The 57,671-nt window shown below is 67.1% G+C and carries 40 protein-coding genes and 1 pseudogene; 28 read left to right on the forward strand and 13 right to left on the reverse strand.

Features of this window, described 5'->3' with window-relative positions; translation table 11 throughout:
- Positions 1-156: 156 nt before the first annotated feature.
- Positions 157-1,314 (reverse strand): DUF5925 domain-containing protein, encoded by a 1,158-nt coding sequence (locus tag ACFWPX_RS22705; RefSeq protein WP_378929105.1) that lies wholly within the window; start codon positions 1,312-1,314, stop codon positions 157-159.
- 98 nt (positions 1,315-1,412) lie between these two features.
- Here ACFWPX_RS22705 and ACFWPX_RS22710 point away from each other — a divergent pair, with 98 nt between their 5' ends.
- The gene (locus tag ACFWPX_RS22710; RefSeq protein WP_378929002.1) at positions 1,413-2,972 is read left to right on the forward strand and encodes an MFS transporter; all 1,560 of its coding nucleotides are present in this window, start codon (positions 1,413-1,415) and stop codon (positions 2,970-2,972) included.
- Between the two features lie 109 nt (positions 2,973-3,081).
- Here the strand turns inward: ACFWPX_RS22710 and ACFWPX_RS22715 are convergent, their stop codons facing one another.
- Positions 3,082-3,795 (reverse strand): hypothetical protein, encoded by a 714-nt coding sequence (locus ACFWPX_RS22715; protein ID WP_378929003.1) that lies wholly within the window; start codon positions 3,793-3,795, stop codon positions 3,082-3,084.
- Positions 3,796-3,948: 153 nt separating this feature from the next.
- Between ACFWPX_RS22715 and ACFWPX_RS22720 the strand changes: the two genes are divergently transcribed.
- The 8 genes from ACFWPX_RS22720 (at position 3,949) to ACFWPX_RS22755 (ending at position 17,558) form a co-directional block, all read left to right on the forward strand.
- Positions 3,949-4,947: an iron chelate uptake ABC transporter family permease subunit gene (locus ACFWPX_RS22720; protein WP_378929004.1), complete on the forward strand. Its 999-nt coding sequence runs from the start codon at positions 3,949-3,951 to the stop codon at positions 4,945-4,947.
- Positions 4,944-5,999, forward strand: coding sequence for a FecCD family ABC transporter permease (locus ACFWPX_RS22725; protein ID WP_378929005.1), 1,056 nt, complete (start codon positions 4,944-4,946; stop codon positions 5,997-5,999). The genes ACFWPX_RS22720 and ACFWPX_RS22725 overlap by 4 nt, the downstream gene beginning before the upstream one ends.
- Before the next feature lie 12 nt (positions 6,000-6,011).
- A complete protein-coding gene (locus ACFWPX_RS22730) occupies positions 6,012-6,818 on the forward strand; it encodes an ABC transporter ATP-binding protein (RefSeq protein WP_378929006.1) in 807 nt (268 codons plus the stop codon).
- A 96-nt stretch (positions 6,819-6,914) separates the two neighbouring features.
- Positions 6,915-14,222, forward strand: coding sequence for an amino acid adenylation domain-containing protein (locus ACFWPX_RS22735; protein ID WP_378929007.1), 7,308 nt, complete (start codon positions 6,915-6,917; stop codon positions 14,220-14,222).
- A 56-nt stretch (positions 14,223-14,278) separates the two neighbouring features.
- Positions 14,279-15,277 carry an ABC transporter substrate-binding protein gene (locus ACFWPX_RS22740; protein ID WP_378919810.1) on the forward strand — a complete coding sequence of 333 codons (999 nt, stop codon included), beginning with the start codon at positions 14,279-14,281 and terminating at the stop codon, positions 15,275-15,277.
- Positions 15,274-16,503, forward strand: a complete 1,230-nt coding sequence (gene entS / locus ACFWPX_RS22745) for an enterobactin transporter EntS (RefSeq protein WP_378919812.1) — start codon at positions 15,274-15,276, stop codon at positions 16,501-16,503. Before ACFWPX_RS22740 ends, entS begins: the two co-directional genes overlap by 4 nt.
- Positions 16,500-17,339, forward strand: a complete 840-nt coding sequence (locus ACFWPX_RS22750) for a siderophore-interacting protein (RefSeq protein ID WP_378929008.1) — start codon at positions 16,500-16,502, stop codon at positions 17,337-17,339. The genes entS and ACFWPX_RS22750 overlap by 4 nt, the downstream gene beginning before the upstream one ends.
- A gap of 3 nt (positions 17,340-17,342) precedes the next feature.
- Positions 17,343-17,558, forward strand: a complete 216-nt coding sequence (locus ACFWPX_RS22755) for a phosphopantetheine-binding protein (protein ID WP_378919816.1) — start codon at positions 17,343-17,345, stop codon at positions 17,556-17,558.
- 52 nt (positions 17,559-17,610) lie between these two features.
- Here ACFWPX_RS22755 and ACFWPX_RS22760 read toward each other — a convergent pair whose 3' ends face one another.
- Positions 17,611-19,266: a (2,3-dihydroxybenzoyl)adenylate synthase gene (locus ACFWPX_RS22760; RefSeq protein ID WP_378929106.1), complete on the reverse strand. Its 1,656-nt coding sequence runs from the start codon at positions 19,264-19,266 to the stop codon at positions 17,611-17,613.
- An 87-nt stretch (positions 19,267-19,353) separates the two neighbouring features.
- Here ACFWPX_RS22760 and ACFWPX_RS22765 point away from each other — a divergent pair, with 87 nt between their 5' ends.
- The 11 genes from ACFWPX_RS22765 (at position 19,354) to ACFWPX_RS22815 (ending at position 27,143) form a co-directional block, all read left to right on the forward strand.
- Complete coding sequence (locus tag ACFWPX_RS22765; RefSeq protein WP_378929009.1) at positions 19,354-20,142, forward strand: SDR family oxidoreductase; 789 nt, start codon at positions 19,354-19,356, stop codon at positions 20,140-20,142.
- Between the two features lie 9 nt (positions 20,143-20,151).
- Complete coding sequence (locus ACFWPX_RS22770; protein WP_378929010.1) at positions 20,152-21,285, forward strand: isochorismate synthase MenF; 1,134 nt, start codon at positions 20,152-20,154, stop codon at positions 21,283-21,285.
- Positions 21,286-21,319: 34 nt separating this feature from the next.
- Positions 21,320-21,988, forward strand: a complete 669-nt coding sequence (locus ACFWPX_RS22775; protein WP_378919822.1) for an isochorismatase family protein — start codon at positions 21,320-21,322, stop codon at positions 21,986-21,988.
- A 137-nt stretch (positions 21,989-22,125) separates the two neighbouring features.
- Positions 22,126-23,124, forward strand: coding sequence for an ABC transporter substrate-binding protein (locus ACFWPX_RS22780; RefSeq protein WP_378929011.1), 999 nt, complete (start codon positions 22,126-22,128; stop codon positions 23,122-23,124).
- A 420-nt stretch (positions 23,125-23,544) separates the two neighbouring features.
- Positions 23,545-23,868 carry a hypothetical protein gene (locus ACFWPX_RS22785; RefSeq protein ID WP_378919826.1) on the forward strand — a complete coding sequence of 108 codons (324 nt, stop codon included), beginning with the start codon at positions 23,545-23,547 and terminating at the stop codon, positions 23,866-23,868.
- Positions 23,869-23,879: 11 nt separating this feature from the next.
- Positions 23,880-24,179: a YbaB/EbfC family nucleoid-associated protein gene (locus ACFWPX_RS22790; RefSeq protein WP_378919828.1), complete on the forward strand. Its 300-nt coding sequence runs from the start codon at positions 23,880-23,882 to the stop codon at positions 24,177-24,179.
- 44 nt (positions 24,180-24,223) lie between these two features.
- Positions 24,224-24,532: a type VII secretion target gene (locus ACFWPX_RS22795; protein WP_378919830.1), complete on the forward strand. Its 309-nt coding sequence runs from the start codon at positions 24,224-24,226 to the stop codon at positions 24,530-24,532.
- A gap of 2 nt (positions 24,533-24,534) precedes the next feature.
- Entirely contained in the window at positions 24,535-26,001 is a 1,467-nt protein-coding gene (locus tag ACFWPX_RS22800; protein ID WP_378929012.1) for a hypothetical protein, read from the forward strand.
- A gap of 22 nt (positions 26,002-26,023) precedes the next feature.
- Entirely contained in the window at positions 26,024-26,341 is a 318-nt protein-coding gene (locus ACFWPX_RS22805; protein WP_378929013.1) for a hypothetical protein, read from the forward strand.
- Positions 26,341-26,820: a YbaB/EbfC family nucleoid-associated protein gene (locus tag ACFWPX_RS22810; RefSeq protein WP_378929014.1), complete on the forward strand. Its 480-nt coding sequence runs from the start codon at positions 26,341-26,343 to the stop codon at positions 26,818-26,820. The genes ACFWPX_RS22805 and ACFWPX_RS22810 overlap by 1 nt, the downstream gene beginning before the upstream one ends.
- Before the next feature lie 47 nt (positions 26,821-26,867).
- The gene (locus ACFWPX_RS22815) at positions 26,868-27,143 is read left to right on the forward strand and encodes a hypothetical protein (protein ID WP_378919838.1); all 276 of its coding nucleotides are present in this window, start codon (positions 26,868-26,870) and stop codon (positions 27,141-27,143) included.
- A 1-nt stretch (position 27,144) separates the two neighbouring features.
- On the opposite strand, the gene ACFWPX_RS22820 is transcribed toward ACFWPX_RS22815, so the two are convergent.
- Together ACFWPX_RS22820 and ACFWPX_RS22825 are read right to left on the reverse strand one after the other, a co-directional pair.
- Positions 27,145-27,891 carry a toxin-antitoxin system YwqK family antitoxin gene (locus ACFWPX_RS22820; RefSeq protein WP_378929015.1) on the reverse strand — a complete coding sequence of 249 codons (747 nt, stop codon included), beginning with the start codon at positions 27,889-27,891 and terminating at the stop codon, positions 27,145-27,147.
- A 14-nt stretch (positions 27,892-27,905) separates the two neighbouring features.
- Entirely contained in the window at positions 27,906-28,289 is a 384-nt protein-coding gene (locus ACFWPX_RS22825) for a hypothetical protein (protein ID WP_378919842.1), read from the reverse strand.
- A gap of 294 nt (positions 28,290-28,583) precedes the next feature.
- On the opposite strand from ACFWPX_RS22825, the gene ACFWPX_RS22830 reads away from it, so the two are divergent.
- From ACFWPX_RS22830 to ACFWPX_RS22845, 4 genes are all read left to right on the forward strand, one after another.
- Positions 28,584-43,232, forward strand: a complete 14,649-nt coding sequence (locus tag ACFWPX_RS22830) for a toxin glutamine deamidase domain-containing protein (protein ID WP_378929016.1) — start codon at positions 28,584-28,586, stop codon at positions 43,230-43,232.
- Positions 43,222-44,172 carry a hypothetical protein gene (locus ACFWPX_RS22835; protein ID WP_378929017.1) on the forward strand — a complete coding sequence of 317 codons (951 nt, stop codon included), beginning with the start codon at positions 43,222-43,224 and terminating at the stop codon, positions 44,170-44,172. Before ACFWPX_RS22830 ends, ACFWPX_RS22835 begins: the two co-directional genes overlap by 11 nt.
- A gap of 321 nt (positions 44,173-44,493) precedes the next feature.
- On the forward strand, positions 44,494-45,069 hold the full coding sequence (locus ACFWPX_RS22840) for a hypothetical protein (protein WP_378929018.1): 576 nt from the start codon (positions 44,494-44,496) through the stop codon (positions 45,067-45,069).
- A gap of 7 nt (positions 45,070-45,076) precedes the next feature.
- Complete coding sequence (locus tag ACFWPX_RS22845) at positions 45,077-45,712, forward strand: hypothetical protein (RefSeq protein WP_378929019.1); 636 nt, start codon at positions 45,077-45,079, stop codon at positions 45,710-45,712.
- Positions 45,713-45,744: 32 nt separating this feature from the next.
- Here the strand turns inward: ACFWPX_RS22845 and ACFWPX_RS22850 are convergent, their stop codons facing one another.
- A complete protein-coding gene (locus ACFWPX_RS22850; RefSeq protein ID WP_378929020.1) occupies positions 45,745-47,817 on the reverse strand; it encodes a hypothetical protein in 2,073 nt (690 codons plus the stop codon).
- A gap of 174 nt (positions 47,818-47,991) precedes the next feature.
- Here ACFWPX_RS22850 and ACFWPX_RS22855 point away from each other — a divergent pair, with 174 nt between their 5' ends.
- The gene (locus ACFWPX_RS22855; protein WP_378929021.1) at positions 47,992-48,537 is read left to right on the forward strand and encodes a hypothetical protein; all 546 of its coding nucleotides are present in this window, start codon (positions 47,992-47,994) and stop codon (positions 48,535-48,537) included.
- Here the strand turns inward: ACFWPX_RS22855 and ACFWPX_RS22860 are convergent.
- The 5 genes from ACFWPX_RS22860 to ACFWPX_RS22880 all read right to left on the reverse strand — a co-directional run bounded on the left by ACFWPX_RS22860 (position 48,517) and on the right by ACFWPX_RS22880 (position 54,155).
- Positions 48,517-49,293 (reverse strand): ESX secretion-associated protein EspG, encoded by a 777-nt coding sequence (locus ACFWPX_RS22860; RefSeq protein ID WP_378929022.1) that lies wholly within the window; start codon positions 49,291-49,293, stop codon positions 48,517-48,519. The two genes, ACFWPX_RS22855 and ACFWPX_RS22860, sit on opposite strands and share 21 nt — an antisense overlap.
- A 3-nt stretch (positions 49,294-49,296) precedes the next feature.
- A complete protein-coding gene (locus tag ACFWPX_RS22865) occupies positions 49,297-51,132 on the reverse strand; it encodes a hypothetical protein (protein ID WP_378929023.1) in 1,836 nt (611 codons plus the stop codon).
- A gap of 166 nt (positions 51,133-51,298) precedes the next feature.
- Entirely contained in the window at positions 51,299-52,717 is a 1,419-nt protein-coding gene (locus ACFWPX_RS22870) for an NAD(P)(+) transhydrogenase (Re/Si-specific) subunit beta (protein ID WP_378919960.1), read from the reverse strand.
- Between the two features lie 17 nt (positions 52,718-52,734).
- Positions 52,735-53,037 (reverse strand): NAD(P) transhydrogenase subunit alpha, encoded by a 303-nt coding sequence (locus ACFWPX_RS22875; protein ID WP_056818017.1) that lies wholly within the window; start codon positions 53,035-53,037, stop codon positions 52,735-52,737.
- Entirely contained in the window at positions 53,037-54,155 is a 1,119-nt protein-coding gene (locus ACFWPX_RS22880) for a Re/Si-specific NAD(P)(+) transhydrogenase subunit alpha (protein WP_194826076.1), read from the reverse strand. The genes ACFWPX_RS22875 and ACFWPX_RS22880 overlap by 1 nt, the downstream gene beginning before the upstream one ends.
- A gap of 394 nt (positions 54,156-54,549) precedes the next feature.
- Here ACFWPX_RS22880 and ACFWPX_RS22885 point away from each other — a divergent pair.
- From ACFWPX_RS22885 to ACFWPX_RS22895, 3 genes and pseudogenes are all read left to right on the forward strand, one after another.
- Positions 54,550-55,011, forward strand: a pseudogene (locus tag ACFWPX_RS22885) (HIT family protein); the annotation flags it as partial.
- Positions 55,008-55,847 (forward strand): maleylpyruvate isomerase N-terminal domain-containing protein, encoded by an 840-nt coding sequence (locus ACFWPX_RS22890; protein ID WP_378929024.1) that lies wholly within the window; start codon positions 55,008-55,010, stop codon positions 55,845-55,847. The pseudogene ACFWPX_RS22885 and the gene ACFWPX_RS22890, both read left to right, overlap by 4 nt.
- Positions 55,847-56,488 carry a Type 1 glutamine amidotransferase-like domain-containing protein gene (locus tag ACFWPX_RS22895; RefSeq protein WP_378929025.1) on the forward strand — a complete coding sequence of 214 codons (642 nt, stop codon included), beginning with the start codon at positions 55,847-55,849 and terminating at the stop codon, positions 56,486-56,488. Before ACFWPX_RS22890 ends, ACFWPX_RS22895 begins: the two co-directional genes overlap by 1 nt.
- Positions 56,489-56,521: 33 nt before the next feature.
- On the opposite strand, the gene ACFWPX_RS22900 is transcribed toward ACFWPX_RS22895, so the two are convergent.
- The gene (locus tag ACFWPX_RS22900) at positions 56,522-57,022 is read right to left on the reverse strand and encodes a GtrA family protein (RefSeq protein ID WP_378929026.1); all 501 of its coding nucleotides are present in this window, start codon (positions 57,020-57,022) and stop codon (positions 56,522-56,524) included.
- A gap of 65 nt (positions 57,023-57,087) precedes the next feature.
- The gene (locus ACFWPX_RS22905; protein ID WP_378919866.1) at positions 57,088-57,399 is read right to left on the reverse strand and encodes a hypothetical protein; all 312 of its coding nucleotides are present in this window, start codon (positions 57,397-57,399) and stop codon (positions 57,088-57,090) included.
- Between the last annotated feature and the right edge of the window lie 272 nt (positions 57,400-57,671).

The raw sequence follows: 57,671 nt of genomic DNA on the forward strand, positions 1-57,671 counted from the left end.
CGCCCCCCCGCCGCGCGGCCCCTCAGGGCCGCGGACACGCGCGCGCCAGCGCGCCAACAAACACAGTCAAACCTGCCTGGGACTACCGAACCCAGGTCATCCCTTCCCCTCCCAGAACTACCGAACACCGTGGCCGAAGCACGACACCACCGATCATCACAGGTACATGCCGACATCCGCCGAGTGGTCGATAGTCGACTGAATCTGGATCCCGCCGTCACGCTGAGCGACCAACTCGGCCAGTGTCGCCCCGTCAGGAAAGCCCGACTCGTCGGCGACGCAGTCCTGCCGTGCCAGCCACTCGCGAGCCTCCGCAGCCGACAACCGGCCGACCTCGAGCTGTGCCAGGCAGCGGCCCGGCCGGACGACAGCGGGATGCAGCCGGGAGAGGTCTTCATTGGTGGTGATCGCGATCAACACATTGCGCCCCTGGCCGAGCATGCCGTCGGTGAGATTGAGCAGGCGTGAAAGCTTCTGGCCCGCCGCTTCTTTCGCCTCACCGCGGATCAGTTCATCACAATCCTCCAGCACGAGCAGCCGCCACCGGCCGTCCTCGTCGTCGCCGTCGGCGCCCGCCGCGACTTCCATCAGATAACCGGGATTGCTGAACAGTTCTTCCGGATCGACCACACAGTCGACCTCACACCATGACGCCCACGACCGCGCGAGCGCACGCAGGGCGGTGGTCTTGCCGGTGCCGGGCTCGCCGTGCAACAGCACAAGCCGCCCCTTGATATCGGCGACACCGAGCCCCATCAATCGCTCCATGCCCGCTGCCACCGAGCCGGTGTAGTTGCCACGAATCTCCGCCCACGCGGGCGCCGCGATCTGGCGCCGTCTGCGCGCGGGGCGGCGAACGTCCATGTGCCAGAAGCCCATCTCGACCGTGGCCTCACTGTCACGTGACAGCAACGCACCCTCGGTGGCCTGCGCCAATACCTCGACGGCGAGTTCGTCACTCACCGCGGTCACTTCGATCGTGGCCGAACCACTCGCCCATCGCACGGCCCGCAGCGCCCAGCCGTCACCGGCCGCGAGCAACGCACTGCTGTCGTCGTCGGCGACCGCGCGCACGATCCGCGAGTCGGCGGGCCGTAGCGCCGCGTCGGGGCGCACCCGGTCGAGGTGGGCCTGGCGGGCGAACGGCTGATCGCCGCGAAGGAAGGGGGCGAGGGCCAGTGCGTCGATCGCGTCGCGGGTCGAATAGGTGGAGTCGATGGTCGCAGACCACGGAAACGGCTCGCCCGGATCCTGCGGCTGACGCGGCGAATCGACGAGCCTGAGCTGTTCATTACGTGTGGACACCGAGCCCATCATCGTGGCCGTCTGCCGGAAATGTCCAATGACTTACGGCGCCAACCGCCGCAAAAACTCACTGGCACCGGAGGTGAATCCGTCGGTACGGTCGTAGGGTGACCTCCACTCAGCACGATCAGCCCCCGCCGGAAGCCACCACGAGGGCCGGGATCAAGGAGTGGATCGGGCTGGCCGTCCTCGCCCTGCCGACGCTGCTCATCTCGATGGACCTGAGCGTGCTCTACCTGGCGATCCCCAGCATCAGCGAAGCACTAGAGCCGAGCAGCTCACAACTGCTGTGGATCCTCGACATCTACGGCTTCCTGGTCGCCGGTTTCCTCATCACCATGGGCACGCTCGGCGACCGCATCGGCCGCCGCAAACTCCTGATGATCGGCGCGCTGGCCTTCGGCGTCGCCTCGGTGATCGCGGCGTACTCGACCAGCGCCAACATGCTGATCGGCACCCGCGCGCTGCTCGGTATCGCGGGCGCGACCCTGATGCCGTCCACACTGGCGCTGATCCGCAATATGTTCCACGACGACCGCCAGCGCACCGCCGCGATCAGCGTGTGGATGACCAGTTTCATGGTCGGCATGGTGATCGGACCGCTGGTCGGTGGCGCGATGCTGGAGAACTTCTGGTGGGGTTCGGTGTTCCTGGTCGCGGTGCCCGCGATGGTGCTGCTGCTGGGCAGCGGCCCGTTCCTGCTGCCCGAATACAAGGACCCGAACCCGGGCAAGCTCGACATTCTCAGCGCGGCCCTGTCGCTGCTGTCGGTGATGGCTGTCATCTACGGCATCAAGGAGCTGGCCAAGGACGGCTGGTCGATCGAGGCCGTCGGCGTCCTGGTGGCCGGTCTCGTCCTCGGCGCGGTGTTCGTCCTGCGCCAGCAGCGCCTGACCGATCCGCTGATCGACCTGCACCTGTTCGGCAATGTCCGGTTCAGCGGATCGCTCGCCGCGTTGATGGTCGCCATGCTGGCGATGGGCGGCCTGTTCCTGTTGCTCTCGCAGTATCTGCAACTGGTGCTCGGCCTCTCGGCGTTCGAGGCCGGGTTGTGGACCGTGCCGCAGGCGGCGGCGATGGTCGTGGCGGCGGGCGTGGTGAGCGCGCTCGCACCCAAGATCCGGCCCGCGTACCTGATGGCGGGCGGCCTGGTGATCGCGATGGCCGGTTACGCGATCTTCACCCAGCTCTCTGGCAGCGATGACCTCGCGTTGATCGTCACCGGCATGGTGGTGTTCTCGCTCGGCCTGAGCCCGATGTTCGTGCTCGGCCTCGACCTGATCGTCGGCGCGGTGGACCCCGAACGCGCCGGTGCCGCCTCCGCCATCTCCGAAACGGGTCAGGAACTCTCGGCCGCACTCGGCGTCGCGGTGATCGGCAGCATCGGCACAGCCGTCTACCGCGGGCAGATGGCAGAGCAACTGCCCGCCGGACTCCCACCGGAGATCACGCACACCGCGCAGGACACGCTCGCGGGCGCCCTGTACGTCGCCTCAGCACTGCCCGAGCCCTTCGGCGCCGAGCTGACCACGATCGCCCGCGAGGCCTACACCCATGCGCTGCAGGTGAATTCGGTGGTCGGCATCGGGCTGACCGCTGTCGCCGCCGTGCTGGTCATGACCCTGTTACGCCATATCCCCGCACCGAACGAGAAGGCAACCGACTGACGTTCGGAGACAGCGAATCCCGCCCGATGCTGATTCGGGCGGGATCGCTTCTCGCTGAGTTGTCCCCTCCGCGAGGTTCGGATTCGGCCGGTTCAGCCGAGGTTTTCGCCTACTTGGCCGGAGCCGGGGCCGGGTTGTTCGGCATCGGGGAGTTGATCGTGGTGATGTACTGCAGCGCGGCCATGATCGCGACAGGAGCGGTGATGAAGATCTGGCCCGCGACGGTGCCGAGCGCACCGAGAGCGGTGGCGCCGACGAGGCAGCCACCGATGCCGCCGGGGACCGTGCCGACCAGGAAGCCGAGGATGCCACCGGCAACGGCGCCACTGGCCGCGCCCGCGACACAACCGATGGCCGCGCCGCCGATGCCGCCGACCAGGGTGGCGATGCTGGCGCCCAGGGAGATGGTGCCGGTCATGCGACTCCAGGCGGCCTGCTCACGGTCGTACTCGCTCTTCCACGGAGCCACGTTCTCGTAGGGCAGCGCGACCGGCTTGTAGGTGGCGTGCGCCAGATCGAACTGCGGGGTCAGCGTGGCGGTGCGACCCGAGATATCGGCGGCGATCGGGAATTCGAATTCGTCTACCCGGAAGGACAATTCGGTGCCCGCGACCGTGGTGCCGTTGGCAGCCTTGATCTTGAACACGCCGTCCTCGACCACCATCGAGCCCGCGTCGGTGCTGATGATCGCCGCGGTCTCGGTGCTGGTGCCGGTGTAGTTGATCGGCTCATCCGCCGCAGGTGCTGCGTGGCTGGCTCCGGCGGCGATGCCCATGGCAACGCTGACGGTGGATGCCAGCAGAGCGAACTTGGTGATTTTCACGGGGGTGAACCTTTCGTTTCCTCATCAGGAGATGCGCGGTGCGCAAACTGCGATCCGAACGAGATGGACCATAGCGAGGTAAGCCTCACCTATCAAGACCTTGCTTAGGCTAACCTCCAAGATGACCGAGTTCGCCGTGAGAGAGAACCCCTGATGAGAAATCCGCGTTGGTGCGGGTGGCTTCTTGCCGTTTTCGTGCTGGTCGCAGCCTGTGCGCTCAGCCTGTTGATCGGCACGAAAGCTATTGCGATCGGCGATGTCTGGCAGGCGCTCTTCGGCGTGAGTACCACCCCTGATCACGTCACGATCACCGAGTACCGGGTGCCGCGCACCCTGCTCGGACTGCTGGTCGGGCTCGCGCTCGGTGTAGCGGGCTGCCTGATGCAGGGCCTGACCCGTAATCCACTGGCCGACCCCGGCTTGCTCGGTGTCAACGCGGGCGCGGCCTTCGCGATCACCATCGCCGTCGCGCTGTTCGGTGTGAGTGAGATCACTTCTTACGTCTGGTTCGGGTTTCTCGGCGCCGCCCTGGTGTCGGTTGTCGTCTACCGGGTGGGGACCGCCGGACGTTCCGGCACCGATCCGGTGCGGCTGACGCTGGCGGGCGTCGCCGCCACCGCGGTGCTCGGCGGCCTGACCAGGGGCTTGATCCTGATGCACCCCAAGGCTTTCGACGAGATGCGCCAGTGGGATTCCGGCGGTCTCACCGGACGCGGGTTCGAGATCCTCATCGGCGCGACCCCGTTCATCGCGGCGGGCTTGATCATCGCGGCGCTGTGCGCGCGCTCGCTCAACGCGGTCGCGCTCGGCGACGATCTGGCGCACTCGCTGGGTGTGCACGTGGGGCGCACGCGCCTGTTCACCGCGCTCGCGGTGGTGCTGCTGTGCGGCACCGCGACCGCCGCGGTCGGCCCGATCGCCTTCGTCGGCCTCGCGGTCCCGCATGTGGCCCGGTGGATGGTCGGGCCCGATCAGCGCTGGATCTTCGCCTATTCGCTGGTATTGGCGCCGATCCTGGTGCTGTCGGCAGACATCGTGGGCCGCATCGTCATTCGTCCCGATGAAGTACCCGCCGGCCTGGTCACCGCGTTCCTCGGTGCGCCGGTGCTGATCTGGCTGGCCCGTCGCGCAAGGGTAGGTGCCGCAGCATGAGTTCGACAATCGATTTCGGCCGCGCGATGCTGGTGATCCGGCCGCGCGGAGCACGAATCTCGGCCCGCATCGGCGTGCGCACCCTCGTGGTATGCGCTGTCCTGCTCACGATCTCGGTGGTGACAGCGGTTCTCGCGCTCGGCAGCGGCGACTACCTGATCCCCCCTCTGCGGGTGCTGCGCGCGCTGGTGATCGGTGACGAACGGTTCGACCGGCTGGTGGTGTGGGACTGGCGGCTGCCACGCATCCTGCTCGCCCTGGTCCTCGGCGCGGCCTTGGGCGTGAGCGGCGCCATCCTCCAGTCGGTGACCAGGAATCCACTGGGCAGCCCGGACATCGTCGGGTTCAACACCGGCGCCTACACCGGCGCGCTGATCGCCATCCTGACCCTCGGCGGTGGGCACCTCCAGACCGCGACGGGTGCGGTGATCGGCGGTCTCGGCGCCGCGCTGGTCATCCATCTACTCGCCTTCCGGCACAACGTGACCGGGTTCCGGCTCATCATCGTCGGTATCGGCGTCAGCTCCATGCTGGTCTCGGTCAACACCTGGCTGATCCTGCGCGCCGACCTGGATGCGGCGATGTCGGCGGCGGCCTGGGGCGCGGGCACGCTCAACGGACTCTCGTGGCCGCAGGTCGGTCCCGCGATGGTGATCCTGGCCGTGCTGGCGATCGCGCTCATCCCCGCGGCCCCTCGCTTGCAGACCCTCGAACTCGGTGACGACACCGCCCGCGCGTTCGGTCTCGATGTCAGCCGGGCGACGCTGTGGCTGATCGTGCTCAGTGTCGCGTTCACCGCGGTGGCGACGGCGGTGGCGGGCCCGATCGCGTTCGTCGCGCTCGCCGCACCGCATCTGGCGCGCAGGCTGGCCCGGACGCCGTCGATCGCGCTCGCGCCCTCGGCGGCGATGGGCGCGATGTTGATGATCACCTGCGATTGGATCGCCCAGCACGCGTTCGCGCCGACCACCGTGCCGGTCGGCCTCGTCACCGTCTCGATCGGTGGTCTGTACCTGGCGTATCTGCTGGTCGCCGAGGCGCGACGGAACTAGGAAAGCGAAAAGATGAACGACACTTCACGACTGCGCGCCGACCGGGTCCGCCTCGGCTACAAGGGCACCACGATCAGCGACCAGCTGTCGGTGGACATCCCCGACGGCAAGTTCACGGTGATCATCGGCCCCAACGCGTGCGGCAAGTCCACGTTGCTGCGCGCGCTGGCCCGGCTGCTCGCCCCCGAGTCGGGGACCGTGCTGCTCGACGGCAAGCCGATCAATTCCTATCCGGCCAAGCAGGTGGCCAGGCAGATCGGCCTGCTGCCGCAGACCTCGACCGCCCCGGACGGCATCCGGGTCGCCGATCTCGTGGCGCGCGGCCGCTATCCGCACCAGACGCTGCTGCGGCAGTGGTCGAAGGCCGACGAGGAGGCCGTCGCGTCGGCGATGACGGCGACCGGTGTCTCCGAGTTGTCGGCGCGGATGGTCGACGAGCTGTCGGGCGGTCAGCGCCAGCGGGTGTGGATCGCGATGGTGCTCGCCCAGGACACTCCGCTGATCCTGCTCGACGAGCCGACGACCTACCTCGACATCGCCTATCAGATCCAGCTTCTCGACCTGTGCCGGTCGCTGAACCGGGAATCGGGGCGGACCGTCGTGGCCGTGCTGCACGACCTCAATCACGCCTTCCGCTACGCCGATCACCTCATCGCCATGCGCGACGGACGGGTCGTCGCGACAGGAGCGCCCGCCGACATCGTGACCGCCGAGCTCGTCGACGAGGTCTTCTCGCTGCGGTGCCGGATCGTCGATGACCCGGAAACCGGTACGCCACTGGTGATTCCGCTGGCCGAGGACGCTGCCAAGGTGGGCTAGACCTGCGGCGATGCCATCGGCAGACGTAGGTGTTTCCGAATTTGTTAAGTTAGGCTAACCTAACTGTTTGTGAACGTGACGAGGAGGGGAATCGCCGTGGCTGATGGTCTCGAGTTGCCACTGACCGGACCACAGCTCGGCATCTGGAACGCCCAGCGCTTCGACCCCGAGTCCGGGCGCTATCTCGTCGGCGAGGTCCTGGAGATCACCGGTGACGCGCCGATCGATGTCGATCTGCTGAGCGAGGCGATCGGTCGCACCGTCGCCGAAGCCGAGAACATGCGGCTGCGCTTCGTCGAAACCACCGACGGACCACGGCAATTCGTCAGCGATACCGAGGCGGTGCTGCGGCCGACCGTCGATCTGCGCGCGGCGGCGGAGCCGATGGCGCTGGCCTACGAGGCTGTCGCGCTGGAGCGTGCGCAGGCCGCGCAACGGTGTCGCGGCATGGTCGAGCGGCAGCTGTACAACTACACGCTGATCCGGATCTCCGACTGCGTGGTCTGGTGCGTGCAGCTCTACCACCACCTCATCGTCGACGGTTACAGCGCGGCGCTGCTCTCGCGTCGGGTGGCCGCGCACTACACCTCACTCCGGCGCGGAACACCTTCGCCGAAACAGACTTTCGGCACCATCGCCGAACTGGTCGCCGAGGAGCAGGCCTATCGGGCGGGGCCCGAGTTCGAGGCCGATCGCGGCTACTGGCGTGACCAGCTCACCCCGTGGCCGGACCTCGACGGTCGCGGCCGCCACCTGGGCGGCGCGGTGGAACGGACGATCCGCGCCGAAGCGGTCGTCTCCACCGAACTACTCGCGGCACTGCGTGACAGCGCCGACCGACACGGCATCACCTGGGCCGACGCGCTCGTCGCCTGCTATGCCGCGTTCCTGCACCGCCTGCTCGGCACCGGCGACGTGGTGGTCTCGATGCTGCTGATGGGCCGGGTCGGCCGCGCCGCTCTGCGCACCCCCGCCATGGCGGTGAACGTGCTTCCGCTGCGGGTCGCGGTGCGCTCCGGCGACCGGCTCGGCGAGCTGGGGCCCCGCATCGCCGACACTCTGCGCGAGGTCCGCAAGCACCAGCGCTACAGCGGCGACGACCTCGCCCGCGACTTCCACGGCCACGGCGCGGGCGAACTCCTGCACGGAATCGGCATCAACCTCAAGGTTTTCGACTTCACCCTCGACTTCGACGGTGCGCGTGGGGTGCTGCGCAATGTGGCAGGCGGGCCCCCGGAGGACCTCGGGCTGACCGTCACCCCGCTGCCCGACGGCACTGTGCTGCTCGGCTTCGAATCCGACGCGCGGAACAACGACGCGGACACGGTGCGCGGGCGGGTCGCGGGGTTGATCCGGGTGATCGAGGCGTTCACCGGTTCGGACAAGACCGCGGTGGGTGCGCTCGAACTGCTCGATCCGGCCGAGCGCACGCGACTTCTGGACGAGCGGTCGGCACCGGCGACCGGCGAATTCCCGCTGGGTACTGGTCTGCTGCAAGCGGCTCGGCCGGATGTCGCCGAGCAGCAGCCAGTCGCGCTGGTGCCCGACCTCTTCGCACAGGTATTCGCGCAACACCCCGGCGCGGTGGTTCTGAGTTCGGCTCAGGCCGCGTACACCGGCGCCGACTTGCGACTTCGGGTCGACAAGCTCGCGGGATTCCTGCGTGATGCCGGGGTCGGGCCGGATGCGATCGTCGGTCTCGCACTGCCCCGCGATGTGGAGTTCGTCGTCGCACTGCTCGCCGTCTGGCGGGCCGGTGGCGCCTACCTGCCCCTCGATCCCGAACATCCGGTCGCGCGGCTGCGGGCGACGATCGCGGACGCGGCACCTGTTGTGGTGCTCAGCGCGGGCGAGTTGGCAGCCCAGCTCGGAGACGATGCCGTCGCGATCGATGACGCGGAATTCCGCGCTCGGCTCGACGACCACGCCGACACCGCTTTCGATATCGCGGTGCGACCCGAGCACGCGGCGTATGTCATCTACACCTCCGGCTCGACCGGGCAGCCGAAAGGCGTTGTCGTACAGCACGGCTCCCTGGCCGCGCTCGTCGCCGCGCACCGTCGCGGAATCTACGGCGACGCGGCGAGCCGTGCGGGCGACCGTCAGCTGACCATCGCGCACACCACCTCCTTCGCTTTCGACGCCTCGCTCGATCCACTGCTGTGGATGACTGCCGGACATCGAATCCACGTGTACGACAGTGACACCCGGCGTGACCCCGCCGCCCTGGTCGAAGCGTTCGCGCGCGACGGTGTCGACGTCGTCGACGGCACCCCGTCACTGATCGCAGCCCTGCTCGAACACGGCTTGACCGCTTCCGATATCTCCGGTGCCGCAGCGCACCCGCCGCTGATGCTGGCCATCGGCGGTGATGCCTGCTCAGCGGAGCTGTGGGGTGCGATCGTTCGTGGCGGGTTCGCGGCGGTGAATCTGTACGGGCCGACCGAGGCGACGGTGGATGTCATCGGCGCGCCGATCGACGAAGCAGGCCCCCGGATCGGGATGCCGCTGCCCGGCTCGCGGGTTCATCTGCTGGACAACGGGTTACAGATCGTCGCCGATGGGCAGGTGGGCGAGCTGTATCTCGCCGGTCCGCAGATCGCGCGGGGGTATCTCGGCCGGTTCGCCACCACCGCACAGTCTTTCGTCGCCGATCCGTACGGCCCGCCGGGGGCGCGGATGTATCGCACCGGCGACCGGGCGCGCTGGGTTCCCGGACTCGGCTACGAATACCTGGGCCGGGTCGACAATCAGGTGAAGATCCGCGGGCACCGCGTCGAACTGGGCGATGTGGCGGCGGCACTCGAGGGTCTACCCGAGATCCGCACGGCGGCAGCAGATATCCGCGAGATCGCCGGGCGCCAGACGCTGATCGGCTACGTCGTCGCCGCGACCGACAACCTCGACACCTCCGCCGCGCGCACCCGCCTGGCCGACCTGGTGCCCGAGCACATGGTGCCCGCACGCCTGGTCGTCCTCGACGCCCTGCCGACCACGGTCAACGGCAAACTCGACCGCACCGCGCTACCGGACCCCGCGACCGACGAGACCGGACGCGCACCGGCCACCGCTGCCGAACATGCTGTCCACAAGGCGATCTCGGCCACCCTCGGCCTCGACACCGTCAGCATGGACGACGACTTCTTCGCTGTCGGCGGTGACAGCATCACCGCCATCACCGTCAGCAGCACACTGCGCACGCAGGGCTTCGACCTGGTCCCGCAGCAATTGCTGACCCGTCGCAGCCTCGCCGCGCTGGCCGAGGACGCGGACCCCCAGCAGACCTCCCCCACCGCTGATCTCGGATCGACATCCGCTGCGGCAACCGGTTCGATATCCAGCGACCCAGCACACCGCGCAGGCTCGCCCGAGATGTCCCGAGTAGCCGAACCCGGATCGCCGATGCCTGCGGCGCCAGGTCACTTGGTCGCCGAACTCTCGCAGAGTGACATCGACGAGTTCGCCGCTACCTATGGCCCGGTCGCCGATGTGCTGCCGCTGTCGCCGTTGCAGGAGGGACTGCTGTTCCACGCCCTGCGCGACGGTGCCGAAGACGTGTACACGATGTCGGCCAGGTTCACCCTCGACGGCGTCATCGATCCGGAGCGGATGGGTGCGGCGTTCGCGAGCATGTTGCGACGGCATCCGAACCTCGGCGCCGCGTTCAGCTTCGAACGGTTCGACCAGCCGGTACAGATCGTGCCCCGGACACCGGGGGTCTCGTGGGAGGTCGAAGATCTCCGCGCGGACTCCGATCCTGAAGCGCAAGCACGGCTTTCGGTGCTGCGAGCCGGTACCGAACCGTTCGACATCGATCAGCCCCCACTGATCCGTGGCCTCCTGATCCGCCTCACCGACACCTCCCACTGGCTGGTCCTGATCGCCCACCATCTCCTCGCCGACGGCTGGTCGGTACCGACCATGGTCCGCGAAACCCTCGCCATCTACACCGGCGAAACCCTGTCGGCTCCCGCGTACTTCGGCGACTACCTGGCCTGGCTCGCCACCCGCGACACCACCGCCACCTTGCACTGGTGGACCGAGAACCTCACCGGCCTACGCGTGCCGACCCTGCTCGCCGCCGGACCTTCATCCGCGAGCGATCCGGCCGCGCTCGCATCGATCGGCACCGAAACGACAGACACGGCCCTCACGCGACAGCGTCCGGTCGGACTGCGGGTTCCGCTCACCGCCGGGGTGGCGACGACACTGGCGGACAACGCCAGGCGACACGGTCTGACCATGAACACCGTCCTGCAAGGCGCGTGGGCGATGGTCCTGGCGGATCACTTCGGGCGGACCGATGTGGTGTTCGGGACCGTTGTCTCCGGACGCCCCGCCGATCTCGCCGGTGTCGGCGGGATGGTCGGGTTGTTCAGCAATACCGTGCCGGTCCGGGTCGCGCTGGCGACGGACCGGGCGGTGGCCGAGCAGTTCGGCGAGCTACAGCAGTTGTCGTTCGACGGGCAGGCTCGGGGGTACCTCGGCCTGGCCACGATCGAGCGCGCGGTAGGGATCGGCCGGTTGTTCGATTCGCTGGTCGTGTTCCAGAACTTCCCGAAAGCCGGGCTGTTACAGCCGGATCCGGGTGGGGTTCAGGTGGTCGACGTCGACGTGGACGGGCTGACGGACTTCCCGGTCACCCTGACCGCACTGCCAGGGGCCGAATTCGCGCTGATGCTGCACCATGACGCGGCCGCCGTGCCGGGCCCGACCGCCACTCGACTGAGCGATCGACTCGCGGCCGTATTGTCCACGCTGGCCACCGATCTCGACGGCTCCGTCGGCGAAACCATCGCTGCGGCGATGCCATCGGAAACCCACGGCAGCACCCTCGCCGACTGGTCGGCGACTGCGACGATCTCCGCCGACGCGCCTGCTGTCACCGCGCAGGGCATGACGATCTCGTTCGGTGAGTTCGACCGCCGGGTCCATCGGCTCGCGCGGTGGCTCATCAGGCAGGGCGTGCAGTCCGAAACTGTTGTCGCGATTGCGATGACGCGCGGGATCGAGTCGATTGTCGCGGCGCACGCGGTGTGCCGGGCAGGCGGGGTCTATCTGCCGTTGGACCCGCACAGTCCCGCGCAGCGAGCGGACCGGATTCTCGCGACATCAGCCGCGGCGCTGGTTCTCACCACCGCGACCGACAACTTCGAGACCGAGCGCGCACCCGTGGCGCAGGTCGAAGCACTGGATCTGTCCGGTTTCGCCGATACCGCGGTCACCGACCTCGACCGACTCGCACCACTGCTCCCCCGCAATGCCGCGTACCTGCTGTTCACCTCGGGATCCACCGGCGAACCCAAGGGCGTGAGCGTCCCCCACGAGGCCATCGTCAACACCTTCGAGTGGATGCAGCGACGGCACCGGCTCGGCGCCGGTGACACCGTCTTGTACCGCACCGCGGCCACTTTCGACGCTTCCATGCTCGAGCTGTTCTGGCCGCTGCTGGTCGGCGCGCGCGTCGTCGCCGCGCCGGTGTCGGGTCGACTCGACCGCGACCCGCACTACCTCGGTGAACTGATCGCCGAGGAGCGGGTCGGCATGATCCAGCTGACGTCGTCGATGCTCACCGTGCTCGCCGAGGAAGCCGACCTGGGTAGCTGCACCGCCCTGCGCTGCGTGATCACCGGTGGCGAACCACTTCCGCCGTCGACCGCGGCGCGGATCAGGTCGCTCACCGGTGCCCGCGTCCACAATCTGTACGGGCCCACCGAGGCCGCGGTGTGCATCACCCACCACGAGACCTCCGACGCCGACAGTGGCAATGTCCCGATCGGTATTCCTGCCTCGGGTGCCGATGTGCGGGTACTCGACACCGACCTGCGCGCGGTTCCGGTCGGCGTGGTCGGCGAGTTGTACCTCACGGGAACACAATTGGCGCGCGGATATCTCGCGCGCCCGGCCCGGACCGCGGGTTCGTTCGTCGCCGACCCGCTGGGCAACGGCGAACGGATGTACCGCACCGGCGATCTCGTGAGCTGGGGCCCGCACGGTGAGCTCGACTACGTGGGCCGCGCCGACAGCCAGGTGAAGCTGCGCGGTCAGCGCATCGAACTCGGCGAAATCGAAGCGGCCTTGCTCACCTGCCCCGGCGTCGCCCACTCCGCGGTGATCCTGCGCGAGGATACCCCCGGCGATCAGCGTCTCGCGGCCTACCTGGTCGCCAAGGCGGACACCGACATCGACATCGCCGCAGTTCGTTCCGGCTTGCAAGCGCGGGTGCCCGCGTACATGGTCCCGGCCGCGTTCGTCGTCCTCGACCACATCCCCCGCACGACCAGCGAGAAGATCGACCGCAAAGCCCTCCCGACCCCCACGTACGACAACCAGGCGAACGTGCAGCCGGTGGCCACGACGAACGCCGACGAGCAACCGGCTTCGGCCGAACCCCGGTCCACCCACCAACCGGCGGGCGACGATCTGATCAGCACCATTCGTTCGGCGATGGCAGCCGTGCTGTCCGCCACCGACGTCGATGCCGACGCCGACTTCTTCGAAGCGGGCGGCCACTCCCTCACCGCCGTCCGCGTGATGGGCAGGCTCCGGCGGGCCGGTCTGCCGGTCGTCCTCGACGATGTCTTCGAGGCGCCGACACCACGGGCGCTCGCCGATCGGATCACCCAGAGCGACACCGCCTCTCGCAGCGCTGGAACGGACGACGCGAAGGCCGGCAATGCCTGGGGTTCCCGGCTCGACCCTGTGCTCGAACTCCGCACCACCGGTTCGCGCGAGCCACTGTTCTGCATTCACCCCGTCGGCGGCACCGCCTGGCAGTTCGGCCCTCTCGCCGGACTCCTGCGCGCCGACCGCCCGATCATCGGCCTACAGCTACCGACCCTGAGCGACAACACCTTCCGCACCGGGACCCTCGGCGACCTGGCCGCGCACTACGTGTCAACCATCCGCCGAATCCAGCCGCACGGCCCCTACCACCTGCTCGGCTACTCCCTCGGCGGCACCATCGCCCACGCCATGGCCGCCGCGCTGACAGCAGCGGGCGAGCAGGTCGCCTTCACCGGCCTGGTCGACGCGTTCGCCCTGTCCGATCTCACAGAACAGGCCACCCGCGCGCTCACCGACCCCGCCGATCTGGACCAGCTGCTCCCCGAAATCCCGGACGACGCACCAGAACTGGCGACGAAGCTGCGCGAAGCCGCCACCGCCCTGCTCGGCATGGTCACCGCGTCCACCACGGCCCAATACCACGGCCCGATGGCGCTCTACGCCGCCGACAACGCAACCACACCCGGCCGCACCGAGGCGCAACTGGCGGGCTGGCAGTCCGCACAGGCCCGGCTCGTGGTGCGCCGACTGCCCTACTCCCACTTCGAGATCGTGTCGCCCACCGGCTGGGCCGAGGTCGCGGCACTTCTCGACACAGACCCGGTGATCAGCGGCTGAGCATGCAGCACACCGCTTTTCACCGTTCCAGAAGAAAGATGAGGACAACCCCTTCCATGTTCACCACTCGATCATCGGGCAGGCTCCGCGCCACCCTCGCTCTGCTGGTTCTCGCGCTGATCGCGGCGCTCACCGGCTGCAGTAGCTCCTCGGGCGACACCGCCGCACCGTCCGGCCCCCGCGAGGTCCAGACCCCGAAGGGCACCGTCTCCGTGCCCGCCGACCCGCAGCGCATCGTCGTGCTCAACGGCACCCTGGCCGGCTACCTCTACGACCTCGAGGTACCGGTCGTCGCCGCCGACCCGCGTCTGCTCGGCGTCGCCAGCAAGCCGGGCGAGTTCCCGACCGGCTGGGCGGCTGACGCCACCAAGCAGGGCACCAAGGCCCTGCCGACCGGTGAGAACATCAACCTGGAGTTCATCGCGGCCCAGCGCCCCGACCTGATCATCGGCGGCGGCCAGGGCTACCCGGCACAGCAGTCGGTGAACGCCTACGACCAGCTCAGCGCGATCGCCCCGACCGTGCTGGTGCCCACCGAGACCACCTACTGGCAGGACCAGCTGCGGGTGATCGCCGATGTGGTCGGCAAGCAGGCGAAGGTCGACCAGCTGGTCACCAACTACAAGGACAAGCTGGCCAAGGCCAAGGCGAGCATCAAGGCGCCCGCGGGCAACACCGTGATCATGCAGTCGCTCAAGAGCCAGAAGCCGACGGCGTTCGTGCCCACCGCGGCACTGCCCACGCTGCTGTCGGAGGTCGGGTTCACCCTTGACCTTCAGCTGGAGAGCAAGGCGGGCAACCCCGCTCGCGAAGGTAGCGCCGACTTCATCAGCTTCAGCCCCGAACTGCTGAACACCGCTGTCGACGCGCCGGTGCTGTTCATGATCCCGCTCAACGGCGGCCGGAGCCTGGATGAGCTGCGGGCCGACCCGATGTACGCGTCGCTGCCCTCCTTCAAGGCCAACACCGTCTTCGAGCTGCCCGCGACCAGCTCGCGTCCCGATTACCGCACGGTCATGACCACGCTCGATCTGCTCGTGGAACGCTTCAAGTGACAGCGGTCGGCGGCCTGCTCATCGACATCAGCCCGCTACGGACCTCGCGTCCGTTCCGGTGCGCGTTCGCGGCGCGGCTGGTGTCGGTGCTCGGACTCGGGTTGCTCATGGTGGCCCTGCCGTTGCAGGTCTATCAACTGACCGGCTCGACCCTGCAGGTCGCCGGCATCGCGACAACCACCGCGGCCGCACTCTTCGTCGGCAGCCTCGCCGGCGGGGTGATCGCCGACCGCTACGACCGGCGCAACGTGATCCAATGGTCGCGTAGCGCAGCGGGTCTCGGGTTCCTGATCCTCGGCATCAACGCGGTGCTGCCGGATCCGATGCTGTCGGTGATCTATCTGGCGGCGGTCATCGACGGACTCGCGGGTGGAGTCAGCGGCTCCGCCTTGATGGCGCTGGTCCCGATGCTGGTCGGGCGCGAAAAGATCGCGGCGGCAGGTGCTCTGACCGCCCTCACCACCGACCTGGGCACCATGATCACGCCCGCGATCGCCGGTCTGCTCGTCGCGCAGGCGGGAGTGTCGGTCGCGTTCTTCCTGTGCGCGGGCGCCACCGTCGCCACGGTCGGGCTGATCACCGCGATCGGGCCCGCGCCGCCACCGGCGCGCGACCTGCAGAACCCGGTGCGCGAACTGGCGATCGGCATTCGATTCGCGGTGCAGCACAAAACTATTCGGATCATCCTGCTGACCGGCTTGATCGCCATGCTCGTCAGCGGCCCACTGGTGCTGCTGCCCGCCTTCGCCGAAGTCGAACTCGGCGCGGGCCCCGGCGTACTCGGCCTGCTCTATGCCGCGCCGGGCGCCGGCGCGGTCGTCGGCTCGCTCACCAGCGGCTGGATGAGTCGCACCCGCTACAACGGACTCGCGCTGCTGATCTCGCTGGCCCTCATGCCGCTGGGCGTGATCGCGGCCGGACTGTGGTCGCACGCGGCGCTGGTCTTCCTCGGGCTGGCCGGATTCGGCCTGGCCAGGGCGGTGAACATCGTCTTGCGCTACACCCTGCTCCAGCAGCAGGCACCCGAGGAACTGCGCGGCCGGATGGCCGGACTGCTCATGGTGCAGTCGGTGACCGGCACCGCGATCGGCTCGATGGTCGCCGGTTTCGTCGGCCAATTCTTCGCACCGGGCTCCGCGCTCGTGATCTACGGCGTCGGAGTCCTGGCACTCACCGGTGTGGTGGCGCTCGCCGCCGGGCCGCTGCACGGAAAGGAACAGAAGTGACAGATCGCAGTGGCTATGCCGCGCGCATCGCCGAAGTGCTCGCCGGCGAGCACGGTGCCAAGGTCCCGTATCCGATCGGTTTGCAGGAAGTGGAGGTGATCCGCACGGTCGCGGTCGGGGCCGGGCTGCTCCGGATCACCTTCGGCGGGCCCGATATCGCGTCCTTCCACAGCTATGTGCCGGATGAGCACGTGCGCCTGGTCTTTCCGTGCGAGGACGGGGTGCTGCGGCTGCCCGAGCGCGACGGTCAATCACTCGAGTGGGGCAATCCGCGCCCGGTGTCGCGTGAGTACACGGTGCGCCGCCACAGCATCGCCGACAACGAACTCGATATCGATTTCGCGATCCACCCGGGCGGCTTGGCCTCGGAGTGGGCGAGCGCGGCGAGCCCGGGCACCAAGATCCACATCGCGGGTCCTCCCGGTGGCGTCGTCGTCCCGGAGTCCTACGACCGGTTCCTCTTCGTCGGTGACATCACCGCACTGCCCGCGATCGCGCGCTGGCTGGAACGGCTGGCGCGGACCGCGCAGGGCTGGGCGTTCATCGAGGTGACCGGACCCGAGGAAGAGATCGCGATCGACGCGCCCGAGGGCGTCGAGGTGCGCTGGCTGCATCGCGGCGACCTCGAACCGGGCACCGGCGACGCACTGGAGAAGGCGGTGCGCGGGATCGAAGTGCCTGCCGGACAGCGTGTTTACGCCTGGGTCGCCGGCGAGGCAGGCTGCCTGCGTGGCATCCGCAAGGTGGTGCGCGGCGAACTCGGCATCGGCCCCAAGGACTCGCTGATCGCCGGCTACTGGAAGCGCGGCGTCGCCGACTTCGATCGAGAGGAATGAGCGATGACCGACGAACAAGTCATCACCGACGTGGCCACGGCACTCGGCGTCGACCGATCCGAACTGGCCGCCGATACCGACCTGCTCGACGCGGGCCTCGACTCGGTCCGCATCATGTCGCTCGTGGAGAAATGGCGGTCGGCCGGTCATGCAGATATCGACTTCCCCACGCTCGCAGGTGATCCCGTGCTCGGCTCGTGGATCGAACTGCTGGCCTGATCGCATGATCGAGATCGGGGGTGGCCCGGCATCCGTGCCACCCCCGGTCCGGTCAGTTGCCGAACGACCCGTCGGCGAGTGCCTGTCGCAGATCCTTGCGGCTGGTCTTGCCGACGCCGGTGGCCGGGAATTCGTCGACGACCACCACCGCGTCGGGCATCTTCCACGCCGCCACGCCACGCGACCGGACGAACGAGCGCACCGAGATCAGGGTGGGCCGCTGTTCCGGGTCGACCGGCTGAACGAAGGCACAGATACGTTGACCCAGCACAGGATCCGGCGTGCCGACGATGACGGCGTCGCGGACCGCGGGATGTTCGAGCAGATGTGCCTCGAGCTCTTCGGCCGAGACCTTCTCGCCGCCCCGGTTCACCCAGTCGCCCGCGCGGCCCGCGACCACGAGGTTGCCGTCGGGGCGCACCGACACGATGTCGCCGGTGCGGTACCAGCCCTCGGCGGTGAAGCTGCGGGCGTCGGCGTCGGGGTTGTCGTAGTAGCCGCGAATCGTGTACGGGCCCTGCGTGATCAGGTTGCCCGTGGCACCCGGCGCCACCTCGACACCGTTGTCGTCGACGACGGCGAGCTGGTCGTGCTCCGACATCGGCCTGCCCTGGGTGCTGACCACCACGTCGATCGGGTCGTCGAGCCGGGTGTAGCACACCAGACCCTCGGCCATGCCGAACACCTGCTGCAAGGTCACGCCGAGCGCGGGACCGATCCGGCGGGCCAGCTCGTCCTGGCACCGCGCCCCACCTACCTGGAGCACGCGCAGACTGGACAGATCGGGTGTCGCGCCCGCCTCGGCGCGCTCGGTCCAAAGCCGCGCCAGCGGGGGCACCAGACCCGTGATGGTGACGCCGAACCGCTCGATCAGCGGGAAGGCCGTCGCCGGAGTGGGATCCGGTGTCATCGCGACCGCACCACCCGCCCACAGCGCGCCGAGGATGCCCGGCGAACTCATCGGGAAATTGTGCGCGACCGGCAGCGTCGCGAGATAGACCGTGGCGCTGTCGAGTTCGCAGATCTCGGCGCTGCGGCGCACGCTGTAGAGGTAGTCGTCGTGGGTGCGGGCGATGAGCTTCGGGATGCCCGTACTCCCGCCGGACAATTGCAGGAACGCCACATCACCGGCCGACGGACCCGCCAGTTCGGCTGGGGTGTCCCGGTATTCGGCGATGTCGTGCGCATCGTCGGGCAGCGATTGCCCATCGTCGAGTACCAGCAACAGGTGCCGCAGACTCTCGACCTCATCGCGCACCTGCGCGGCCAGCGCCGCGTAGTCGAAGCGCTGGTGCGTGCCACAGGTGATCATCGCCGTCGCCGCGGCGGCGGTGGCGATCGGCACCAGCTCGGCCTTGCGATGGGCGGGCAGACAGAACACCGGCAGCGCGCCGAGCTTGAACAGCGCGAAGATCACCTCGACGAATTCGGCGCGGTTGGGCAGCTGCACCAGGACCCGGTCGCCGGGCGCGATGCCGAGGCGGTCCAAACCGGTGGCGAGCGAGCTCGAACGGTGGTCGAGTTCGGCGTAGGTCCAGCTGTTCGCGTCGTCGAGAACCGCGATCCGGTCCGGCGCCGCGAGCACGCGCGCGGCGAGCACATCACCGAAAGTCTCACCCGCCCAACAGTTCTGCTCTCGATATCGTTGTGCCAGGTCAGCGGGCCACGCGGTGTTGCCGGGGAGTACGGGTTCGGTCAAGTCGAGCACCTCTTTCCAGCGGGTCTTCGGTCGGTCTCGCCGAGTCTTGTACGCGAAGGTAACCATCCGACGATGGAATCAGGTTAGGCTAACCTCATGTTGAATGGTGATTCCAGTGGGCGGATCGTCGTCGTCACCGGCGCGGCCGGGGGTATCGGGGCCGCGATCGCCGCCCGTTTCGCCGGCGAGGCCAGGGTGCTGTCCCTGTGGGACCGCGACCCCACCGTGCACAAGACCGCCGCCGAACTCCCGGCGCGCTCCGCCCACGGTGTCGAGCTGGACGTCAGCGATGGCGCCGTGGTGCAGGCGGCGTTCGACCGTCTCGCCACCGAATACGGAACGCCCGATGTCGTCGTGCACGCGGCCGGGCTCATGGTCGGCGGCTCCGCACTCGAGCTCGATCCCCAGGACTGGACGCGCTGTCTGACCGTCAATGCCACCGGCACGATGCTGGTCGCCCAGCGCGCGGCCGCCGACATGGTGTCCGCCGGTCGCGGCGCGATCGTGGTCGTCTCCTCGAACGCGGCCGCGACGCCGCGCGTCGGGATGGCCGCCTACGGCGCCGCCAAGGCCGCTGCCACCTCGTTCACCCGCTCGCTGGCCCTCCAGGTGGCGCCGCTGGGCGTGCGGGTCAACCTGGTCTCGCCGGGCTCCACCGATACCCCGATGCTGCGCGACATGTTCGGCGGCACCGTCCTCGACGACGCCGCCGAGAATGCCCTGCTCGACGGCGATCCGAGTGCCTACCGCCTCGGAATCCCGTTGCGGCGCATCGCCACTCCCGCCGATATCGCGGGCGCAGTCCACTTCCTGGCGTCCGAGGACGCCCGCCACATCACCATGCACGACCTGCGGGTCGACGGTGGCGCAACGCTCGACATGTGACCGAGAGGAATGATCACCATCAGTACCGACAGTTCAGACCCCGCCTTCCTGCTGTCCCGTCCGCAGCGGACCGTGTCCGCCACCGCGGGCGGGACGGTCTTCCGCTCGGCACACGACGCGATCACCGCGCTACGCAGCGGCCGGATCAGCCACATCGTCGGGGCGCTGCCCTTCACTCCCGGCGCACCGACCGCGCTGTGGGCACCGGACTCGGTGACGATCACCGAAGCGCCGCACCAGCCCGGTTCCCGGATACTCCCCCGCTTCGAACTCGACGCCGCGCTGCCCGCGCCGGAGGAACACCGCCAGCGCGTCGCCACCGCGGTCGAAATGCTCGGTGATCCCACGCACCCCCTGCGGAAGGTGGTGCTGGCCCGCGCTGTTCGCGCTCGCGCGCCGAAACCGGTTCGCGCATTGGATATCCTGGACCTGATGGTCGCATCGGACCCGATGTCCAACGGCTTCCTGGTCGACCTCTCCGCCGCGGGCGGGCGCTATCCCGGCCGTCACCTCGTCGGCTCCAGCCCCGAGATCCTGGTCCGCCGCACCGGAAGTCAGGTGCTCAGCCACCCACTGGCAGGCTCGGCCCGGCGCATTCTCGACGACAGCGGCGCCGACCGAACCGCGGCCGACGCGTTGCTCGCCTCCACCAAGGACCATGCGGAACACCGCTTCGTGACCGATCAGGTCTCCGCCGTGTTGCGCGACCGGTGCGCCGAAGTACTCACTCCCGCACCGGAACTCACCGCCACCCCGGCGATGTGGCATTTGGGCACGCCGATCACCGCGACCGTCCCGCTCGCCGGTCCATCGGCATTGGAGCTGGCGGTAGCCCTGCACCCCACCCCCGCCATCTGCGGCACGCCCGCCGCCGCGGCGGCCCGGGTGATCGCCGAACTAGAGGGCGAACGCGGTTTCTACGCGGGTGCGGTCGGCTGGTGTGATGCCGACGGCAACGGTGAATGGATGGTGAGCATCCGCTGCGCCGAGCTCTCCGCCGACGGCACCACCCTGCTCGCCCACGCGGGCGGCGGGATCGTCGCCGCCTCCGACCCCGCCGCCGAATTGGCCGAGACCACCGGCAAATTCCAGCGCATCCTCGGGCCGCTCGGTATCGCCGACCTGCCCGTCACCGTCGGCTGACCCTGCCGACCACTACGCCAACGAGAGACTCACCATGCCCATCCCCCCGATCGCGCCCTATCCGATGCCGACCGCGGACGAGTTCACCGCCGATCAGGTCGACTGGACCGCCGAACCCGGCCGCAGCGCACTGCTGATCCACGATATGCAGCAGTACTTCCTCGACGCCTACGACCTGTACCGCGATCCCGCCCGCACCCTCATCGCCAATATCGCCAAGCTGCGCGACCACTGCCACCAGCTCGACATCCCTGTCATCTACACCATGCAACCCGGCGACCAGCATCCGTCGCGGCGTGGCATCCTCGCCGATTTCTGGGGCACCGGCATGGCCGAGGGCGCCGATACCGAGGTGATCAACGCGATCGCCCCCGACCCGCAGGACATCCAGGTCACCAAGTGGCGCTACTCCGCCTTCCAGCGCACCGATCTCCGCGAACTCCTCGGCTACTACGGCCGCGACCAGCTCCTGATCACCGGCGTCTATACCCACATGGGCTGCATGCTCAGTGCCGCAGAGGCTTTCATGGGCGATGTGCGCCCCTTCCTCGTCCACGACGCCACCGCGGACTTCAGCCGCGACGAGCACATCATGGCGCTGAACTACGTCGCCCGCCGCTGCGGCGCCGTCACCAGCACCGACAATCTGATCGGTCAGCTCGAAAGCGCGAAGGTGGAATCCACCGAGCGCCGATCTGCCTGATCCTCGCTCCGAGTACGGCTGTGGCACCGCCTCTTCCGTGCACGACGAAGGGCCCCGCCGTTCCGCTGAACGGCAGGGCCCTTCTGCCGCCGCATTCCGCTGGGCGGCAATCCCAGAGAGAAACAGGAACACCTTTCATGTCAGTTCACCGAATGACGGCGCGCATGCGTGCGGCCGTCGCCCTCTTGATCGTCGCGACGGCCGCGACGGCGGCAGGCTGCGGCAGCTCCACCGCCGACCAGGCGGCCGACACCGGCACCCGCCAGGTGGAAACCGCCAAGGGCCCCGTCACGGTGCCCGCCGACCCGCAGCGCATCGTGGTCCTCAACGGCGCTCTCGCCGGATACCTCTTCGACCTCGACACCAACGTGAAAGCGGCGGATCCGCGCATCCTCGGCCTCACGCTGAAGCCCGGCGAGTTTCCCCCGGCCTGGGCCGCGGACGCCAAGGAACAGGGCACGGTGACGGTGCCCTCCGGTGATGACCTGAACCTGGAGTTCATCGCCGCCCAGCGGCCGGACCTGATCATCGGCGGCGGACCGGGCTATCCGGGCCAGCAGACGATCAAGAACTACGACAAGCTCACGGCCGTCGCGCCCACCGCACTGGTGGCATCCGACGCCACCAACTGGCAGGACCAGTTGAAGTCGGTGGCGAACATCGTGAACCGCCCCGAGAAGGTGGACAGCATGATCACCACCTACAACGACAAGGTCGCCAAGGTGAAATCCGGTCTGAAGCTGCCGCAGGGCGCGGCCGCCGTGATGCAGTCCCAATCGGACGGTAAACCCATCCTGCTCGTCCCCAACACCCCGCTGGGCGCGCTGCTCACCGACGTCGGCTTCACCGTGGACGACAAGATCGAAGCGAAGGCAGGCAACCCGCCCCGGCCCGCGGCGGGCGACTGGGTGACCTTCAGCCCCGAACTGCTGAGCACCGTCGTCGACGCTCCGGTGCTCTTCGTGATCACGGTCGACAACGGCCGCGATATCGCCCAGCTGAAGGCAGATCCAGCGCTCGCCATGCTCCCGGCCTTCCAGAAGGGTCAGGTCTACGAGCTGCCCGCGGAAAGCAAGCGTCCGGACTACCGGGTCGCCATGTCGGTCCTCGACCTGTTGGCGGAGCGCTTCAAGTAGTTGCCGTCGGCGCGCCGCGGCCGCGTGATCACAGCTATAGGGTTGCTTCCCAATCCTGCGAGCTATCGATGTCACCGCGGTCGTGCTGCGACAGCAGGGCGACGACTACCGTCCGATCACGTTCGGTATCAAGGGCTCGCACAATGGCTTCGGTGGCATCGATGAAGTGCGCGACGATCTCGATACCGAACTGATCGCGCGGTACTTCGTCGCGAAGAGCAGTGATGGAACGTTCGCCGCCAGGGACCGCTCCGGCGCGATCGGCGGTTCCTGGCCGACCCAGGCAATGGTCAGCGCACCCCGACGCCTAAACCGAATAGCAGGTAACGCATCTCGGAACAATTCGGATCCGCCCCCGTTTCACACTACCTTCCCAACGATCCAAATGCTATACATAACAAGATCTTTGGGGAGGAAGCAGTGGGGGACACTTTCGTCGCGGTCGCGGGCTCTGGCAACATCGCCGTCCGCACGACAGAGCAGGGCCAACCGGTGCGGTTGCGCGTCCGGCAGGAAGAGCTGAATCGGCATCCCGCGCACTTGGCCGCGGAGATCGTGCTGCTGTGTCGCCAGGCCGCCGCCCGCGGCGCCCTCCTCCGCAGGGAAGCGCTCGAAGCCGCGGGCATGAGTGCCGCGGCCATCGCCGCGACCGGCCTGCCCACCCGCGACGACGTCGCGCGCGCCGAACTCGACTACGACCAGCAGTTCGGCGCTGAGCCGCAGATCTGGGTCCGACCCAACTGAGGAGGGCGACCATGGTCGACTCGATGGACGAACTCATGCATCGCGTGCGCGGCAGGTTCTACCGTATGCAAGAACTCTCCGAGCGCCTCGCCGCGATCCGCATCCGCGAATCCCGCGCCGACGGCGCCGTGGTGGTCGAGATGGACGGCAACGGCTCGCTCGTGAATCTCACACTGACCGAACAGATCTCACTGATGACCGCGACGGATTTCGAGACGGCTGTCGTCGCCGCCGCGGCGGCCGCCACCGACCGCGCGCTCGAGCAACAAGCGGCATTGGTCCGAGATTTCAACGAGGAAATCGCCGGCTGAGGCCGACACCGACACAACCATCTCTTCAAGATCCGGGGAATCTCATGGCCGATCGCCTGCAAGCCGACCACTCCACCATCGCCGAATTCGGCAGCGCCCACGCGGGCATGGCATCCAAGGTCGCCGCATCCGCCTTCGAACAGGGCGCGCTGGTCGCCGCTGTCGCACCGGTTTTCGGTCTCATCGGCCAGGACTTCCTCGCCGCGTTCTCCAGCGCGTCGGGCAATCACCTGACCACCCTGGGTGAGATCGCGGCAGTCCACGCGGGCACCTCGCTGACCGCTTTTCAAGCCGCCGGTCTGTACACCTCGACCGACCAGTCCTCGTCGGGCGCGCTGAGCCAGGTGATCTGAGCATGGCCGACGGCGATGCGCCTGTGGAGGCCGAAGATCCTGCGGTACAGGAGGATCCAGCCGCCGAGGCACCGCTCGACGAGACCGAGGAACAGGTACAGACGGTCGAGGACATCATCCGCGACCTCCTCGACAGCGACGCGCTGGCACCGCTGCTCGGCCTGTCGGTCCCTGACATGCTCAGTTCCCTCGGCTTGCCCCAACTCCCCCAGCTGTCCGCGCGGCCGACCGACGGCAGCGCGACGTCGACACCGCTGGACATCGCGGGCCTGATCGAGCCCGTCCTGCAGATGGCCTCCGCCTTCGGCACCGGAAACACCAGCAGCGGTTCCGGTTCCGATGCCAAGAGCTCGCTCAGCGACACCTCCGACGCCCTGTCCTCGACCAGCGATCTCGCCTCGTCGGCACTGCAGGCGGCCACCGAACTCTGGGAGGGCATCGGCTCGGTCGCCGCGGCACTGAAGAGCACTGATCTGCAGAAGAGCAGCACGGAGGCGGCGGCCCAGAGCGACAAGATCAAAACCCTCGTCGCGCAGGGCGCCCAGACCGTCGGCCAGGGGGTCTCGGAGATCGGCGGCATCGTCACCCGGTTCTTCTCGGCCATGACCGCCGCGGGCCCGTTCCTGTGGACGCCGCCCGGCCAGGCGTGGGCGATCGGCCTCGCTACCGAGAGCACCGCCGAAGCCCAGGGCGTGGTGGCGAAGACGCAGGCGGACCTCACCGCCAAAGCGGGCGAGATGACCACCGCGGGTGAGCCGGTGGAGGTCACCGACGCACCGACCGGTGTCGACGCGATGAGCGTGGCGACCGAGCTGATCGGGCTGGTCTCGCCGCTGATGAGCCTGGCCTCCACCGGCATGTCCGCGCTGAGCGGGCTGGGCAGCACGGCCGCCGACGCGGTCGAGTCCGGTGTCTCGACCGCGAGCGATGTCGTGAGTCAGGCTTCCGAGTCCGCGAGCAAGCTCGCCGACGCCGCCTCGTCCGCGGCGGAATCGCTGTCGGCACCGACGACTCCCGACAGCAGCCTGTCGACGGCCGGGACGACCGAGAACTCACCCAAAGACCCGCTGTTGCAGCCCGCCTCGGCCGGGTCGGGTGGCGGATCGGGCGGCTTCGTGGGCGGGATCGGTGGCGTGGCGGGCAGCCCGCTGTCCAACTCCCCGTTCAGCGGTCGAATGAGCACTATCGGCAGCCCGGCACTGCCGACGACCTCGGGTGTCGACGGCTCGGCGAACCCGAACGCGCGCGCCGGCAGCGCGGGCGCACCCGGCGTCCCCGGTGCCGCGACCCCCGCGGCCTCGGCGGCTCGCCGGGCCGGCGAGGGCAGTTCACAGGACCCCAACCACTCCCCGCTCGTCACCGGCGTGCACGGCGACGAACTCGTCGGCGACCTCAACGGCGGCGCGCTGCCCGTCATCGGCGTCGAAGAGGAGGTCTTCGACGAGGCACCGGACGACCTGTCCGTCTGACCCACCAGATCCAGGAGTTCCCATGACCGACAAAGTCGAAGTAGATCCGGCGCAGCTGCAACGGCTCGCCGCCGATGCCGACGCCCTGCGCGACCGCCTTGCCGCCATCGCGGCCAAGGGGGTCGCCGCCGTCGCACCCGGCTCCGCCGCCTGGGGCGGCGACCGCTACGGCAACCGGTTCACCAGCGCCGACGGCGCCAATTTCGCCGTCCGTGCCGACCAACTCCGCACCACCACCACCGAACTGGGCGAGGCGTTCGATACCTTCGCCAGCGGCGAGGATCAATCGAAGTCGAAGATCAACGGCACCGAAAACGGCAACACGGATCTGTTCCGCTGATGTCGAACGAGTACGCCGACCGCGCCGAGTCGATGCTGGAAGACCTACACCGCCACGCCGCGACCATCGCCGCGGCGGCCGCCGAACGAGCCGCGCTCACCGCCACCGCGTCGACCGCACAGGACCGGGTGACGGTCACGGTCAACGCCGATGGCGTCGTCATTCGCACCCAACTGGCCCCGACCGCGGCGAGCATGAGCCTCACCGAGCTCGCCGAATCCTTCACCGCGGCAACCCAGGACGCCGCCGGTCAGGTGCAACGGGAAAGCGCCCGCCTGCTCGCCACCGTCACCGCGAACGGCGCCCCCATCCCCAAGCTCTCCGACATCGTCGCCGACATGCCCGAACTCAGCGAACTCCTCCCCGACCTCGCCCCCGCCTCGTTCGCCGCCCCCACCCCGCCACGCCGCGACCCCACCGACGCCGACGCCCACCCGATGAACACCAGCTCCGGCGTCAACATCTTCGGCAAAGCCTGATCCGAGTTCCGAGTAGTGTCTGTTCGAACGAAACGAGGAGAGTCGCGATGCCGTTTCAGGATTCGGGCCGGGAGGTCTGCGTCGTCACCACGCTACGCGGTGACGACGAGTGGATAGTCGCCTTCGTCATCGACGGACGCAAGTATCCGTCCGCCGCGGATTTCGACCGGGTAGTACGAGATGCGTTCATCCAGATCAATCGGCGGTGGAGACTGATCGCGGAATTCGAGACCCGAGCGGTAGGGATCGGCGAACCAGATTACGAATTCCCGTCATGGGAAGATTTCCGAGGAATGCTCGAGCGCGGCGAGTGGGCAGGCTAGGTCACCGGTCCCCATCGATCAACCGACCCGACTCGTCCCAGGCCCGCTTCGATGCGATGCCCCCGCCAGGCGAGAAGACCGTCTCACCGACCAGAGTTCCGTTTCCGTCGTACGCCAACCAGGTGCCAACTGCCCGCCCCTTCGAGAATTGGCCGATGGATCTGACAGAACCATCCCCATGCCACGCGCGGGACGGACCGTCGCGGCGCCCACCGACAAAGGTCTCGACAGAAACGACCGGACCAGTCGACCCGATCCGCTCGATCACCGCCCCGGTCAAGGGAGCGCCCTCGTATTCGGCGACCCCCGCCCAGTCGATCGACAACAATGGATCACCGCTATCGATCGCGTCGCGAGGGATCCCTTTCCTGGTCAGCTCGTCCCAGATCTCGATGACCCGCCCCTGCTCGTCATAGACCACCGACGACTCCAACCCGTCATTGCGATCATAGACATCGACCCGTCTGAGCCGACCGGACCGATACCACTCTTCCCACTTGCCGAGAGGCAAATTGTTGTGAAACAACCCCTCATAGCGCTTGGCGCCATCGAAATACGTCCCCGACCACAGCCCGTCACGATCACCGTCGGAGTAACTCCAGAACTCACGCGGCCCACCGTCCACTCCGACTTCCACATACCCCGAAAACGGCACACCGCGATACGACAACCGACCGGTTGCCCCGTCGATCGCCACACCCGGATCGTCGCGGTCGATGAAATCGTCGGCGAATTCCGACACAGCCACGCCCCTCTCCGCAATCAGAAGTACGACATGAACGCCGCGTTGAACTCGGGCTCACGAGTATCGAAGGTACCCGGCGTGTAGTCGAGCCCACGCACCCTGGCAACGAACTCCGAGGGCAGCACGAGCGGGCTGGCGGCCAGGTATCGCAGGGAATCCTCACGCCAGATCCAGACTCCGTCGGAGTACAACGACGAACCGCCCTCGATCCAGCCGTCACCCGCGACGAGATCGAGCGTCGCTTCCATCACGTCGAATATCGCCCGCACGTTGGACATGTATTCGAGAATGCGGCCTCGATCCGGTTCCACCGCACCGGTTTCGGCGGTGGACAGCGACGGCAGATCCTGAAACCGATCCTGATACATCTCCCGGTACATCGCTACCGGCCGCAACACCATCACGTTCTCCCCTCACCGAGCCGCCGCCCTCGGACGCCCCCGTCCGTGATCCTTCGGGCTAACCTCGACGGCGTCAACCGGACCCCACCGCGTCGACTCGCTCGCAGTGCGACTCTCGAGCCGAGATGTTATATATATCAGGATCTTTGGGGAGGAAGTCATGCGGAACTCCGATGTGGGGGCCCGGTGTTCAGCGCCGGGTCGGTCGGTCGCGACGGCGATCTCGTCGGGTTCGCCGACACCCGCGACCCGATGAGCACCGAGCACCACGGCACAGCCTGATTCGGGTAGCGCATGGCTATCTGGCGACCGCCCTTTGCCGGCGCCCTGAGCTGGGTCGCGGGCGTGCAATGGCCCGAAGGCAACGAAGACGCCATGTGGGCGATGGCCCAGGATCTGGAAGCCGCCGCCACCCAGGCTCGCGAGGCCATCCAGGACGTCATCGCGCTCAGTAACGCCACCGAGGTCGTCTACCCCTCCGGACGCGGCGGCGACGCGATGCGGACCTGGCTCGAACAGTTCCAGGGTGAGGACGGCTCGCTCGAGAAGCTCGCCCTGTCCTACGAGGAACTCGCCGACTCCGCCGACAAGTTCGGCACCGAACTCCAAGCAACGAAACTCAACTACCACGCCGGTCTGATGTGGTTCGTGGCCGAAATGGCCGTCGCCGCGCTGATGGGCCCCGGTGGCCTGGCCTACCAGTCCACCGTTATCGCCATGGCCCGCACCTTCTTTCAGCGGGTCGCGCGCGCCGCGCTGCAACGGATGGCGGCACTGGCCGGTAAGCAGCTGAGCAAGGCGGCCGCCCAGCGCGTGGGCATCATCGCGGGCGCGCTGCTGTACGAAACCGTGCAGGAGTCACTCGAGGAGGTGTTCCAAGGAACCGCCCAGGAGTACGGCATCCAACGGTTCCAGGTCAGCCAAGGACACCTCGACCAGGTCGACGGCGCCAAGGTGTGGCAGAACGCCAAGATCTCGGCCGTCGCGGGCGCCGCGGGTGGCCTCACCGGCGGCATCCTCAACAGCGCGGCGACGAAACCGGTCGGAAAATGGGCGGCCGCCGGGCAGGGTGCCGCGATCGGTGCCACCGCGGGTACCGCGGGCGGTGCGGCTGCCTACGTCGCCACCGGCCTGGATACCAACAACTGGGAATTCGACCCACGCTCGATCACCAGTGGTGCCATCTCGGGTACCGGCCCCGGCGCCATCAACGGCTATCAGAACGCGGGCGACGGCAGCAGCTCCCGCACAGCCCCCGCACCGACGACGACCTCCCCCGCCCCTGGTCCCGACACCCGAACCAGCGACGCGCCGGGAGGCTCGAAGGCAGCACCCGCCTCGACGACCGAGCCGGCCACGCGCGAATCCGACGCGCCCCAGACCTCGACCCCGCCGAGTCCAACCACCACGAACAACTCCCCGGCCGTATCGTCGGCCACCACCAACACCACGACCAACACGCCATCGACTACCAACAACAACGCACCGGCACCGACCCGCGCACCGACCGTCGGCACCACTAGCACCACCTCGAACTCGACATCCTCAGCGGCACAATCGTCCTCGACGAACTCGACTACCTCGGCACCGACGACGACCGCCGCCCAATCGGCGACCTCGGCGACGAATTCCCCTGACACGACACCATTGTCGGCCGCCTCGACGGGGACGACCGCTGCGGCAATCGACACCGCGACGACCTCGGCGACGAATGCCGACGTCGAGGCGACAACCAGCCAGCCCGCCGAACCAGCGAGCACCGTCCCCGTACCGGATACGACCGATCCGGCCGACGTGTCCCCAGCGGTCGTGGAGGCCGACGCTGCTGTCGCTCAGCCTGATTCAGTGCCACCGGTCGATATCCAGCCCGCCGACTCGACCTCACCGGCCCCGGTCACACCGGTCACCGAGCCCGCTACCCCGCACGCACCGGACACCAACGGCCCACTGACCAATCTGAGCTCCACCACTGCACTCTCGACCGCGATCCCGGCGGCCATATCGACTCCGGGGCCCACCCGAGCATCCGAAACCAGGCCACCGACGACACCACGGCCGGAACCCGGCGCCACCAGTACGCCGGACACCGAAGCGGTCGCCATCGAACACGCGTCGGTCAGCGAGAACGACACAACCACTGACGTTTCCGAAGCGGCCACCCACCGTGCCGCCGATATCGACAACCCGGAGCCGGTCGGCGGCCGTGGGCTCGATACCGCGGTAGTCCAGGCCCGAGCAACGGCATCGACCGAGGCGCCCGCGACCCGGGTGCCGGTGGAAACCGAACAGCGCGGCGCCGACCCCACCAACACCGTGCCCGACACTGCGAGGACCGATCCCGCCGCGCGAGCCACCGCAGCGAACGAACCGTCGTCCAGACCTCGCACCACCGAAGCCCCCGACGTCGCCGCCGGTCCGACCACCGAGAACACCGCGCGCACCGATAGCCCTACCTACGACGCCAGGCTGCCCAGCGGCGAAGGTGTCCGCCACCGACCGACCGGCACCGCCGTCGGCGAGGACCCCCATACCCATCGGGCCACCCAGAACCTGAGCAACGACGGTGCCCACGACGTGGTCGTGCACGGTCGAGCCGACGGCCTGCCCATGCCGGGTAAGCGAGTCCCCGTCCATCCGCAGGAGATCGTCGACGCGATCCGCGCCAACCCGCACTACCGTCCCGGCACTCCGGTGCGCCTGGTGTCCTGCCACGCGGCCAACGGTTGGGCACAGTACGTCGCCGATCAGCTCGGCGTGGTCGTCACCGCACCCACCGACCGGGTCGGTGTCCCGCGCGAGCCCAACTCCGCCCCGGTGATCGACAACGGCGGTCGATGGCACACCTTCCGTCCCCAGCGTGCCGACGAAACACCTTCGAACAGTGAGGAATTCACACAACAGCCGACTCGCGATCACGCCGATGCTGCGACGACACAACCGGAATCAGGCCGAACGGACTGGATGTCCGACGGCCCACCCCGCGCACCAGCCGCCACGCAGTTGCGACCACCACCAGGAATGACGGAACTACCCGAGCCCGGGGTGGATGCCCGGTTGCTGGGGTCACTTGATCTGTCCGACCCGAGCGTCACCACCGACGACGGCGACCCGCCCGCGATCACCCATATCGACGGCGAACATGTCGACGACTTCTCCCGCCGACTCAGTGCCGAGCGCGGTGCGGCCTACGTACGTGCCGCCGAGGTCGATCCCGCCGTCACCGCGGCCTACGAGGCGGCCAAGGCCACCGCTGCTCGGCTGGCCGCCGAGCAGGCTGCCGCGGGTGTCGGGGTTCGCACCGCGAAAGACGCACTCAGAGCGGCCGAGACCACCTTGCGCGACGCGACGGAGCAGCAGCGTCCAGCAGCAGAGGAGAACGTACGCGCGGCGCAATCGTCGATGCGTTCGGCGATCGAGTCCGCCAAACAGGCCAAACAAGCACTCAACGCGTTCGAGTCGACCGATCAATCGGCCACGGCCAAGACCGAATACGAGCAGGCCAAGAAAGCGACGCTGCCTGCCGCGAGACGCGGAAATGTCACCGCGATCACCATCGACCGCCTCACCGGGCGAGTCTACGAGGCCGCCAACGGTCCATCGACCTACACGATCCACCCCGACATGTTGCATCGCGCCCTCTACGACAATGTCGCGCTGCGCCAAGACCCCGGCGAGGTCCATACCAACCCCGACCACACCGCGTTCCCCCACGCCGATCACCCCCTCGGCCATGCCGAGATCCGTACCACCAACGCCGCCGTGCACGACCGCGAACTCCTCAACAGCACACCCGAGCACGCCGGGCGATACCCCACCGACCACGACGGCCTCGCGTCGATCCTCAACTCCCCGTTCGTGCCGAGAATCGCCGAGGAGGCGCCGTGCTGCGCGAACTGCACCCGCGTTCTGATCGGGACCGAGAGCACCGCGGGCCACATCATCGACGAGGGCGCGCCCAGGGTGGAGCACATCAGCCACGCCGACGTGGCCCGCACCGCCGACAGCGAACACCCGCTGCGCCCACGCCTGGTATCAACCGACTATCCCGACACCCACCCGGCAACAGATCACGGCACCGACTGGATGTCGGACGACGATTCGCAACAACCCGATCCGCAAACCGTGTCGGCTCCCGAGGCAGACAGCCTGGTACCGGAGCACCGCTCACTGCACGATGCGATCGAAATGGTCTTACAGGATCATTCCGATATCGCGAGAGTAATCCACGACCTGGTCAACGACCCCCACCCGCTCAATCTGACTGACGCCCTTCGCGATGCGTCACGCCGCACCGAAACCCTCGCGCTTCTCCGAGAAATCGCTGACTCGAACCTTCTCGATGGTCGAACACTCACCGAATTCGTCACCCGAAATCCCCGCCGTGGAGCACTGTTCGAACCACTCGCACCCGATGTCAACAGCCTGCCCGATGGTTGGTCCCGAATGGCGGCGTTGGTCGCGGATACCAAGCCACTCGATCCCGCACGCACCGTCAGCGCACGGCCGGACCCGGCCGAACAGGCACTCGTCGATGACTACGCCGAACGTCTCAAATTCACTGTCGAACCCGCTGTCAAGGCAGAACTCGCACGACTCATCGAGGGCCTGCACGGCGCCACAACCAACGTACGCACCAAACCATCCGACGCCATCATCGACAAAGTCCGCCGCATGGTCGACGGAGCCGAGAACCGCCCCCCACGCCCCAATTATCAGGTCGGTGACGCCATCGACGCCGTCGGCGCCCGTATCACCGTCGACAACACCGAACAACTCGCTGAACTTCTCACCCGAATCCAGCAGCAACTCGGCACCGGCGACAACAGTCGGATCGTCGAGATCGAAAACATGTACGCCACCCCGAAGCCACGGAATCCCGAATACCGGGTCATCCCGATGGTCATTCGGATCGACGTCGACGGACTCCCCTACACCTACGAACTGCAGCTCACCACCCGACGCGCCTCCATTGCCGCCGACATCAACCACAACACCATCTACAAGCCCTACATCCCACTCACACCCAGTGAACGCGAAGCTGTCAACCGTCTGTTCGCCGAGGCAGCCGCACTCGAGCAGATCGAAAATCGCTCGTCCGCAACAGAACCGAACGCGACCGAGATTCCACCCGAATCGCGGCCAGGTAGTCCGGCTGTCGACGACGCTGACCCCGCCGAGCAGATATCGACCCCCGACACCCCGTCAAAACCCGAAACCCACGCCTCCTACGACCTGCGCCAGAACCTTGTCGAGACGGCCCAAGCCAACACCCCCGCTCTTGTGCCGGACCTCCACAGCACCCGGACCATCGGCCCCGACCGGCTCGCCGATCTCGAGGACGACGCATATCTCGAAGCGGTCCAGGACGCACTACTCGACGGCGAGCACTTCATTGTCGGTGCCGATCCACGCACCAATGACTACGGACAACTCATCAACGACGGTGGCCCAACCACAGACGGCCGCGCGTACAACTGTGTCGATAATTCTCTCGCCGCGCTGTCGTCATTCTATGGACGGCCCGCGGTAGCCCTGCCGCGTACCACGGAGTATCTCCCTGACGGGGAGCTCGATACCCGGGGCGAGTTGGACGGACTCGCGCGTGCGGAGAATTGGATCGGCGGCGCATGGCAAGACTTCACGGGTCAGGGCATGACTGTTCCGGAACAGTTCGCCGCACTGCATGACTGGATGACACTGATGGGCCCGGGTTCGGCAGCCTTCGTGCACAACCAGTGGCACGCGCACGATGCGAATGGGTGGCCCGAGTTCGATGAGGGTGGATATCCCATCGGCGGTACCGAGCACACGACTGTGATCGTCTTCCCATACGACGCCGACTCGCCCGTATGGTGGGATCCACAGTCGAACCAGACATCGGACAAGCCACCGACCACGATGACCGATCACTCGGTCGGCCTCGCCTTTATGTCGATCGACTCCAATGGAGGTACCGTCCGTGTCGAGTCAACAGCTGGAAACCCAGGAACAGGTTCAACAGTATCTGGCCCGAGTCCTCGAGTCGGAGCGGGAATTCCGGATTATCGAGTTCCGAAGTTGTTGGGTGTGCCAGAAAGTGCTGACACCGGAGGAGTTGAGCAGGGGTCGCAACGTGGGCAGGGGTTGCTACGCGGTGAACAAGGAGACCGGGGTGGTGACCTCGCACTCGAGCGGTCTGCCACCGTACCTGATCGGCCAGAACTACGACCAGGCAGTGGCGAACGGCGAAACGATCGAAGCGTTCCAGATGTACCCACCGCGATGGCGCACGACGTACACACGGATCCGCCAGAACCACAACGAGATCGAGTACATGGTGCAGGCGCATTCGCTGACGGTTCCACCGGTCGAGGACTCGCAGCAAATCCTGACAATCGACAAACAGTCACTGCGCTATCGAACAAGTCCCCGAATCATCCACCCCAGCAGCAGTTCCGCGAACGGCTGGATCCAGATGCTGCACCGCAGGGACGGGACCTGGCCGGAGCAGGGCACGCACGAGCACTGAGCGACGCTAGCGAAGGTGATACCGATGGGAGCGCAGCGCGACGGAGTGCGGATGAGTCGGACCCCGGTGCCACCGCACGAGATGACCGAGGGTCGGCGCCGAGCCGCCGAGTTGACGGGGATACCGATCCCGCCGTCAGCCAAGGAGATAGCCGCCTACCGCGCCGCGGGCTTGGAGCCCCCGAGCGAGTAGACCTCGACCCGACCCTCGCTTCATTCCCCGATCGAGGCGAGGGTGCGCACACAGCCGCGCGGGACCACAGCGCCGACGACATCGCAGCACAAACCGACTGGATGTCGGACGACGATTCGCACCCACAACCGGATCGGCAGGCGCCGACCGCACCGGACGACAGTGGGGATCTGACCGGACCGCCGGCTCCTGATCACGCGACACCGCACGTGCCGACGAATGCGGTGGTGCGCGAACGGCTTCGAACGTTGAGCAGGCAGATCACCGCCGCCGCGACGGAGCAGCATTCGGCCCGACGGCAACTCTCGACGCTCGCGCAAGAGCTCGGCATCGATCCGGGCAGGAGCGGCCCGCGAACACTGGCCGACGAGATCCGGTCCGCATCGCAGGCCCGAATTGATACCGCCGCACAGGTTTACGAGCAGCGACCGAGCACTCCGGACGACATGGTCCGCCATATCTACCGGCGTCACGCGGCCGAGCGCACGATCGACGCACTGGCAGCGCTGAACAACCGGGCGGAGCGGCAGCTGGACCGGTACCTCCAGGCGCGCACGACCGAGAGCGAGCTACGCGCCGAGGCAGGACGGCGCGCGGTCGCCGACATTCTCACCGCGGCAAGAGCGGACGTCCGATCCGAGGGGTTCGGTGTCGTTCCCGGACGGCCGCCGCACGCCCTCGCCGTGTCGACCACCGACCCGCACTCGCTGCTGGACGACAGCCGTCGGCGCGAACTCCAGGACGCCGGGATCGGTGTCGAGTACCACCGGGTGGTCATCGACGACGCGGGCAACGTGCACGTATTCGACCTCGGCAGCTCGCAGAGCCACACCACGCCACCGCGAATCCCCGGACCCGAGACCACACTCGGCGACCACTATCGGGCCGGTGATCGCGCGCTCGAGACGGCGCGGCAGCGGGCGGTCGAGCAACTCGAGGATGCCTACCGACGAGTCGTCGGCGAGACCCGACCCGAGTCGCCGCTCCGCCGCGACCCAGCGGTGTCACAGCGGATCGACCAGGCCAGGGCGGAAGCGCTCGAGCGGCTCCGGCAGACCCATCAGGCCATGGCGACCGAGCTGGACACAGCCACGCGAGAGGCGCTCGGACGGCTCGGCGAACCCTCCTCCACACCCGCGCCCGATCCCGCCCCGAGTCAGGCCCCGGTGCCCGCCGCGCGAACCGGGACGCGCGCACGACTACGTCGGATCGTGACCGGGGTTCGAGAACGGATCGCGGAGTGGAACCAGGCGGTCGCCACCGCCAAACATCCCTCTGGTTCGGGCCTGGACGGCAAGGGCCAGAACGAGCTCTTCCATACGCCGTTTCGCGTCAGCGCCCAGACCGAGCACCGCAACCCCGGCGAGAAGGAGGCGTTCGCCGACGTTCAGGCCCCCAATATCGCACGAATTCTGCACGAGGCAGCGGTCCTGTACAAGAACCGAGAGCTGCTCTGGCGCAACTATGTCGGGTGGACGGAGGCCAGCTCGGACACGCCGCCCACGCGCCGTTCGGACGGTACTCCGTATCGGTACTGGAACGAGGGTGCCGTCGAGAATGCCGATGACCAGGAGTTCGTGCGACTCGAAGCCGAACGGACGGCGGCCATCTGGCGGCAGGTCACCCGACCGGCCGGGACCGATCCCGATTCCCGGGCCGAACTCGATCAGGTGGCCGTCGAGCAGAACCCCGAGTTGGCTCGCCGCCTACAGCGCGCCGCCGCACCCGCCACCGACGCCGCCCTGTTCGCCGAGACCAATCCGGTCGATCCCACCCAGCTCACACCCGAGGCGCGCGCCGCGTACGCCGACGCGCTGCGCCACGCGACACTCCTGCGACGACAAGCCGAGGCACTCGACCTCACCCTGACCGACCTCGGTCCGGCCGGGCTGCGGCAGGCCGCCGCCGAACTACACGCGCGAAATGTGCGTCTCGCCGGTGCCATCGACGCGGCCGTGGACACGTGGCAACGGTTCCGCGGCGAGGACGCGCGACTCCCCTTCACCCGTGACGTCGACATCACCCGCAACAACTCGGGTTCGCGGCTGCTCCGTGAAATCGCCGGTGAGCAAGCGTCTTTCGTCGATCGTTCGGTGGCCAATCCAGCCAACATGGGCAGCGGCCCCGAGTTCTCCACCCCACAGGACGAAGCCGTCTGGCAGGCGGAAGCGGCCAGACGCACGTCGCTGCGCAACGAGGCCGCGGCGTGGGCGGCCTACCTCGACGTCGACGATGTCGCCGCCCTGGATGACGTCCGGACCCAGGAGCAGGTTCTGCGTGACCGGCTCGCCGCCGACATCCGGCAGTCTGCCGATTTCGTCCGGCGATCCGAACAGTATCTGCGCGTCCAAGCCAGGCTGGATGCCCTGACCGACGTCGATCGCGCGCCCGTGGCGCCCATCGATCCGCCCGCGCGCCTCGACCCGGCCGAGCTGGCACTGCCGAACGATATCGACCTCGCCGTGGTCGAGCTGGCGGGGCGATTGGGCATCGATCGCGCCGCCCTCGACCCCGCCCGAATTCGAGAGACGCTCGAAGCACTGCGTCGCGACAACATCATTCGAGCCGGACGCGTCGAGGCCTTGGCCGCGCTGGCCCATCACCAGGTGGCGTGGGCGGCGGCGGTCGCGGCGAACAAGTCCGAATCCGAGCACAACCAGCCGATGCCGGTCGTCGAGCCGGGGCGGCTGTTCCCGGTCCCGAATCGGATCGACTCCGACGCGTTCCTGCGCGCCATCGCGGGCGGCCACGATATCGCGACCGCCCTGAACTCCGCGCGGACCACGATCGATCCGAACGCGGACTGGCTGCGATTCGCCCTCGTCTACGACACCGACCTGAAATCACACGAGGTCGATGTCGTCGCTGCTGTCGTGCGAGCCGATATCGCCGTCCTGACCAATCGGCTGGCGCAGCTGGAGACCGGTGCCACGACGCCGGACTCCGCGCGAACGGCCGATCGACTGCGAGCCGAGATCGCACGCCGACACGACTGGCTCGACACCCTCCGCGCGACGACGAGCAAGCCGGATGCCGACCGAATCACCCGGACCCACCAGGAGATTCGCGCGGAGATCGTCCGGCGCGCCGCCGAGATCGAAGCGCTCGCGGACCTGACGACCCGCGCCGGTCCGTCCCCGCACCGCGCCGACCCGGCCGTCGGTCCCAACGCCGCGCCCACCGGGCACCCGCTGGCCGAGACCGCCCGCCAGCTCGTCGACCGGTTCAGCGCGACCGCCACGACGATCGTCGAGCATTTCGAACAGCTCGCCCACACCCTCGACGCACAGGCCGAGACGACACTGTCCAACGATGCCGCCTGGGAATCGACGGGCCCGGCACGCAGCCACGTCGCGACCACTCCCGAGGTGGCGGCGGAACTCGCCGACCTCGCGAACCGGGTCGAACACGCTGCGACACAGCGTGATTCCGCGGCCGACGCGCTCCGGGCGCGAGCGCGAGACCTCGGCCTCGATCCCGATATCCGTGGGCCCCGGCAAGCATGGCAGGCGATCACCGACCACCTCGGTCCCCGACGCGCCGCCGCCCGACAGGTTCTCGACCGAGGAGCGGGCACGGTCAGCGAGCATCTGGACGCGCGCGCCGTGATCGATGCGGCACAGCGCCACCAACAAGCCGCCGACCAGCTCATGTTCGACTACCTGCGGGCCCGGGATCAGGTCGAGGACCTTCGCACCCAACTGTTGGCCCGCGCCGCCGCGGATGTACTCGAGGCGGCGGGCGCGCTCGATCACCACGCGGGCGTCGGTACGGTACCGGCCCCCACCGCGCAGGTGCTGGCGGTAACCGGCGATTCGGATCCACACCGCCGCACGTTGTCGGCGAACGACCATCGCCGCCTGCTCGCGGCGAATGTCGCGGTGACCTTCCAGCGCGTGCTGGTCGGTGAACGCGGCGAGGTCCATGTCGTAGAGCTGCGGCTCCGTGGCGGCAACGATCCGACCGCCGGTCCGATCGGGGATCCCCGCGTGCCGCCGCCGGGCCCGGTCAACCTGGCCGGGCCCGCGACGGAGCAGGGGCACCCGGATCCGACAACCCGGCCGGATTCGACCGAACGCCAGGCGAATCCGTCGACACCCGAGAACATCACGCGGGGACTGCTCCCCGACTTCAACCGGGTCGACTACGAGTTCTCGGTGAATCCCGTTCAGGCGCACGAGGATCCGGCACTACTGCAGCAGATGGAAGCGCTGCTGACCACACCGAGTGGAGGCTTCGAGACACACTTCGATCCGCGCACCCACCCGGCCGCGCGGCACGTCAACGGCGAAGGACCCGACGGTCCGGGACGGCTCAACAACTGCGGCTGGGCGGCCATGGCGGGGATGTCCACGTTCTTCGGTGATCCGAGGGTGGCACCGAGGATGCTGCCGGTCCTGGGCCCCAACGGGACAGCGGTGTATCAAGGCGGCCTCGATCGCGAATACATCAGCCGCTGGCTCGGTACCGGCTGGCTGCAGTTCGACCCGGCGATGAGTATCGAGGACCAGTACCGCGCACTGCACGATCTGGTCGCCGAGCTCGGGCCCGGTACCGCCGTCTATGTCGCCACTCGCTGGCAACGACTCGATCAGGACGGCAACCGCGTCTTCCGGCCCGACGGTTCGGCACGTCTGACCGGCGGTCACGCCACTCTCGTCGTGTATCCGCGAGACGCCGACACTCCCGTGTGGTGGGACACGCAGGAACTGACGGCGACCGACCATCCACCGGCGAAGATGCTGCGCGAAGCCGGCACGCTGCAGGTCGGCATCGTCCGTGCGGACGGGTCGATCTTCGATCCCACGGACGCCGCGGCGCTCGCCGCCGAACACCGCATCGCCGCGACACAGTCGTGGACCTCGCTGCCGTCGACCGACCCGGTTCTGCGAACGATGCACGCCACGCTGTCGGACGAGCAACTCCGGGGTGCGACGCCGACCCCATCGGAACAACCACCAGATCTCACCACCGCACCAGATCTCGGCACCGAGTCACCCGCGATCGCCACTCCCGGCTTCGACATCACCCACACCGTCGACTCCGACGGCAACCCGGTCACCAGCCTCACCCTGCGCATCCACCTGCAGCAGACCGGCGACATCACCCCCGGTGAAATGGGCCGGGTCCGCGCCTCGACCCAACTCGCACTGACCGAGATCTTCGGCGCATCGGCGATCACCGAGCCTTCCCATGCGCTCGAACCTGCAGCTCCGCACACTCCGCTCCAGCTCCCGACCGGTGCCCGCCTGCAGGTACGGGTCGAGTTCGTCGACCAACCCGGTGCCGCGCACCTGCGCACCCCGGTCTCGCGGATCGCGGGCCTAATCCCGCACGGCTGGGCACCGGACGCCACACCCACCGAGCTGGCCGAACAGATCCGCGACCACTTCGGACTCCAGCCCCACAACAACACCCACGACCAGGGCCTGTCGCTCGACGGCATGGAGCTGTACGAGCTACGCGACGAGATCAGCCACCGCATCACCGCCGCGAACACCCGTTCTCCGCTCCCCGCCATCGCCGACGCCCGCGTCCTCGGATTCCACCCACCCGTCGCGCTCGAACAGCAGCACTATCAGGAAGACCTGCGGGCAGCGGCCCTGGAGGGCGACCACTACGTCTCGGGCTTCGACCCGCGCAGACACCCCGTCGCCGATCTCGTCAACGACGGTGGAACGACACGCGGCGGACGCGAATCGAATTGCTGGGAAACCTCGGTCGCGGCGATCACGACCTTCTTCGGCGACCCCCATGTCGCTCGCGCCGCGCTGGCAGTCCCCGGCAGGAACGGTGTACCGGAATACCGAGCTATCGGTGACGACTCCGCTATCCGGCAGTGGCTCGGTGCCGACTCGATCGACTTCTCCCACACCGGATCCGACATCACCGAACACTTCGACCGACTACATGACCTCATCGCCGAAATCGGGCCCGGATCAGCGGCCTTCGTCGGAATCACCTGGCAGGGCGACGGCCAGGAACCCGGCGGACGCCACATGATGGTCATCGTCCACCCCACCGACGGATCCGGCCCCATATGGTGGGACCCGCAGTCACGTCAGACCTGGGATCGCGCACCCGCCCAGGTGGTGCGAAAGACAGCTGTTCTCACCGCGATTCCGCTACTGCCAGACGGGAGCCCCTACCGTGTCGCTACCGATACGCACCGAAGCCCAAGCCAGGGAATACATCACCCGGAGCCTCCCACTGGGCCAAGCCCTCGCGCTGCGAGCTTTCCAGCAGGGCTGGGTAGCGACCCTGATCGAACCGGACCCCACCCGGCGACTGGGACTCCCGGTGTTCGTGCTGAACTCCGAGACCGGCTTCATCTTCACATACCCGAGCTGGGCACCGGATCTCGTGATCGAGAGCTATCAGCAGACGCTGCGGGAGGGCGCGCAACCGCTGGGCGGCCAGATCTTTCCCTTCCGTATCCGAATACACCTGCACCTGAACGAGGACAAACCGGACCGGGTGTGGTACCGGATGTACCAGGAATCACTGACCGAACCGGGACGGACCGAGCCCGAGTACCGGCTGACCGTCTTCAAGAACAACCATCGGTATCACCCGACGACCTTCCCCGACGCCCGCGCGGCAGCCATGATCCGGCACCTGTTCGAGACCGAGGGGAGCTGGCCACAGCACCTAACTCTCGACTACTGACCGACGACCACCCCGTCGGCGCCACCGAATCGCCCGACAAACCGTTCACGCTGAACCTCACGCCGGACCGACCGAGTACCGCCGAGGCCCACGCCCGGTACGGCACCGAAACCGTCGCCGGCGTCGCCCATCACGCGGACGACTCGGACCTGAACGATCTCGCCCAGCGAGTTCGCCGCGACGACAACTACTTCACCGCCGACGTCCATCTGAGCGACGACGGCGAAGCGATAATCGGCGGGCATCGTTACACCGCTGAGGAATACGGCGATCTGCTCCGTCAGCACACGAGCTGGGACGGCCGAAAACCCATTCGTCTCATCGGCTGCGACGCCGCCACGGTCTCCTTCGCCGCACGCGTCGCGGCACACCTGGGCACCGATGTCCTCGCCCCCACCGCCCGCGCCTGGACCGACGGGCACGGCCGCGTCTACACCAGCGGGGTCGAGATCGACTCGAACGGCAATCGACGGCCACGCATCCCACCCGACGGCCAGTGGATCACTCACCACCCCGACGGAACGACGTCGCAGTCCGGATTGGACGGCTTCGCTCCCGGCACCTCGGCGATCGACCGGTCGTCGTTGGACCCGAACAGCGCCCGAGATCGCGGTTGGCGCGACCGTTTCCGCACCGGATCACGGGGCGAACGTGCCGCCGGGACGGAAACACCGTCGACGGAGTCCCCCCGACCGACCGCGACCGCCCCTGCGGAGCACTCGGCCACACACCCGGATCCGCCGACGAGTACCCCGCGGCCGATCACCGAGCCGACCCACACAACTCAGCCGGCCGCCACGACCGAGCAGCCAGCCGTCGACGCACCCGTCAGCCCATCCGACTCGGCGATTCCGACCGCCGTCGATCCGCCACAACCTCAGTTCATCGCCCCCGACCTGTCCGCGATGCCGCCGCTGCGAGACTTCATCAACGGAACGAGCGACGCCGAACTCATGGACATCCTCTCGGCCATGAACGGCCGGTACGGACCATTCGATGTACGGATCGACAAGGCCGAATACGATGATGTCGAGCAACACGTCGAGCGGGCAGCGCAATTCAAGGTGGTGGCAACGGTGCATGATCCCGAATCTGGAAAGGTTGGTGTAATCAAATACTTCATCTATCTGAACAAAAAGAGCCAAATAGTCCTGTTTCACCAACTCATCGATCTCGTTGAAGCCGCTCAGGGAAGGAAATTCTCCGCACACTATTTCGCGGCAATGAATGAATACTATTCTCGATCTCGGGTGAATGTCATCGAGATCTTGGCCGGACGGGACGGCGGCGGATACGCGTGGGCACGTCGAAACTTCAAATTCGATATGAGCCCGGACAAGATAAGGCGTTCCGTCCAGAACATACTTGCGAGAATCCGTGCCGAATATCCGCACTGCTCGCCTGCCGAACAGTCCATTCTGGACGACCTGGCAACTCGGTTCGCCGGCGATGCGGATAACCTCCCGAATCCGCGGGAGATCGCCGACATACCCGGTGATGATGGAACACTCGGAAAGCGACTATTGCGAGGCTCCGAATGGTGGGGTCGAATGGAGGTCAAATATGCATCCTGAGAATCAAGACTTCATCAGAAAGCGCGACAAGGCGATGTCGGACCATTTCGCCGCCTTCGTCACGCGACACGGCCTGAGCGCAGACCGCACACAGTGGCCAAGAGACGCCGAATTGGATTACTACTGCGAGCGGGTGGAATTGGAATCCGACTGGCACCACAAGGCCGACATCCTCGAGGAACGCATAAGAGCCTTCAGCGAACCTCCTCGGATCGCCCCCGTAGTCGATGGATACAACGAAGCCGGACGTCCACTCGATCGCCTTCCGCTGATGAAGAAACTGCACGAACGGCTGCTCGCCTACCTCGAGTCAGCACCCATCATCTGGTCGGAACCCGGATTCGGCGAGGACGAATTCGCGCCAGGCGAGTTCGACGTCCCGTTGAACTACCGCTGCGACGGAGCGTGGATCTGGGCCGGCGCCGTCCCTCACTACTTCCGTAAGCATGAATTCTGTCCCCACTCCGCACTCGTCGACCACATCGTCGGCAGTGAATTCCCACCTATAGAACTCAGCGACGAGAGAAGGCGACTCGCCCGCGAAGCGATCGCCGGGATAGCCGAAGCGGCACCGCCGAGCCTGCGTCTGGCCCACGTCTACGACGGCCGCGATGCGGACGGCCGACCCTTCGCCGACCGTCCGCCAGTGCCTCATGACCTGCAGGCACCACTGCTGACCTACCTCGAATCAGCCCCGATCATCCTGTCCGCGCGCGGTTTCGACTCGGACGAATTCGCCACCGGCGACAACGACGTGCCACTGAATTTCCGCACCGACGGCACCTGGATCTGGGCGAGCGCAGTCCCCCACTACCTACGCAAACACGGACTCGCCCCGGAAGCCGACCTGATCCGACACATCATCGACAACGAATTCCATCTCGCCGAAGTCGATGAGGGAACCAGACAACGCGCGCTCGCGGTCATCACCCGACAATGATCAGCACCGCAAACCGGCGGCCCGTTAGTCGGTCACGTACCGGGAGAAACCTGGTTCCAGATCTTTTCGCTGAGGCGGTGCGCGACGTCGGCCAAGTCTCGGCCGTTGTTCGACGGACCGAACGCGGGGCCGGAGCGCAGGCTTTAGTGCGAGTTCGCCGAGCATGCTTCTGACGTGAACGCCGCTCAGGCCGGGCCACCGGATATCCGCGTGCCGTTCATCGAAAACCGATAGAACTGGCAAACCTGGCCGGGGACGACGGTAAACTCGGCAAAAGACTGATGCGCGGCTCCGAATGGTGGGCGAGATTGGATATCGGAAATGCTTCCTGAGGAACGAGACTTTCTTGATGATCGAGGCCGGGCCTCGGTGCACCACTTCTGGAATTTCGTCAAGGCCCGAGATCTAGATTTCGACATGCGACTCTGGCCAGCAGATGTTCAACAAGTATTCGATGCTGAGAGCGAGGAACTGTCAGCAGAGTGGCGACGCAAGGGCGAAGAGCTCGCGCAGCGCTTGAAACCGCTGCGCGGCGTGCCACGATTGATCAGTGTCTACGACGGCCGGGACGCATCCGGCCACCCCATCATCGACCGACCCACCGTGATGCGAAAAATCCACCCGCTGTTGTTGACCTACCTCGAATCAGCCCCGATCATCCTCTCCGCACGCGGCTTCGGCGAAGACGAATTCGCGCCCTGTGATCACGATGTGCCACTGAACTTCCGCACCGATGGCACCTGGATCTGGGCCGGAGCTGTCCCCCATTACCTCCGTAAGCATGGCCTCTCACCCGAGCCCAACTTGACCCAGCACATCCTCGACAACGAATTCCAACTCGAAGAGGTGGACGAAGAGACCAAACAACGCGCGCTCGAGGTCATCACCGAACAATAATGCGATGATGGAACGCTCGGAAAACGACTATTGCGAGGATCCGAATGGTGGGGTCGAATGGAGGTCAAATATGTACCCTGAGGAACAAGACTTCATCAGAGATCGCGAGAAGGCGATGTCGGATCACTTCACAGCCTTCGTCAAGAGGCACAGTTTGAGCCTGGACCGCACGCAATGGCCAGAGGATTTCGAAGACGAGTACTACTGCGAGTGGGTGGAATTGGACTCCGACTTGCACCGGAAGGCCGATATACGCGATGAACGCCGCAAAGCATTTACCGAAGCCCCCCGTGTCGCCCCCGTCGTCGACGGCTACGATGAAGATGGCCGCCCGCTCGACCGCCGCCCGCTGATGAACAAACTCCACCACCCCATGCTGAGCTACCTGGAATCCGCACCGGTCATCTGGTCGGAACCAGGATTCGGCGAGGATGAATTCGCCCCGGGTGAATTCGATGTCCCGCTGAACTACCGCACCGACGGAGCCTGGATTTGGGCCGGTGCCGTCCCGCACTACTTCCGAAAGCACGGTTTCCCGCCTGCCCGCTACCTCAAACGTCACATCATCGACAACGAATTCCATCTCGCCGAAGTCGATGAGGGAACCAGACAACGCGCGCTCGCGGTCATCACCCGACAATGATCAGCACCGCGAACCGGCGACCCATTAGTCGGTCACGTACCGGGAGACACCTGGTTCCAGATCTTTTCGCTGAGGCGGTGCGCGATATCGGCCAAGGCTCGGCCGTTGTTCGACGGGCCGAATGCGGGGCCGGGGCGCAGGCGTAGTGCGAGTTCGCCGAGCATGCTGCTGACGTGAACGCCGCTCAGGCCGGGCCATCGGATATCCGTGTGCCGTTCATCGAATGAGTCTGCCGCGAGGAGGCTTTCGATCGCTGAGGCCTCCCCCTCCAACGTCACTGGAAGCACGCGGCCACCCACGTGGGCGAGCCGACTTCGCAAGTGCAACGCCGGGTCCCGGACCGGGTGGGTTCGGCTCGGATCTGTTCGCGGTGGCCGATCACGCGCCACGAGGTAGAGGTCGATCAGTGCGGTGGTGGCTACCGGGTCGGTGAGCTGCCCGCTACCGTTCTCATCGAAAGTGTCGAGCCATCTGATACTGGCGTCGCGGAGCCGTTGGTACTTCGTGTCAGGGACAGCCGAGGACGGAGTCGCGGGAATTTCGCGCCGGAACTCCGTGCGAGCGCGGAACGCACCCGCCGCATCGGTAACGATTGCGGCGAGCGACGCTCCGCCACTATAGATTCCGAACGCGGCACCGGGGATGAGCCTTGCCGACAGCTCGTCCAGCAGGTCGGCGACGACAGCCGCTTCGACCGGGGACAGCAGCAGTGGTCGGTACGGGGTTCGGGCCGGGTCAGCGAGGGATTCCTCGACGTAGCGGGCGAATTCTGTCAGGCCGTAGGGCTCGGTTCGATGGTGGGTGAGCGTCCCGAAATGCAGGAAGTGTCGAGTCGGATCCACCGGGGAAGCGGCGGGTATCCCGCCGCGAATCCGATGCTGGATATCTTCCGCGGCGGTCAGGAAGTCGGCTCCGGAGCCATTCGGATCATCCAATACCCCGCACAGCGACAGCACCGACTCCCGCAGTTCTCGGTACTCCCGCACCGACTCCGGCGAAAGTGGTCGCACTGGAACGATATAGGCCGAATCGGCCGATGCGAGATGATCGACGGGGGCCATCACGCCAGGATGACCGGCGGTCGGGTGCACGCGGTCCGGAGCGGTTACGTACAGCCTGGTCGGGCCCGGGTAGAAGGCCGGGCGACCGTATTCGGTTTGCGCCAGTAGTTCGGCTGCCAAATCCTCGGCGAGGATGCCGAGTTCTGATTTCATCGGCAGCAAACCGTAGGTGATACCGGGACGGAGCCTCGCCGCGAGCTCTTTCAGCAGAATCCCGGCCGCGAAGGCGACACGTTCTGTCAGCGCGACGAGATCTGGTTCACCGGCGGTCGATTCGGCGCTGTCGGCCTCGGCGGCCAGCCTCGCACGGATATCGATGGCCTCATCCAGCAGGGTTCTGCCCACGACGCTTCGGAGGAAAAGTCCGGGGTCGCCACCGTGCGGCACGCCGGAAGGCCGAGCCGACTCGACGACACCGGCCAATGCCTCGAATGCCTCGACCACGGATTCCTCGTCGACCGGCTCGGTGCTCGTGCCTTGTTCGGCGAGCGAATCCAGCAGGCGGACCACCGCAATACGCAGGTCCGAATCCCGCACCTGTTCGACATCTTCCAGCCAGGTCTGCCAATCGTCGAGATCGGAAGCGGGCCTCGGCCGCGGCTGTGGTGCCCGCGCGGAAAGATCGTCGGCGATTCGGTCGGCGAATTCGGCCAAGGCCATACCGCCGGCGGACAACCCGAACGCGGCGCCTGGACGCAGTCGTGCGGCGAGCTCGCGCAGCAGATCGGCCACGGCGGATACCTGAAGAGCTGTCAGCTGTACATCCCGTACGTCCGCAGCACTCTCGAGAGTGAGGAAGTGAACGTCGGACAGCTCGATCGCCGAACCGTTCACCGTCCCCCACATCATCTGGCGACCGGGGTCGATCGGAGCGCGCTCAGGTAAACGCCCGACTACCGCGCCCTGAAACGCGGAATACACGGTGTCGACAATGTCGACGGGCCGCAACGGCGGGGTCTTCTCGCCGCACCGCCGCACGAACTCAGCTGCCGCGTCACGGAGCACGCTGCTCGGCGCCACGGACAATAGATCGTCGTCTGCCATTCGAGAACTGTGTTCCGTCCATCGTTGCCCGGATCCGGCGCGGAGTTCTCCCGCCCGACGATCCCATCCTACGGCCGCGCGGCGGTCGTAGCGATCCAGCGCCGTCGCGCATTTCGTCGCCGGGCATGCCATCCTCGGTGGGGCACCGAGTATCGACGACAGGGCGACAGGGCGATGAGCGCACCGCTTCACTCCACCGAGGAAGCCATCGACTACCTCACGAGAACCGTGGGAATCTATCCTCATTTCGACATCGACCAGTTCGAGCACGGCTGGCTGGTCGTACCCTGCCCCAGCCCGGAGGAAGAAGCCGCGGGCGTCTGGATGCTGGGCTACACCCAGCGGATCGTCGACGCGCGCACCGGGGTGATCACCGAGTTCGGCAGCAGCGCCTCGCCCACAGAGGCCATCCGGCAGTACAGCGCCTTCGTCGAAGACGGCACCCCGATGTCCGGGATCCAGATCTACCCCCACCGCACCGAAATCCACGTTCACCGGATCGAGGAAACTCCGACCGTGATCGAATACTTCACCCAGGTCCGGGATATCGGAAGCGGCGAAACCCAACCCGCCTTCATTCTGACAATCAACAAGCAGACCAGGCACTTCGAACCTACCGATGCGGCGTCGAGAACGATCTTCGACTGGGCGACAATGTCATTCGAGACCGATCGGGTGTGGCCGACCAGTGGGACAGTGCTAGGACCGCTCGGCGCGTAAGGCTTTCACGATCGTCGAGACTCGGGCGTTGACCATGGAGACGAGACGATCAGCGGTCACGGAGGTCGCCACCAGAGGAGTGGTGTCGTTGACTGCGTACCGACCGTCCCTCGGGACGTCGCGCCAGGTCAGGGTTCGGCTGATCAGACCATCGGGGCCGTAGATCGAATCTCCCTGTGCCACTTCGATCGTCCCCGCGCAGCCCGAGGGGATCATGAAGTCCCGGTGGTGCCTGGAGGATGCGGCACCCGCGGTGGCGAAGATTCGCGAGGGGGCATCGTGATCGGCGGGGGTGGGCGCGGGCGGCAGCGGGATCTCGTTGTGGCGTCCGGGGTCGCAGGTGGGCAACAGGTCGACCACAGCATTGCCGAGGCTCACCGCTTCGCATTCGGTCATGGTGTATCCACCGCCGTACCAATAGGATTCGCCCGGATGCTGGACGACGGTGTACCCGCGGGATCCTTTGCGGGTCGCCAGGACGCGGACACGGACCGCGGGCGATTCGCCACGCACGGTTTCGTCCACGCCGAAGGCGGTGATACGGATGTCGGGACGCGCCATCTCCGCGATTCTGGCCCGGAAGTCGTAGCCGAGGCGGCGGTCCAGATCGGCCAGCTTCTGCCGCTTCTCCCTCTCGAACTCCTGATGGCTCTGGGTTCGTGACGTGTAGAGGAAGGGGGCGGGGTGGTAATCGGTGGTCACGTGCTCCCACAGGGCGAAGAACTCTGTCTCGGTGAATCGCCAGGATCGGTTCATCGGTCAGCGCCTACCGGGCTCGGGGACGTCCTGGTCTTGGACGGCGTCGGGGTCTTCGCCGATCACCGGGTTCACGACCACCTGCGCCTCGCCCAAGCCCTCGTCCATATGCGCCGCCGAATCCAGGTATCTGGCACGTTGATGGGAGTCCTGCCGATTCCCTTGGCCTGCGGCGCCGGCACCGGCGGGGCCCATGGCACCCGGCATGGCGGCTCCACTACTCGCGGCGACAACACCGGCGGTGGGGGTGACCGAGGCTGCCAGACCCGCACGAGGGAACAGGTTCGACTGGGTGCCCGCACGCAACGACGGTGCCGCCGCGCCGGGCGCACCGCCACCGCCTCGGGCTCCACCGCCACCGCCGCCGCCGGCGGCAACCGAGCCGGGCTTCGACGAGTTCGGCGAACCGGTGAGGGCCGACACCGGCGAAGTCGTCGTGGGCGAGGTCGCGGTGGGCGAGGTCGATGGAGTCGACGTCGTCGGCGTGGTCGACGGTGAGGACGAATCGGAGGTGTCCGTGCCGGAGGTCGTCGGACTGGTCGTCTCGGTGGGTGAGGTGGACGGCGTGGTATCGGAGGTCTGGTCGTCGGAGGTGGAGTCGTCGGTGGTTGTCGACGGGGTCTGAGTGGTCGGGGATTCCGTGGTCGGGGTTTCGGTCTTCGGCGTATCCGGAGTGGCCGGCGTCTCCTCCGGGGTATCGGACGGTTGCTTCACCGGAGCGCCGCCATCGTCTCCGCCGCCCGGCGACGACGGTGAACCACCGCCGTTGCCGAGACCCGCGCCCGGTTGCTCCAGTTCAGGAAGGGGGGCGGGCGCCGACGCGACCGGATTCAGGAATCCCGGCACCGTTGGCACCGACTTGGCGGCACCGTCGATATTGTTCGGATACCAGTTCGTCCACGTGTCGCGGTGTCCGTTCAGCCTCTCCAGGAACGCCGCTTCGCTGACCTTCGATTTGGCCCGGAACGCGCTTTCGGTCTGCGCGGGGAGACTGGGATACAACCCGGAGATGGTGCTGTACACGAACGCCAAATTGTCGCTCATCAGATCCGTGGCAGCTACCAGTTGCGCCATCGAGTTCACGTAGGCCGAGACCGCCGTCCTGGCACGCGTACCCGCTGGGCTCTTGATACCTTCCGAGACCGCCTTGTCCATCGTGTTGCCGAAGACCGCGACATCTTCTTTCATGGTGTCCGACATCGTTCCCCACCGTGACGCGGCAATGCGGAGAGTCCCGGCATTCGAAATCATCACCAAACGATTCTTGTACAGCGTGTCCCAACTCAACGAGGATCCACTGACAGCGGAAATGATATTGCTGTAGCGCTTTTCGGACTGTCCGCTCAAGTCCACCAGCTCTTTGCCGAGTTGTGGTTTGTCCGGTGGTGTAACCTCCACTGCCCTACCGGAATTGACGGTGCGGGACGTGGGTTTCAGCGCCTGTGGTTCCGCACGTTCGACGATCGTGACGACCTCCCGGCCGACCTCGTTCCGCAATCGCGAGAACCCATCGGCCGCGCTTTCGTCGGACTGCACGTAGCGTCGTTCGGCCTGGACGAACATCTCACCGAGATCGGCGACGGCCTTCTGGTGTTCCTTCATTCGGCTCTCGAGGTCACTGCCCGCCATATTGAACCGGGCCGCGAGCGCTTCCCCGCACGCCTGGGCGCTGACGGCCTCGACGTGCTGGACCAGCGATGCGTGGACTGCGATGACATCGAGCGTCTCGAGGAATCGCGCACAAGCCTGCGCGCACGCTGCCGCGGTTCCCATCTCGTAATACAGTCCGCCGCTGGATGCCTCGGCCATCAGGCTCGGCACCGCCCCATCCGTCGTCACCGCGCGGCCCCCCTAGCCTCCGAGCGCGCCGATCCGGCCAACGCGCCTTCGCTCCATCCGCTGCGATCCTACGAGACCTCGCGCCGACGCGCTCGGTCGGCCGAATGACAAGGGGCCCTGCCGCTCCGAGGAACGACAGGACCCCTGGTCCGGGTATTCGCTTGTCTTACAGTGCTTTCAGTTCCTCGGTGACCGCACCGACGGACTTCTTCGCATCACCGAACAACATCGAGGTGTGGTCGGCGTAGAACAGCGGGTTGTCGATCCCGGCGAAGCCGGAGTTCATCGAGCGCTTGAGCACGATGACGCTCTGGGCCTGGTCGACGTTGAGGACCGGCATGCCGTAGATCGGGCTGGACTTGTCGTCGCGGGCGGCCGGGTTGGTGACGTCGTTGGCGCCGATGACCAGGACCACATCGGTGCGGCCGAATTCGCCGTTGATGTCGTCCATTTCCTTCATCGCGTCGTAGGAGACCTCGGCCTCGGCCAGCAGCACGTTCATGTGACCGGGCATGCGACCGGCGACCGGGTGGATCGCGTATTTGACCTCGACACCCTTGGCCTCGAGCAGCGACGCCATCTCCTTGACCACGTGCTGGGCCTGGGCCACGGCCATACCGTAGCCGGGGACCACGATCACCTGGTTGGCGTAGGCCATCTGGATCGCGGCATCAGCGGCCGAGGTCGCCTTCGCGGTCTTGGCCTCACCGTCACCCGAACCGGCGACCGCGCCGCCGCCACCGAAGCCACCGGCCACGATCGCGGGGATGGAGCGGTTCATGGCCTTGGCCATCAGGTTGGTGAGGATGGTGCCGGACGCGCCGACGATCATGCCCGCGACGATCATCGCGGTGTTGTTCAGCGCCAGACCCGCGGCCGCGGCCGACAGACCGGTCAGGGCGTTGAGCAGCGAGATCACGACCGGCATGTCCGCGCCACCGATGGGCAGCACGACCATCAGGCCGAGCACACCGGCGAGCAACAGCAGCCCGATCATCCACAGCTGCGAAACACCACCGTTGTCGGCACCGAGGCCGATCACGACCGCGCACACGATCGCGCCGAGGAGCAGCAGCAGGTTCAGCGGCTGCTGCAACCGTCCGATACCGATCGGCTTGCCGGACAGGATCTCCTGCAGCTTCGCGAAGGCGATGATCGAGCCCCAGAAGGAGATCGAGCCGATCACCGCGGCGAACAGCGAACCGATGATGATGTGGACGGTCGGTTCCTCGTGCAGCTGCGAAAAGCCCGCGCTGTCGACGAATTCGGCCCACGCGATCAACGCGACGGTGCCACCACCGACACCGTTGAACGCCGCGACCAGCTGCGGCATCTCGGTCATCTTGGTGCGGATGGCGGGCGGAACACCCAGTGCCACACCGACGATCAGACCGCCGGCGATGAGAATCCAGTTGAGCAGGGCGGCGTGGCGGACCGAGATCAGGGTGGCGACCACGGCCAGACCCATACCGACAGCGGCGATCTGGTTGCCACGCACGGCGGTCTTCGGGCCGGTCAGGCCCATCAGGCCGTAGATGAACATGGAGAAGGCCACGATGTAGAGGCCGTTGACCAGGTAGGTCATATTGTCGACTGCGTGCATCACTCGGCCGCCTTCTTCTTACCCTTGAACATGCCGAGCATGCGGTCGGTGACCACGAAACCACCGATGACGTTCAGTGTTCCGAACACCACCGCGACGAACAGGATCACCTGCACCAGCAGCGAGGGGTCCTTCACGTTGCCAAGGGTCACCAGCGCACCGAGCACGACGATGCCGTGGATGGCGTTGGTGCCCGACATCAGCGGGGTGTGCAGGGTGTTGGGGACCTTGGAGATCACCGCGAAGCCGACGAAGCCGGACAAAACGAGGATCGCGATATTGGCGAGCAGTTCGGTGTACATCAGGCTTCCACCTCACGGGTCACGCAGGAATCCGCCAGGACCTGATCTTCGAAGTCGGGGGCGAGCTTGCCATCGACGAGCATCAGTTCCAGCAGCGCCGAAATGTTCTTCGAGTACAGCTCGGAAGCGTGCTCGGGCATCGTGGCGGGCAGGTTCAGCGGCGAGGCGATGGTCACCTCGTGCTTGACCACGACCTCGCCGGGCTCGGTGAGCTCACAGTTGCCACCGGTCTCACCGGCCAGGTCCACGATCACACTGCCGGGCTTCATGCCCTCGACAGCGGCGGCGGTGACCAGGCGCGGTGCGGGGCGACCCGGCACCAGCGCGGTGGTGATCACGACGTCGAAACCCTTGATGGCGTCTTCGAGGGCCTGCTGCTGCTGGGCCTTCTCCTCGTCGGTGAGTTCGCGGGCGTACCCGCCTTCACCGGCGGCGTCGATCCCCAGGTCCAGCCACTGCGCACCGACCGAACGCACCTGATCGGCGACCTCGGGACGCACGTCGTAACCGGTGGTCCGCCCACCCAGACGCTTGGCGGTGGCCAAAGCCTGCAGACCGGCGACACCGACACCGAGCACCAGCACGGTGGCCGGCTTCACGGTGCCCGCGGCGGTGGTCAGCATCGGGAAGAACCGGGTCGACTCCGACGCGGCGAGCAGCACGGCCTTGTAACCGGCCACGTTCGCCTGCGAGGACAGGGCATCCATCACCTGGGCGCGCGAGATACGCGGAATCGCCTCGACGGCGAAGGCCTGCACACCGGCAGACTTCAGCGCACCGATCTGATTCTCGGCATTGCGCGGGGCGAGGAACCCGATCAACGTCTGCCCGGAGGACAGCTTGGCCACCTCGGCATCGCTGGGCGGGGCGACCTTGACGACGACCTCGGCCGACCACGGATCACCGATGGTCGCGCCTGCCTCGACGTAGGCAGCGTCGGGAATGAGAGCGCCGAGGCCGGCACCGGCTTCCACGATCACCTCGACACCCTGCTTGGACAGGGTGGGGATGATCTTGGGTACCAATGCGACTCGCCGCTCACCCGGGCCGGACTCGCGAACGACTCCGACACGCGCTCCGCGCGGCGAACCCTCGCCCACGTTTTGCGTTGTCTCCACTAGTCAGACTTCCTTTTCGTGCTGGCTTCGAGCCTGGGAACAACGGGTTGCCGAAGTTACCTGCGGGTAAGTTCGACTCAAATCCTCGCAACTGTACTCGGCTCGCGGTGAGCCTAGCGGAGATGCCCGTCACAACGGAGAACTGGACTGACGACCACAAATCGGACACCGTGGACGTGATAGATCGTGACAACGGCCTCCCGACCCGGTAGACACCGGTCGACGCGCCCACCCGGATTCGTCGCCGCAGGTGAGACCCGAGAACACCGGTCCGGATCGAGCACGCACCTCGACAGCCGACCGCCGACCGAGCACCGCGGCGTCGCACGGGACGTGACGCGGGTCATGCCGATGACCCGTTCGGGCTGTTGCGCGACCCAGATCACACCGTAGGGTCGAGGCCGTGAACGACTGCGCCTTCTGTCTGATCGTGGCGGGTGCCGCGCCGGCGACCATTGTCTACTCCGATGACGCGGTGTGCGCGTTCCTCGACATCCGTCCCATCACCCGCGGCCACACCCTGATCGTCCCCAAGGTCCACGCGACCGAGCTCGACGATCTCGATCCCGAACTCGGCGCCCGGATGTTCCGCACCGGCCACCGCCTGGCCCGTGCGCTGCGCGTGAGCGGGCTCGCGAGCGATGGAGCCAACCTCGTTCTCAACGACGGTACCGCCGCGTTCCAGACCGTCGGCCACGTCCACCTGCACGTGGTTCCCCGCAAACACGGTGACAAACTCAGCTTCGCCAAGGGCTTCCTGCTGCGTCGTCCGCACGAACCGAATTCGACCGCGGCGGCGATCCGCGCGGGCCTGTCCGCACTCGACCAGAGCGAAGCAGAAGGAGCACAGGGATGACCGAGACGCCGGGGCGCGAACAACTCACCGATCTGCTCGCCGAGCAGTGGGAAGCCATCGCGCTGCTGGTCGCCGACCTCGACGAGAAGGCTTGGCGGCGAACGTCTCCGCTGCCCGGCTGGACGCTGTTCGACGTGGTCGCCCATGTGATCGGGACCGAATCGTGGTTGCTCGGCGAGACACCGCCGCCGCATGATCCGTTGCGCCCCAAGACCGATGTGCGAACGCTGCCGCATGTGCGCAACGAAGTGGCCGTGCTCAACGAGATCTGGGTCGACCGGTTGCGCCCGCTCTCCGGCAAGCGGCTGCTCGCGCTGTTCGACGAGACCACCGAGCGTCGCCGGGCCGCCCTGGCCGCGATGGACGACGAGGCCTGGCAGGCCACGACCGTCTCACCGGTCGGGCAGGTGCCCTACGGGCGGTTCATGCGGGTGCGGCTGTTCGATTGCTGGATGCACGAACTCGACCTCGCCGACGGGATCGGCCGCAGCGTGCCCGAGGGTGGTGCGCGCGCCGAGGCCGCGTTCGCCGAACTGACCATCGGTCTCGGTCGTGCCGTGGTGAAGGGCGCCAAGGCGCCGGATGGTTCGCTGGTCACTCTCGATCTGACCGGGCCGGTGACCAGGCAGGTGCATCTGTCGGTCGCCGGTGGGCGTGGGACGGTGCTCGACGAGGCTGCAGGGGAGCCGACGACCGTGCTCCGGTTGGATTCCGGGCTTTTCGCACGGTTGCGCGGTGGGCGCACGACGGCCGACCGGCATCCCGGCGAGGTTGTCGTCGAGGGCGATACGGCCCTCGGTGAGCGGCTCGTGCGGAATCTGGCGTTCACCATCTGATGCGACTTTTCCTGGCGTCGTACCGGTTCGGTGGTTTCGCTGATCGGCTCGTCGGGCTCGTCGGTGCGCCGGGACGGGTCGCGGTGATTCCGAACGCGTGTGACGCGTGGCCCGACGCCTGGTCGTCGGCGGTGATGAGCGATGTGAAACCGCTGGAACAGCAAGGCTATTCGCCGGAGGTGCTTGATCTGCGCGAATACGCCGGACAGCCGGAACGGCTGGAACGGCACCTGCGCACGTTCCCGATGGTCTGGGTGCGTGGCGGGAACACCTTCGTCCTGCGTGCCCAATTCGCCCGCAGCGGTGCTGATTCCGTCTTCACGACTATGTTGCGCGAGGACGCGCTGGTCTACGCGGGCTACAGCGCGGGCGCGTGCCTGCTCGGACCCGACCTGCACGGGCTGGAAACCATGGACGATCCCGCCGAGGTGCTGCCCACCACCGGTATCGAACCACTGTGGGACGGACTGGGTTTGGTAGATCGTCGCCTGGTCGTCCACCTGGACTCCCCCACCGACCCGGACGGCGACTCCGCCGCGATGCTGGCCCGCTGCGTCGCCGAACAGATCCCGCACTGGGCCCTCACCGACAACGACGTCGTCCTGGTCGACGGCGACCGCACCGAGGTACTCAGAGGCTGAGACCGCGAGTCCGGCACCACGCCGGATCGCCGATCACGCAGCGGTCGACGCGGTCACCGCCGGTTTGCGGCGGAAGACGATCCAGCGCATCGCGCTGTACATGTATACGGCCTCACAACCGCCGGCGAGCAGCCTGGCCAGGTGGTATTCCAGGCCGAGCGCGGTGAGACCCGAGCCGACACCGAGGATGAACGCCAGGTAGTTCACCAGCACGACAACCACATACACCGCGGCCTGCTTGCCCATCGGCGCGTGGGAATGGAAGTTGAAAGTGCGGTTGAGCAGGAAGCTCAGCCCGAACGCGGCGATGTAGGCGAGGGTGATCGACAGCCAGACCGGCAGACCGAATCCACTGTGCAGCAGGGTGAGCAGCAGCAGATCGACGCCGAACGTGAAGCTGTTGATCAGCCCGAACCCGAGCAGGGTCGCGGGCATATACCGATCGAGGCCCCACGGCAGCCGGGCAACGACGGCCTCGCACCAACGGGTGAATCGGTCGGCCACCGACTCGGTGACACTCGCCTGATGCTCCACGCGGCCAGCCTGCCAGCGGCAGATGAAGCCAGGGTGAGCAACCGGCAAACGGGTGGGCCGAGAAGCTAGCGGCCTACCGCAGCGATCGGGCGGGTATCGAACGAGGCCCATGCGGCGAGGCAGCGGCGGCGGGTGATCTCGTCGGCCTCGGCGAGGAGGGCGTCACGCAGCAGCGCGGGGTCGGCCGCCCAGCGCTGCGCGATCTCGGCCATCGCGCGGACGTCGAACATCCCCGTAGATTCCAGAGCGGACAGCCATTCGTGGTGTGCGCCGGTGTGGACGCTGCGCATCGCGTCGGTGTCGATGCCCGCGTCGGCGAATTCCGCGGCCAACAGGGCACCCACCAGCTCACTGCGGTCCTGCGGTTCCTTCGGCATCGCCAGTCCTCCCTGCGAAAAACGGTGCGGCGCAACAGCGTCGCATGATCGGTGCGCGCGAAGCGCACCCGTGGAGCGGAACTCGAAACACGCTGGGCGGCGAGGCGATTCACCATCGAACACACCCGGTATGGGCATTGTGAAGCATTGGACGGCGTATACACCAATGGGGCGCGCCAGATCACAGCGATGCGGAAACCTCCTTGTTCGGACCCACATCACATCTGGTCAATTGATCACCAGGCGCCTGTGCGATTCCGCTCTCGGGCGAT

The sequence above is a fragment of the Nocardia sp. NPDC058518 genome (genome assembly GCF_042719655.1).
In the GTDB taxonomy this organism is placed as follows: domain Bacteria; phylum Actinomycetota; class Actinomycetes; order Mycobacteriales; family Mycobacteriaceae; genus Nocardia.

Coding starts and splice junctions, on each gene's coding strand:
- ACFWPX_RS22720 (WP_378929004.1), top strand. CDS start 3,949: ATGAGAAATCCGCGTTGGTGCGGGTGGCTTCTTGCCGTTTTCGTGCTG.
- ACFWPX_RS22800 (WP_378929012.1), top strand. CDS start 24,535: ATGGCCGACGGCGATGCGCCTGTGGAGGCCGAAGATCCTGCGGTACAG.
- ACFWPX_RS22890 (WP_378929024.1), top strand. CDS start 55,008: ATGACCGAGACGCCGGGGCGCGAACAACTCACCGATCTGCTCGCCGAG.
- ACFWPX_RS22830 (WP_378929016.1), top strand. CDS start 28,584: ATGGCTATCTGGCGACCGCCCTTTGCCGGCGCCCTGAGCTGGGTCGCG.
- ACFWPX_RS22765 (WP_378929009.1), top strand. CDS start 19,354: ATGTTGAATGGTGATTCCAGTGGGCGGATCGTCGTCGTCACCGGCGCG.
- ACFWPX_RS22895 (WP_378929025.1), top strand. CDS start 55,847: ATGCGACTTTTCCTGGCGTCGTACCGGTTCGGTGGTTTCGCTGATCGG.
- ACFWPX_RS22905 (WP_378919866.1), bottom strand. CDS start 57,399: ATGCCGAAGGAACCGCAGGACCGCAGTGAGCTGGTGGGTGCCCTGTTG.
- ACFWPX_RS22790 (WP_378919828.1), top strand. CDS start 23,880: ATGGTCGACTCGATGGACGAACTCATGCATCGCGTGCGCGGCAGGTTC.
- ACFWPX_RS22725 (WP_378929005.1), top strand. CDS start 4,944: ATGAGTTCGACAATCGATTTCGGCCGCGCGATGCTGGTGATCCGGCCG.
- ACFWPX_RS22810 (WP_378929014.1), top strand. CDS start 26,341: ATGTCGAACGAGTACGCCGACCGCGCCGAGTCGATGCTGGAAGACCTA.
- ACFWPX_RS22795 (WP_378919830.1), top strand. CDS start 24,224: ATGGCCGATCGCCTGCAAGCCGACCACTCCACCATCGCCGAATTCGGC.
- ACFWPX_RS22805 (WP_378929013.1), top strand. CDS start 26,024: ATGACCGACAAAGTCGAAGTAGATCCGGCGCAGCTGCAACGGCTCGCC.
- ACFWPX_RS22770 (WP_378929010.1), top strand. CDS start 20,152: ATGATCACCATCAGTACCGACAGTTCAGACCCCGCCTTCCTGCTGTCC.
- ACFWPX_RS22835 (WP_378929017.1), top strand. CDS start 43,222: ATGCATCCTGAGAATCAAGACTTCATCAGAAAGCGCGACAAGGCGATG.
- ACFWPX_RS22840 (WP_378929018.1), top strand. CDS start 44,494: ATGCTTCCTGAGGAACGAGACTTTCTTGATGATCGAGGCCGGGCCTCG.
- ACFWPX_RS22845 (WP_378929019.1), top strand. CDS start 45,077: ATGGAACGCTCGGAAAACGACTATTGCGAGGATCCGAATGGTGGGGTC.
- ACFWPX_RS22855 (WP_378929021.1), top strand. CDS start 47,992: ATGAGCGCACCGCTTCACTCCACCGAGGAAGCCATCGACTACCTCACG.
- ACFWPX_RS22740 (WP_378919810.1), top strand. CDS start 14,279: ATGTTCACCACTCGATCATCGGGCAGGCTCCGCGCCACCCTCGCTCTG.
- ACFWPX_RS22860 (WP_378929022.1), bottom strand. CDS start 49,293: ATGAACCGATCCTGGCGATTCACCGAGACAGAGTTCTTCGCCCTGTGG.
- ACFWPX_RS22875 (WP_056818017.1), bottom strand. CDS start 53,037: ATGTACACCGAACTGCTCGCCAATATCGCGATCCTCGTTTTGTCCGGC.
- ACFWPX_RS22775 (WP_378919822.1), top strand. CDS start 21,320: ATGCCCATCCCCCCGATCGCGCCCTATCCGATGCCGACCGCGGACGAG.
- ACFWPX_RS22825 (WP_378919842.1), bottom strand. CDS start 28,289: ATGGTGTTGCGGCCGGTAGCGATGTACCGGGAGATGTATCAGGATCGG.
- ACFWPX_RS22870 (WP_378919960.1), bottom strand. CDS start 52,717: ATGACCTACCTGGTCAACGGCCTCTACATCGTGGCCTTCTCCATGTTC.
- ACFWPX_RS22730 (WP_378929006.1), top strand. CDS start 6,012: ATGAACGACACTTCACGACTGCGCGCCGACCGGGTCCGCCTCGGCTAC.
- ACFWPX_RS22780 (WP_378929011.1), top strand. CDS start 22,126: ATGTCAGTTCACCGAATGACGGCGCGCATGCGTGCGGCCGTCGCCCTC.
- ACFWPX_RS22705 (WP_378929105.1), bottom strand. CDS start 1,314: ATGGGCTCGGTGTCCACACGTAATGAACAGCTCAGGCTCGTCGATTCG.
- ACFWPX_RS22755 (WP_378919816.1), top strand. CDS start 17,343: ATGACCGACGAACAAGTCATCACCGACGTGGCCACGGCACTCGGCGTC.
- ACFWPX_RS22850 (WP_378929020.1), bottom strand. CDS start 47,817: ATGGCAGACGACGATCTATTGTCCGTGGCGCCGAGCAGCGTGCTCCGT.
- ACFWPX_RS22815 (WP_378919838.1), top strand. CDS start 26,868: ATGCCGTTTCAGGATTCGGGCCGGGAGGTCTGCGTCGTCACCACGCTA.